The 57,671-nt window shown below is 71.9% G+C and carries 35 protein-coding genes (2 of these 35 cut by a window edge); 17 read left to right on the top strand and 18 right to left on the bottom strand.

Annotated features, from left to right (window positions below; all coding sequences use genetic code 11):
* The 9 genes from VFW71_03725 to VFW71_03685 all read right to left on the bottom strand — a co-directional run.
* Positions 1 to 166, bottom strand: the 5' end (the start) of a protein-coding gene (locus tag VFW71_03725) for a ribonuclease HI family protein (protein ID HEU5001875.1). It extends 293 nt beyond the left edge of the window; 166 of the gene's 459 nt are visible here — the first part of the coding sequence; it begins with the start codon at positions 164 to 166; its stop codon lies beyond the left edge, outside the window.
* Between the two features lie 10 nt (positions 167 to 176).
* Positions 177 to 899 (bottom strand): C4-type zinc ribbon domain-containing protein, encoded by a 723-nt coding sequence (locus VFW71_03720; GenBank protein ID HEU5001874.1) that lies wholly within the window; start codon positions 897 to 899, stop codon positions 177 to 179.
* Positions 900 to 951: 52 nt separating this feature from the next.
* Positions 952 to 7,740: an Ig-like domain repeat protein gene (locus VFW71_03715; protein HEU5001873.1), complete on the bottom strand. Its 6,789-nt coding sequence runs from the start codon at positions 7,738 to 7,740 to the stop codon at positions 952 to 954.
* A gap of 351 nt (positions 7,741 to 8,091) precedes the next feature.
* Positions 8,092 to 14,496 carry an Ig-like domain repeat protein gene (locus VFW71_03710; protein HEU5001872.1) on the bottom strand — a complete coding sequence of 2,135 codons (6,405 nt, stop codon included), beginning with the start codon at positions 14,494 to 14,496 and terminating at the stop codon, positions 8,092 to 8,094.
* A 203-nt stretch (positions 14,497 to 14,699) separates the two neighbouring features.
* The gene (locus tag VFW71_03705; protein ID HEU5001871.1) at positions 14,700 to 15,227 is read right to left on the bottom strand and encodes a tail fiber protein; all 528 of its coding nucleotides are present in this window, start codon (positions 15,225 to 15,227) and stop codon (positions 14,700 to 14,702) included.
* A 21-nt stretch (positions 15,228 to 15,248) separates the two neighbouring features.
* Entirely contained in the window at positions 15,249 to 15,743 is a 495-nt protein-coding gene (locus tag VFW71_03700) for a tail fiber protein (protein HEU5001870.1), read from the bottom strand.
* Positions 15,744 to 15,758: 15 nt separating this feature from the next.
* The gene (locus tag VFW71_03695) at positions 15,759 to 16,259 is read right to left on the bottom strand and encodes a tail fiber protein (GenBank protein ID HEU5001869.1); all 501 of its coding nucleotides are present in this window, start codon (positions 16,257 to 16,259) and stop codon (positions 15,759 to 15,761) included.
* Positions 16,260 to 16,655: 396 nt separating this feature from the next.
* A complete protein-coding gene (locus VFW71_03690) occupies positions 16,656 to 17,126 on the bottom strand; it encodes a hypothetical protein (protein HEU5001868.1) in 471 nt (156 codons plus the stop codon).
* 55 nt (positions 17,127 to 17,181) lie between these two features.
* Positions 17,182 to 17,847 (bottom strand): response regulator transcription factor, encoded by a 666-nt coding sequence (locus tag VFW71_03685; protein HEU5001867.1) that lies wholly within the window; start codon positions 17,845 to 17,847, stop codon positions 17,182 to 17,184.
* Between the two features lie 220 nt (positions 17,848 to 18,067).
* Here VFW71_03685 and VFW71_03680 point away from each other — a divergent pair, with 220 nt between their 5' ends.
* Positions 18,068 to 18,706: an MBL fold metallo-hydrolase gene (locus VFW71_03680; protein ID HEU5001866.1), complete on the top strand. Its 639-nt coding sequence runs from the start codon at positions 18,068 to 18,070 to the stop codon at positions 18,704 to 18,706.
* A 128-nt stretch (positions 18,707 to 18,834) separates the two neighbouring features.
* Here the strand turns inward: VFW71_03680 and VFW71_03675 are convergent, their stop codons facing one another.
* Positions 18,835 to 19,938 carry a hypothetical protein gene (locus VFW71_03675; GenBank protein ID HEU5001865.1) on the bottom strand — a complete coding sequence of 368 codons (1,104 nt, stop codon included), beginning with the start codon at positions 19,936 to 19,938 and terminating at the stop codon, positions 18,835 to 18,837.
* Positions 19,939 to 20,172: 234 nt separating this feature from the next.
* Between VFW71_03675 and lon the strand changes: the two genes are divergently transcribed.
* Complete coding sequence (gene lon, locus VFW71_03670; GenBank protein ID HEU5001864.1) at positions 20,173 to 22,554, top strand: endopeptidase La; 2,382 nt, start codon at positions 20,173 to 20,175, stop codon at positions 22,552 to 22,554.
* A 180-nt stretch (positions 22,555 to 22,734) separates the two neighbouring features.
* Here lon and VFW71_03665 read toward each other — a convergent pair whose 3' ends face one another.
* Both VFW71_03665 and VFW71_03660 read right to left on the bottom strand, forming a co-directional pair.
* The gene (locus VFW71_03665; GenBank protein ID HEU5001863.1) at positions 22,735 to 24,483 is read right to left on the bottom strand and encodes a peptidoglycan recognition family protein; all 1,749 of its coding nucleotides are present in this window, start codon (positions 24,481 to 24,483) and stop codon (positions 22,735 to 22,737) included.
* Positions 24,484 to 24,568: 85 nt separating this feature from the next.
* A complete protein-coding gene (locus VFW71_03660) occupies positions 24,569 to 26,827 on the bottom strand; it encodes a SpoIID/LytB domain-containing protein (GenBank protein ID HEU5001862.1) in 2,259 nt (752 codons plus the stop codon).
* A 279-nt stretch (positions 26,828 to 27,106) separates the two neighbouring features.
* Here VFW71_03660 and VFW71_03655 point away from each other — a divergent pair, with 279 nt between their 5' ends.
* The 9 genes from VFW71_03655 (at position 27,107) to VFW71_03615 (ending at position 45,263) form a co-directional block, all read left to right on the top strand.
* Complete coding sequence (locus tag VFW71_03655) at positions 27,107 to 27,658, top strand: HAD-IA family hydrolase (GenBank protein ID HEU5001861.1); 552 nt, start codon at positions 27,107 to 27,109, stop codon at positions 27,656 to 27,658.
* A gap of 641 nt (positions 27,659 to 28,299) precedes the next feature.
* A complete protein-coding gene (locus VFW71_03650) occupies positions 28,300 to 35,460 on the top strand; it encodes an SDR family NAD(P)-dependent oxidoreductase (protein ID HEU5001860.1) in 7,161 nt (2,386 codons plus the stop codon).
* Positions 35,453 to 38,488 carry a 4'-phosphopantetheinyl transferase superfamily protein gene (locus VFW71_03645; protein ID HEU5001859.1) on the top strand — a complete coding sequence of 1,012 codons (3,036 nt, stop codon included), beginning with the start codon at positions 35,453 to 35,455 and terminating at the stop codon, positions 38,486 to 38,488. Before VFW71_03650 ends, VFW71_03645 begins: the two co-directional genes overlap by 8 nt.
* Positions 38,485 to 38,808 carry a phosphopantetheine-binding protein gene (locus VFW71_03640; GenBank protein HEU5001858.1) on the top strand — a complete coding sequence of 108 codons (324 nt, stop codon included), beginning with the start codon at positions 38,485 to 38,487 and terminating at the stop codon, positions 38,806 to 38,808. Before VFW71_03645 ends, VFW71_03640 begins: the two co-directional genes overlap by 4 nt.
* Position 38,809: 1 nt before the next feature.
* On the top strand, positions 38,810 to 39,682 hold the full coding sequence (locus VFW71_03635) for an alpha/beta hydrolase (protein HEU5001857.1): 873 nt from the start codon (positions 38,810 to 38,812) through the stop codon (positions 39,680 to 39,682).
* A gap of 7 nt (positions 39,683 to 39,689) precedes the next feature.
* Positions 39,690 to 40,862 (top strand): glycosyltransferase, encoded by a 1,173-nt coding sequence (locus VFW71_03630; GenBank protein ID HEU5001856.1) that lies wholly within the window; start codon positions 39,690 to 39,692, stop codon positions 40,860 to 40,862.
* Positions 40,859 to 42,730 carry a class I SAM-dependent methyltransferase gene (locus VFW71_03625; protein HEU5001855.1) on the top strand — a complete coding sequence of 624 codons (1,872 nt, stop codon included), beginning with the start codon at positions 40,859 to 40,861 and terminating at the stop codon, positions 42,728 to 42,730. Before VFW71_03630 ends, VFW71_03625 begins: the two co-directional genes overlap by 4 nt.
* Positions 42,727 to 43,854 carry a hypothetical protein gene (locus VFW71_03620; GenBank protein HEU5001854.1) on the top strand — a complete coding sequence of 376 codons (1,128 nt, stop codon included), beginning with the start codon at positions 42,727 to 42,729 and terminating at the stop codon, positions 43,852 to 43,854. The genes VFW71_03625 and VFW71_03620 overlap by 4 nt, the downstream gene beginning before the upstream one ends.
* 8 nt (positions 43,855 to 43,862) lie before the next feature.
* Positions 43,863 to 45,263, top strand: a complete 1,401-nt coding sequence (locus VFW71_03615) for a wax ester/triacylglycerol synthase family O-acyltransferase (protein ID HEU5001853.1) — start codon at positions 43,863 to 43,865, stop codon at positions 45,261 to 45,263.
* A gap of 50 nt (positions 45,264 to 45,313) precedes the next feature.
* Here the strand turns inward: VFW71_03615 and VFW71_03610 are convergent, their stop codons facing one another.
* The gene (locus VFW71_03610; protein HEU5001852.1) at positions 45,314 to 45,856 is read right to left on the bottom strand and encodes a YqgE/AlgH family protein; all 543 of its coding nucleotides are present in this window, start codon (positions 45,854 to 45,856) and stop codon (positions 45,314 to 45,316) included.
* Between the two features lie 598 nt (positions 45,857 to 46,454).
* On the opposite strand from VFW71_03610, the gene VFW71_03605 reads away from it, so the two are divergent.
* The gene (locus tag VFW71_03605) at positions 46,455 to 47,726 is read left to right on the top strand and encodes a hypothetical protein (GenBank protein HEU5001851.1); all 1,272 of its coding nucleotides are present in this window, start codon (positions 46,455 to 46,457) and stop codon (positions 47,724 to 47,726) included.
* A 33-nt stretch (positions 47,727 to 47,759) separates the two neighbouring features.
* Here VFW71_03605 and VFW71_03600 read toward each other — a convergent pair whose 3' ends face one another.
* The 3 genes from VFW71_03600 to VFW71_03590 all read right to left on the bottom strand — a co-directional run bounded on the left by VFW71_03600 (position 47,760) and on the right by VFW71_03590 (position 50,399).
* A complete protein-coding gene (locus VFW71_03600) occupies positions 47,760 to 48,335 on the bottom strand; it encodes a hypothetical protein (protein HEU5001850.1) in 576 nt (191 codons plus the stop codon).
* Positions 48,336 to 48,471: 136 nt separating this feature from the next.
* The gene (locus VFW71_03595) at positions 48,472 to 49,425 is read right to left on the bottom strand and encodes a GDP-mannose 4,6-dehydratase (protein HEU5001849.1); all 954 of its coding nucleotides are present in this window, start codon (positions 49,423 to 49,425) and stop codon (positions 48,472 to 48,474) included.
* Positions 49,422 to 50,399, bottom strand: coding sequence for a GDP-mannose 4,6-dehydratase (locus VFW71_03590; protein HEU5001848.1), 978 nt, complete (start codon positions 50,397 to 50,399; stop codon positions 49,422 to 49,424). The genes VFW71_03595 and VFW71_03590 overlap by 4 nt, the downstream gene beginning before the upstream one ends.
* Before the next feature lie 147 nt (positions 50,400 to 50,546).
* On the opposite strand from VFW71_03590, the gene VFW71_03585 reads away from it, so the two are divergent.
* Genes VFW71_03585 through VFW71_03575 form a run of 3 tightly spaced genes read left to right on the top strand, consistent with a single transcriptional unit; the run spans position 50,547 to position 53,030 of the window.
* The gene (locus VFW71_03585; protein ID HEU5001847.1) at positions 50,547 to 51,602 is read left to right on the top strand and encodes a hypothetical protein; all 1,056 of its coding nucleotides are present in this window, start codon (positions 50,547 to 50,549) and stop codon (positions 51,600 to 51,602) included.
* 21 nt (positions 51,603 to 51,623) lie between these two features.
* Complete coding sequence (locus tag VFW71_03580; protein HEU5001846.1) at positions 51,624 to 52,340, top strand: glycosyltransferase; 717 nt, start codon at positions 51,624 to 51,626, stop codon at positions 52,338 to 52,340.
* A 39-nt stretch (positions 52,341 to 52,379) separates the two neighbouring features.
* Entirely contained in the window at positions 52,380 to 53,030 is a 651-nt protein-coding gene (locus VFW71_03575; protein HEU5001845.1) for a class I SAM-dependent methyltransferase, read from the top strand.
* Between the two features lie 341 nt (positions 53,031 to 53,371).
* On the opposite strand, the gene VFW71_03570 is transcribed toward VFW71_03575, so the two are convergent.
* Both VFW71_03570 and VFW71_03565 read right to left on the bottom strand, forming a co-directional pair.
* Positions 53,372 to 54,118 carry a response regulator transcription factor gene (locus tag VFW71_03570; GenBank protein HEU5001844.1) on the bottom strand — a complete coding sequence of 249 codons (747 nt, stop codon included), beginning with the start codon at positions 54,116 to 54,118 and terminating at the stop codon, positions 53,372 to 53,374.
* A gap of 1 nt (position 54,119) precedes the next feature.
* Positions 54,120 to 56,633 (bottom strand): ATP-binding protein, encoded by a 2,514-nt coding sequence (locus VFW71_03565; protein ID HEU5001843.1) that lies wholly within the window; start codon positions 56,631 to 56,633, stop codon positions 54,120 to 54,122.
* 82 nt (positions 56,634 to 56,715) lie between these two features.
* Between VFW71_03565 and VFW71_03560 the strand changes: the two genes are divergently transcribed.
* Together VFW71_03560 and VFW71_03555 are read left to right on the top strand one after the other, a co-directional pair.
* Positions 56,716 to 56,946, top strand: a complete 231-nt coding sequence (locus VFW71_03560) for a ribbon-helix-helix protein, CopG family (GenBank protein HEU5001842.1) — start codon at positions 56,716 to 56,718, stop codon at positions 56,944 to 56,946.
* A gap of 366 nt (positions 56,947 to 57,312) precedes the next feature.
* Positions 57,313 to 57,671 carry the beginning of a DUF4232 domain-containing protein gene (locus VFW71_03555; GenBank protein ID HEU5001841.1) on the top strand. 1,141 nt of this gene lie beyond the right edge of the window, so the window shows 359 of its 1,500 coding nt (coding positions 1-359); its start codon is at positions 57,313 to 57,315; its stop codon lies beyond the right edge, outside the window.

The following is a 57,671-nucleotide window of genomic DNA, read 5'->3' as shown; positions in this document are numbered from 1 at the left end:
CCTCGATGAGGGCGGTGTACTCGGCGACATTGTTGGTCGCCCACCCGATGCCCTTGGCCAGCTCATCGACCACCGCGCCGTCGGGGTCGGTCAGCACCACCCCGACGCCGGCCGGGCCCGGGTTGCCCCGGGCGGCACCGTCGGTGCGCACCTGCCACTCCCCCACCCGCAGACCCCTAGAGGACGACGAGGATGCGCCGGCACTCGTCGCACCGGGTCAGGCCGGAGGCGCTGCGCACCCGCTCGGCCTCCATGGCGGGCAGGCGCATGTGGCAGCCCTGGCACACGCCGTCCACCATCGCCGCTGCCCCGATCCCGGACTTGTGGGCCCGGATGGTGTCGTACAGGCCGAGCAGCTCGGACTCGATGCGGGGGGGCCAGACCGCCCGCTCGGCCTGGGCGGCGCTGAGCTGCACGCCCAGCCCCTCGGAGGCGTGGTCCCGCAGGATGCGGGCCTGAGCGATCTCCTCGAGCACGGCGGTGCGCTCGTCGAGCAGCGCCTGGTGTTCGGCCTCGATCCCGTCCCGCTCCTCCATGACCTCGAGGTCGTTGTCCTCCAGGATCCCCTTCCGGCGCTTCAGGGCCTCGATCTCCCGGGAGATGTCGGACAGCTCCTTGGCGTTCTTCACCATGCCCGAGTAGAGCCGGTTCGACTCGCCGGCGATCTTCTGGCCTACCGAGTCCACCTCGTTGTCCAGGCGGCGCTGCCGGACACTGACCTCGTCCAGGGCCTGCTTGCGCTCGGCGATCTGGACGTCGAGGTCGGCCAGCCGGGCCTCGAGGGCATCAAGGGCGGCCTGCTCCGGCAGGTGGCTGAGCCGGGCCTCGATGCGGTCGATGGCCGTATCGATCTTCTGGAGTTCCAGCAAGCTGAGTAGGGCTTCGCGGGAGGGGTCCACGCCTGAAGTGTAGCGGGCCGATCTACCGGGGCGGCCGGGACCGGCCCGGGCGTCAGCCCTCCGGGGTGATGCCGGTAATCGGCTTGTTCAGTGGCGTGCCGCTCATCCCGCCCAGGTAGGGGGCGTCACCGAAGGCGAACACCCCGCCGTCCCGGCCGACCAGCCAGTAGCCCTGGGTGTCCGCGGTGGCGGCCATCCCGACGATCTGAGCGCCGAGGGCCGTCCCCGGCAGCGAGCCGTAGGCCGCGGCGTCGCCCAAGGAGTACACCCGGCCCTGCTTGTCGACCTCCCAGTAGCCGCCGCCGTCCCGGGTGGCGGCCATGCCCACGATGGGGGCGCCGGGGGAGCTGGGCGACCCGTAGGACTGGGCGTCGCCGAAGGGGTAGATGGCCCCGTCGGCGCCCACCAGCCAGTAGCCGCCGCCGGTCGGGGTGATCGCCATGCCGACGATCGGTGCCGGCAGGTGCTGACCGCCGGTGGAGCCGAAGAACGGGGCATCGCCCAGGGCAAAGACCCCGCCGTCGGCACCGAACAGCCAGTAGCCGCCGCCGTCAGGGGTCGGCGCCATCGCCACGATGGGGGCGTTCAGGTGCACGCTGGCCACCGAGCCGTGGAACTCGGCGTCCCCGAAGGCGAACACCCCGCCGTCGCTGGCGAACAGCCAGTACCCCAGGCCGTCCGGGGTCGCCGCCATGGCCACCACCGGCTTGTTGAGCGTCATCCCGCCGGTGGAGCCGTAGAACTGGCCGTCCCCGAAGCTGAACACCCCGCCGTCGGCCCCGAACAGCCAATACCCCGGCTGGTGGACCCGCGTGGTGGCGCGGGCGCTGTTGTTGCCGTGGTGGGGGTCGGTCTGGTCGCCGGAGACCGTCACGTTGTTGGTCGCCGTCCCGGCGTCGTGCGCTACGGTCACCAGGATCACGTAGGCGTGGGCGCCCGGGGCCAGGCTACCGAGGCTGCAGGTCACGGTGGGCACCGCGCCGGAGCACGACCCCTGGCTGGACCACGTGTTCGGGAGGCTGAAGCCGGCGGGCAGCGTGTCGGACACGGTGACGCCGGTTGCGGCATGCGGGCCGTTGTTGGTCACGACGATCACGTACGGGGTGTATTCCCCGACCACCGCCTGGCGGGGCCCCACCTTCTGGACCGACAGATCGACGTCGATGACCGCCACCACGGTCTGGCCGCCCGCCAGAGTGCCGGTGCTGCCGGCGTAGGTGGCGTCCCCGCTGTACACCGCCGACACGGTGTGGTTGCCTACCGCCAGAGAGCTCGTGCTGTACGACGCAGTCCCGCCCGAGAGCGTCACCGGGCTCCCGACATCCGACCCGTCGATGCGGAACTGCACCGTCCCGCCCGGGGTGCCCGCCGCGGTCGTCGGGGCCACTGTGGCGGTGAAGACCACGGCGTCGCCGACCGTCGAGGGGTTCTCCGAGGAGGAGAGCATCGTCGACGTCCCGCCGGGCGTCACGACCTGGCCGCCGGGCAGCGAACCGGAGCTGGGGTTGAAGTTGCCGTCGCCCAGGTACTGGGCATCCACGGTGTGGGTGCCGACCGTGAGCGACGAGATCGCCCCGGACACGGCCGACCCACCCGACAGCGACACCGGGCTGCCCAAGTTGGAGCCGTCGATGAGGAACTGCACCTGCCCGCCCGGGGTTCCCGACCCGTTGCCACTGGCGGCGACCACCGCCGTGAAGTGAATGGAATTCCCCAGGACCGACGGGTTCTTGGATGAGGTGACGCTGGTGGCACTCGGCGAGGCGTTCACTGCCTGCCCCCCGGGAAGCGACCCGCTACTCGTCGTGAACGACGCGTCGCCGAGATACTGCGCCGTCACCGAATGGTTGCCCACCGACAGCCCGGACCGGGTGATGGATGCCGATCCGCCGGACAGGGAGACCGGCCCGCCGCTGTCGGAGCCGTCGATGAGGAACTGCACCTGCCCGCCCGGGGTTCCCGCACCCGGGGCGACCGCCGCCACCGTGGCCGTGAACTGCACGGACTCGCCGAAGACCGAGGGGCTCTTGGACGACGTGACTGTGGTGGACGACGACGCCTGGGTGACGGTCTGGGTGACGCTGCCCGTCCCCGGGAGGTACGTGCCGTCGCCCGCGTAGGTGGCGGTCACCGTGTGCGCCCCCACCGAGAGGCTGGCGATGTCAGTCGAGGTGGCGACGCCGGCGGTCAGGGTGACGGGGGCGCCGAGATTGGCGCCGTCCACGCCGAACTGGACGGTCCCGGTCGCCGTCCCCTGGGTCCCGGTGACCGTGGCGGTGAAGGAGACCGGCTGGCCGAAGACCGAGGGGTTGACCGTGGAGGTGACCCCGATCGCCGGCGCCACCCGGCCGACACCCTGGGTGAGCGCCGCGGAGGTGCTGGGCAGGAAGTCGGAGCCGCCCGCATAGGTGGCGGTGACGCTGTGGTTGCCGGTGGCCAGCCCAGAGACTGGCGCCGATACCGCCGTGCCGCCCGAGAGCCCGGCCGGCCCACCCGATGCCGCCCCGTCTACGAAGAACTGCACCTGCCCGGTGGGCACGCCGGCCCCGGGCGCCACTGGCGCCACGGTGGCGGAGAAGGTAACCGCCGAGCCGAACGCCGAGGGGTTGACCGCGGAGGTCACCGTCGTCGTGGTGGCCGCCGGGTTGACCGTGTGGGGGGTGGTGGCGCCGCTGGGGGCGTAGTCGCCATTACCGGCGTAGTTCGCCGATAGGAGCGTGATCCCGGTGGGCACGGCAGTGGTGGTGGTGGTGGCCACGCCATTGACCAGGGGGGCGTCGACCCCGGGGAAGGGGAAGCCGTTCCCGGCGAAGTGCACGGTGCCCGTGGGGGTCCCGGCTCCGGGCGCCACGGCGGTGACCGTGGCCGAGAAGCTCACCGGCTGGCCGAAGGCCGAGGGATTGGGCGAGCCGGCAAACGAGAGGGCGGTCGCCGCCTGGCTCACCGTCTGCGGCGTGGTGCCGGTCGAGGTGCCGAAGTTGGCGTCGCCGCTGTACGTGGCGGTCACCGTGTGACCCCCCACCGCCAGGGATGCGATGGCGGGCGACACCGCGGTGGACCCGGAGAGCGGTGAGCTCCCGAAGCTGGTGCCGTCGGCGAAGAACTCGACGGTGCCGGTGGGCGTGCCAGTTGCCGGCGGCACCGGTGCCACCGTGGCGGTGAAGGTCACCGGCTGGCCGAACACCGAGGGGTTGACCGCGGAGGTCACCGTCGTCGTGGTGGCCGCCTTCGTCACCGTCTGGGTCAGGCCGCCCGAGCTGGCGGTGAAGTCGGCGTTGCCCCCGTAGGTCGCGGTGACCGTGTGGTCGCCGAGGGTCAGAGCCGTGTCCGGCGTGGTGGTGGAGGCCACCCCGGACGCCAGGGAGACGTCCTCGTAGTGGGACCCGTCGACGAAGAACGACACGGTGCCGGTGGGCGTCCCCGCACCGGGCGCCACGGCGGTCACGGTGGCGTTGAAGGTGACGCCCTGGCCGACGAGGGAGGGGTTGACGGAAGAACCCGCGGTGACCGCACTGCCCGCCCGGTTGACGGTCTGCCCGACGTCCGCACCGCTGCTGGTGAAGTTGCTGCTGGCGCCGTAGAGGGCCCGGATGTCGGTCAGGCCCACCGGCAGGCCGGTCACGGTGGTGGTGGCGATGCCCCCCGACAACCCCACCGGCCCGCCGACATTGACGTTGTCGACCTGGAACTGGATGGAGCCGGTGGGGGTGCCCACCCCGGGCGCGGCCGCGGCCACCGTGGCGGTCACCACAACCGGTTGGCCGAAGACCGAGGGGTTCGGGTCCGAGGTGATCCCCGTAGTGCTGCCAGCCTGATTGACCAGCTGGCCCCCGGCGAGGGTCCCGGAACTGCCCCCGAAGCTGGAGCCCCCGCTGTAGGTGGCGGTCACCGTGTGGGTGCCGACCGCCAGGGAGGCGACACTTGGAGAGCTTGCACTGCCGCCCGCCAGCGTGACGGGCGCGCCGAGGTTGGCCCCGTCGATGCCGAACTGCACGGTCCCGGTCGGCGTGCCGTTGGCGCCGGCGTCGACCGTGGCGGTGAAGGACACCGGTTGGCCGAACACCGACGGGCTGGCCGACGATGTCACGGTGGTGGTGGTGGCGAAGCCGTTCACCACCTCGCTCAGCGTCGAGGACGTACTCGTCACGAAGTCGGTGTCGCCGAGGTAGGTGGCCACCACCGGGTGGGTGCCGATGCTTAGACTGGTGACCCCGCTCAGTGTGGCGACGCCCCCGGAGAGCGCCTGGGGCGACCCGACGTTGGACCCGTCAATGGCGAACTGGACCGTCCCGGTCGGCGTCGCCGTGCTCGGGGCGACCGCGGTCACGGTGGCAGAGAAGTCGATGGCCGTACCGGCGACGGCAGGGTTCGCCGCCGCTCCCACGGTGGTCGCGGTGGAGGCCGGGAGGACGGTCTGGTTGAACAGCCCCGAGGAGCCCGCGTGTACGCCGTCGGTGGCGGTGTAGGTGGCCGTGACGGTCACGGAGCCGACCGGCAGGTTGGTGATCACGGGCGTCACTGCCTGCCCGGCCACCAACGTCTCAGTGGCGCCCAGGTTCTCCCCGTTGATGCCGAACTGCACAAAGCCACCCGGGGTTCCGGCCAGGGCGGCGTTGACCTGGGCCGCGAAGGTGACCGGCTGCCCGAAGACCGAGGGGTCGAACGAGGGGAACACGGTGACCGCGGTCGGCGCGGGGTTCACCACCTGGTCGGGCGACAGGGTCCCCGTGCTGCCGTTGAAGTTGAGGTTGCCGCCGTACACCGCGGTGATGGTATGGCTGCCGACGCTGAGCCCCGAGGTGGACACCGTGGCGACCCCACTCCCGTTCAGCGTCGCCGGGCTACCGACCGGGCTGCCGCCATCCTCGAACTGGACGGTGCCGCCGGGCGTGCCGGCCCCCGGTGGGCTGGCCGTGACAGTGGCCGTGAACGTCACGCTCTCGCCGGCGAAGGACGGGGTAAGCGAGCTGGCCACTGCCGTCGCCGAGTTGGCCTTGTTGACCGTCTGGTTGCCGGGCAGCAGGGCGCTGCTGCCGTTGAAATCGCTGTCGCCGCTGTAGACCGCCTGGACGGTGTGGACGCCCACCGTCAGGTTCGAGAGCACGGCGTGGGCGCTCCCGTTGCTCACCGTGACCGGGCTCCCGGGAATCCCATCGATGAAGAAGGTGACCGTCCCGCCCTGCGGCACGGCCGGCGTCGTCCCGGCCACCTGCGACGAGAGTGTTGCGGTGAAGGTGACCGGCTGGCCGAAGACCGTCGGGGTGCCTGAAGTGGTGACCGCCACGGAGGAGTCGGCCTTCACGCTGACGCCGCCGGTGATGGTCTGGCTGTCGGCGACCGCGTCGACGTGGCCGGCGTTGGTCCCGAGCGTCGTCCCGGCGGTGAAGGCGGAGGTGGCCACCCCGTTGACGAACTGGCCGGCCGTCGCGCTGAGGGTGCCGTCCACGGCGTTGCTGAACACGCCGGGTGGCGAGGGGAACGAGGCGAGGCCGTTCAGGGTGCCGGCCGCCAGCGGCCCGCCGGTATTCCGCCCGAGCAGGTCGGCGGTGAAGGTCGTCGACCCGCCGGGGGCGACGACGGCCGGAGATGCGATGGTGCGCAGCTGGAGCCACGACGGGGCGGTCGGTGCGGTGGCCGGGGGCGACACCGAGGCGGCGGCGAGGACCCCGGCACCCGGCCCGGTGTTCACGCCCCACCAGTTGTCGTTGGCGTTGACCGAGCCGGTGTCGACACCCTCGGCGATGCCGCTGCCGAAGGTAGCGGTGTTGCCCACGATGCGGTTGTGGGCGACGGTCGTGGGACCAATGTCGTTCCAGATCGCCCCGCCCCCACCGCTGTGGCCGGAGGCGCTGTTCCCGGTGAACGTGCTGAGCGTGATGCTGCCCGACCCGGCCGAGGGCGTGGGGTTGGACGAACTGATGTAGACGCCGCCTCCCTTGCCCTGGTCCACCGTGCCGGCAGTGTTGTTGATGAACTGCGACGTGGTGACGCTCGTAGCCAGCTCAGCGTCGATGAACAGGCCGCCACCCGGGCCGCCGGCGCTGTTGCCGCTGAACGTCGACCCGCTCACGGTGGCGTGCTGGTTGATGCTCGACCCACCGATGAACACCCCGCCGCCCCCGTCGGAGGCCCCCGATGGCGCCGTGACCGTGTTGTTGGTGAACGTGCTGTTGGTGATGGAGACATCCCCTGCGGCGAGCCCGGTGTCGGAGTAGCCGACGGCCCCGCCGAAGCCGGACGCCGAGGTGTTGTTCGAGAACGTGCTGCCGGAAATGGTGAGGCTCCCGGCGCCGTCAAAGATCGCCCCGCCGCCCGACCCGTTGGCCAGCGATTGGTTCCCGGTGAAGACGCAGTTCGTGATTGTCAGGCTCTGGCCGGGTCCTCCCGCCTGGATGGCGCCGCCGCCGAGCCCGTCCCCGTTCCCGGTCGTCGAGCGGGTGTCGACGCCGCCCGTGATGGTCAGGTTCTGGAACGTAGTTGACTGGTTGGTCACGAAGCTATTGGCCGCGACGTCAAAGCCCAGTAGAAATACGGTGCTGTTAGCCGTATTTTGCTGGATAGTAACGGAACTGGCGTTCACCCCAGTCCCGTTGATGACCACGTCCAGGGTGGTGCCCACCTTGCCGAGGTCCAGCTCACCCAAGGTCAGCGTGTAGGTCCCCGGACCGAGGTTGATCTGTACCGGGTTGGCCGAAGTCGACGCGGTGGTGTTCGCCGCCGCCACCGCGTCGCGCAGCGAGCACAGAATGGGCGTGCAGGCACCGTCGTTGCTGTCGGTGGTCTTCGTGACGGCGAACACGGTGGTGGCCGCTGCGGAACGCCCGGGGGTGAGGGTGATCACTCCGAGGCTGAAAAGCAGGCCCCCAAGAGCAAGTAACGGCAGAAAGACTGCGGACCAAACTGCACCTGCCGAGGCGCGATGGCGCGGCTTCATCTCTCCAAGCTCCCGGTCAACGATATCTGGGAAAACCTAGGAAAAGTAAGAATTCCGGCGTGCCACGTAGTGTACTGCGATGAACGCTCTCTGTGCATAGTGGATCGGCGAAGGATGAGCGCCGCTTCATGGTCCGCCGGGTGCGATTTGTACGTAGTTCTCGCGAGGCGGGTAGTGCCGTACGCGCACTCCCCGGCCGGATCGGGCCGGGGAGTGGTGTGGTGTTGGTTCTTGGTGACCGGTAGCCGCGGTCTGGTCTTATTGGATGGTGGACCCGCTCCCGATCGTGTTGCCCACCGCCACGACCGTCCCGGTGTCCGGCGGCGGCACCGTCCCGGTGTTGCCGGTGATCGTGACCGAGCCGCTCACGGTGTTGAAGTCGAACTCCACACCACCGGTCCCGTTGGTGATTGACACTGCCCCGCTGATCGTGTTGCCGGCACACGATGGGCTGCCCTCATCGTCGCCGATCACGACCAGGCCCGAGGTGTGGGTAATCGTCGCCCCACCGCTCAACGACGACCCGCACATCCGGATCTGCACCGCCCCGCTGGCGGTGATCGAGCCCTTGACGGTCGCCCCCTCGACGTCGAGGGAGCCGCCCGCCTGCACGGTGATCGACCCGGTGATGCTCGCTCCCGGTCCGATGAACAGTGTCTGGCCGGCCTTGACCGTGAGGGCGCCCCTGTGGCTGCCGGTGATGGTTGTGGTGGCCGAGGTGGTCTCGGTGAAGGGTGGCGACGTGGACGGCAGGGCGGTCGGGCTCCCGGAATAGGTGGCGGTGACGGTCGAGGCACCGACCGGGAGCTGGTGGATCGTCGAGCAGGTGGCCGTATCGGGTGCCGCCCCATTCAGGGCCTGGGTCCCGCACCCGGTGATCGGCGCCCCATTGGAGAAGAACGCCACGGTGCCCGACGGCGCCGGCTGGCCCACCCCGGCGGAGACAGTGGCGGTGAAGGTGACCGGGCTGCCGACCGGTCCGGAGCCGTGGTCGGAGGAGGACAGCGTGGTCGTGGTCGACAGCTGGCTGACGACCTGCGTGAGGGTCCCCGACGATGAGGTGTAGCCGGAGCTGCCCTGGAAGGTGGCGGTGACGTCGTAGCTGCCCGGGGACAGGTTGGCGGTCGGCGGGGAGACGGCCACCCCGTTGACCAGGTTGACCAGCCCCAGAGGGCCGCCGTTGAACTGGAACAGCACCTGGCCAGTGGGCGTGCCTGCCCCGGGGGCCACCGGGGAGACGGTGGCGGTGAAGGTGACGGACTGGCCGGGGATGGACGGGTTGGCCGAAGCGGTGAGCGTGGTCGTCGTGCCGTCCTGGATGACGACCTGGCCCCCGGCCAAGGTCCCCGAGCTGGGGACAAAGGTCGGGGCTCCGCTGTAGGTGGCGGTGACGGTGTGGGTGCCGACGGCCAACGTGGACACCGGCGGCGATTGGGCGATGCCCCCGCTGAGCGAGACCGGGTCGCCGATGTTGTCGCCGTCGATCCCGAACTGCACCGAGCCGGTCGGGGTCCCGTTGCCCCCGGCGCTGACGGTGGCCGTGAAGCTGACCGGCTGGCTGAACACCGACGGGTTGGCCGACGAGGCGACCGTGGTGGTGGTGCCAATGCCCGTCACCTGCTGGGTCAAGCTCGCTGCGGTGCTGGTGATGAAGTTGGCGTCACCGAGGTAGGTGGCGGTGACGCTGTGGCTGCCGATACTCAGCGAGGTGATACCGCTGAGGCTGGCCACCCCAGCGGCGTTCAGGCCAGCTGGGGAGCCGAGCGTCGAACCGTCAGCGAAGAACTGCACCTGCCCCGTCGGGGTGCCCGCCCCGGGGGCGACGGCCGTGACCGTGGCTGCGAAGTCGATCGCGGTACCCGCGGTTGCCGGGTTGGCCGACGAACCGATGGTGGTCGTGGTGTTGGCCTGGTTGACGCTTTGGGTGATGCTCTGGCTGCCGGGCAGGTAGGTGGTATCCCCGGTGTAGGTGGCGGTGACCGTCGAGGTGCCCACCGGCAGCGCGGTGTCCGCGACCGAGGTGGCGGTGCCGCCCGACAGGGCGACGGGGGACCCGAGATTGACCCCGTCGACCCCGAACTGGATGCTCCCCGTCGGTGTGCCGACCGCGCCGGTCAGGGTGGCGGTGAACTGCACCGGCTGGCCGAACACCGGGCTGGCAACGGTGGAGGTCAAGCCGAAGGTGGCATCGATCCGGCCGACGACCTGGGTGAGGATCGGGGAGGTGCTCCCGCTGAAGCTGCCGTCACCGGTGTAGGTGGCGGTGACGCTGTGCGAGCCGGGGGTCAGCGACGAGGTCGACCCCGAGGAGCCCACCCCACCGGTCAGCGTCGCCGGACTGCCGAAGGCGGAGCCGTCGATGAAGAACTGCACCTGTCCGGTCGGCGTTCCCGACCCAGGCGCCACGGCGGTCACGGTGGCGGTGAAGTTCACCGGCTGGCCGAGTGCCGAGGGGTTGAGCGAGGAACCGACAGTGGCGGACGAACTGGCCTTGGTGACGACCTGGCCACCGGCCAGGGTCCCGGAGCTGCCGGCGTGGCTGTCGGAGGGGACATAGGTGGCGGTCACGGTGTGGGTGCCGACCGACAGGGTCGAGATCGACGGCAGCTGGGCCACGCCACCGCTGAGGGCCACCGGGCTGCCCACGTTGGCCCCGTCAACGCCGAACTGCACGTTGCCGGCCGGGACCCCTTCGCCATCAGGACCCACGGTGGCGGTGAAGGTCACCGGTTGGCCGGAGACGCTCGGGTTGGCCGACGAGTTCAGTGTCGTCGTGGTGGGGAAGCCGTTGACCACCTCGGTGAGCGACCCGTTGGAGGTGTTGAAGTCGGGGTCGCCCTGGTAGGCGGCCACCACGTCGAAGGTACCTTCGGGGAGCCCGATACCGCTCTGCACGGCCACCCCGTTTGCGTTCAGGGTTACCGGGAACACCCCGTTGTCGACCTGGAAGATGACCTGCCCGGTCGGGATCCCCGCTCCGGGCGACACCGCGGTCACGGTGGCGGTGAAGCTGAGGCTGCTGTTCGCGATCCCGGGGTTGGCGCTGGAGCTGATGATCGTCATGGTGTCGGCCTTGTTGACGGTCTGCGTCAGGCTCTGGCTTCCGGGAAGGTAGGTCGTGTCACCGGTGTAGGTGGCAGTGATTGTCGAGTTACCCACCGGCAATGAGGTGTCGGCGATGGAGGAGGCCTTACCGGCGGTGAGGGTGACCGGCGTGCCCAGGTCCGCGCCATTGACGCCGAACTGGACGCTGCCGGTCGGGGTGCCCGCCGAGCCGGTGATCGTCACGGAGAACTGCACCGGCTGGCCGAACACCGAAGGATTGACGCTGGAGCCGATAACGATGGTGGGGGCGACGCGACTGACCACCTGGGTCAGGGCCGGGGAGGTGCTCCCGTTGAAATTGCCATTCCCGGTGTAGGTGGCAGTGACGGCGTGGGAACCGACCGCCAGCGACGAGTCAGATCCCGAGCTTGCAACGGAACCGCTCAGCGTCGCCGGGCTGCCGAAGGCGGAGCCGTCGACGAAGAACTGCACCTGCCCGGCCGGCGTGCCTGTCCCCGGCGCCACCGCGGTCACGGTGGCGGCGAAGGTCACCGGCTGGCCGAGCGCCGAGGGGTTGACCGAGGAACCGACGGCCACGGCGCTGGACGCCTTGGTGACAACCTGGCCGCCGGCCAGGGTCCCGGAGCTGCCGTTGAAGTTCCCCGAGGCGGCGTAGGTGGCGGTCACGGTGCTGGTGCCGACCGGCAGTGTCGTGACCGATGGCAACATGGCCACGCCCCCGCTGAGGGCGATCGGGGACCCGATGTTCGCCCCGTTCACGCCAAACTGCACGTTGCCGGTCGGGGTCCCGTTCGGGCCGGCCGAGACGGTGGCGGTAAAGGTCACCGGCTCGCCGGAGACCGAGGGGTTCTTCGATGAAGACAGGGTGGTGGTGGTGGAGAAGCCGTTGACCACCTGGGTGAGCGTGGTCGAGGTGGAGGTGGTGAAGTTGGAGTCGCCCAGATAGTCCGCCACAACGGAGTGGCTACCGACCGCGGGACTCACCCCGCCCAGGGTGGCCACTCCCCCGGAGAGAGCCTGCGGCGAGCCGGAGTTGGCGCCGTCGATCACGAACTGGACGTTGCCGGTCGGCGTTCCCGCTCCGGGCGCAGCTGCGGTCACGGTTGCAGTGAAGGTGAGCGGGACACCGGCGAACGCAGGATTGGCGCTGGAGCCGATGGTCGTCGTCGTGTTGGCCTGGTTGACCGTCTGCGTGAACAGGCCCGAGGAGCCGGCGTGCAGGCCGTCGGTGGGGGTGTAGGTGGCCGTGACGTTGGTGGAGCCAACGGCGAGGTTGGAGATCACCGGCGTCACCGCCTGCCCGGACACCAGCGTCTCGGTGGCCCCGAAGTTCGCCCCGTTGATGCCGAACTGGACGAAGCCGGCCGGGGTCCCGGCCAGGGCGGCGTTGACCTGGGCGGTGAAGGTGACCGGCTGGCCGAACACCGAGGGGTCGAACGACGGGAACACATTGACCGAGGTGGGGGCCAGCTTGACGACCTGGTCGGGCACGAGGGTCCCGGTCGAGCCGTTGAAATTGGCGTTGCCGGCGTAGACCGCGGTGATGGTGTGGGTGCCGACCGTCAATGAGTTGATCGAGATCGTCGCAACCCCGCTGGCGTTCGGGGTCTGGGCGACCCCGAGAGCGTTGCTGCCATCCATGAATTGCAGCGACCCCGTGCCGCCTGGGATGCCCGCTCCGGGGGCGACCGCGGTGATGGTGGCGCTGAAGGTGATGCTCTGGGTGACAAATGCCGGGTTGAGCGAGCTGCCCACCGCCACCGACGTGTTCGCCTTGTTGACGATCTGGGTGGCCCCGGTGGTGGTGGTGGAGCCGTTGAAGTCGGCGTCGCCGCTGTAGGTGGCGGTGACCGTGTGATTGCCGACCGCCAGATCGCCGAAGGCGGCATTGGCGCTACCGCTCGACACTGGGGCCGCCGCCCCGTGGGAAACGCCGTCGACAAAGAACTGCACCGTGCCACCGGCGGGGGCCGGGGGCGTGGTAGACCCGGACGCCGAGCTGAGGGTCGCAGTGAAGGTCACCGGTTGCCCGAAAACCGAGGTCGACGGGTTCGTGGCAACCGAGGTCGAGGAGTTGGCCTTGATGTTCAGGTTGCCCGTGACCGTTTGGTTGTCGGCGGTGACGTTGAGGTGCCCGGCGGGCGACCCGAGGGTCGTCCCGGCGGTGACCCCGGCGGTGCCCACCCCGTTGATGAACTGGCCGGAGGCGGTGCCGACCGTGACGTCAACCGCGGTGCTGAAGATGCCGGTTGGGGTCGGGAACGTCGCCAGCCCATTGAGGCTTCCCGCCGCCAGCGGGCCCCCGGTGTTGCGGCCCAGCAGGTCGGCGGTGAAGGTGCTGGCGCCCCCGGGCAGGACGGTGCCCGGCGAAGCGATGTTGCGCAGCTGCAGCCAGGAGCTGGCGGTTGGGGCCGTGGCCGGGGGCGACACGGATGCGGCGCCCAGGACCCCGGCACCCGGCCCGGTGTTCACACCCCACCAGTTGTCGCTGGCATTCACCGACCCGCTGCTCACGCCTTCGGCGATGCCGCTGCCGGTGGTGGCGGTGTTGCCCACGATGCGGTTGTGGGCGACGGCGGTGGGGCCGATGGCGTTGAAGACCGCCCCGCCCTGGCCACCGTTGGAGGCGGTGTTGCCCGTGAAGGTGCTGAGCGTGATGCTGCCCGACCCCGACGACGGCGTCGGGTTGGTCGAGCTCATGTAGACCGCTCCGCCCTGGCCCTGTTGCACCGTGCCGGCGGTGTTGTTGACGAACTGCGAGGTGGTCACGCTGGTGGAGAGTTCCGCCGCGATGTACAGCCCGCCGCCGGTGGCCCCGGCGCTGTTGCCGGTGAAGGTCGACCCGCTCACGGTGGCGTGCTGGGTGATCGTCGCACCGCCGAGGAACGCCCCGCCGCCCCCATCGGAGGAGCCCGCCGGCGCCGTGACCGAGTTGTTGGTGAAGGTGGAGTTGGTGATGGAGATGTCGCCCGCCGCCAGCCCGGTGTCGGAGTACCCGATGCCGCCGCCGAAGCCGGATGCCGAGGTGTTGCCGGTGAAGGTGCTGTTCGACACGGTCAGGGCGCCAGCCCCCTGGAAGATGGCGCCGCCGCCGGCGCCGTCGGCCAGTGACTTGTTGCCGGAGAACACGCAGTTGGTGATGGTGAGGCTGTTGCCGGTGCCGCCGTCGTCCTGGATGGCGCCACCGCCGAAGCCACCACCGCCGCCACCACCCCCGGTGCGCGTGTCGACCCCGCCCTCGATGGTGAGGTTCTGGAAGGTGGTCGACTGACCAGTCACGCTGGCACTGGTCGAGAGGTTGAAGGCAACCAGGAACACGGTGTTGTTGACGATGCTGCTGCCGCCGGTCTTGCTGGTCTGGTTGATCACGACAGTTGATCGGTTACCGCTAGTTCCGTTCAGTGTTATACTCCCGTTGGTTGCCGCAAGGTCGAGCTCCCCCAGTGTCAGCGTGTAGGTGCCCGCCGGGATATTGATCGTCACAGGGGTTGTCGCATTCGCCGCCGCGCTCGCCGCATTCACTGCGTCGCGCAGGGTGCAGCTACCGCCACAGTTGCCGTGGGTGGCATCGGCAGTCGAGACGACCGTGAACGTCATCGGAGCCGCGATGGCGGGCCCGGACGTGAACGCGACCAAGGCAATGCCACCCAGGAGCGACCCGAAAAAAACGAACGGAACGACGCGCGCAAAACGACGTTGACCGTTGACCGCGCGGTGGCGACCCTTCATCTCAACCCCCCCGTGAGAAAACGTGCTGGGTACCTCCCTGCGCTCAAGCGGAGCGCTGGAGCGCATTCACATCAGCTGCGAGCCGGAAAAACCCCTTGCAAGGCGATGATGAAATTCAGGCCCAAAAATGGCGGCATGTTGTTGTGGGGCAGCGATCCCCCTGCGACGTTCGTCGCCAGCGGCGACATCGGCTGTGTGCCCGTCGTCTGGTTGGAATAGAGGACGTCGGTGCGGTGCTCTCCTTCGGCCCAGCACTTGTTGGTCGGGTCGCCGGACGCACCGGCTGCGGCGGCAGCCTGTGCCGTGTGGGGGTGCATCGGCATCTCCGTCTGGAGGAGCGTGACCGCTTGGTCTCCCCCGGTCTCGCCCAGGTCCCGCAGCGAAAGGCCGGGGCCCTGACCCGCCTGCATGGGGGCACATCCCTGCAGGTTGGGGAGGGCGAAGTTGGAGGTACCGTTCCCGCCGTATGTCGTCCCCAGCAGGGAGAACAGGGCCGTGTTCTGCGAGATGGACATGAGTTGGCCGTCACACAGTGCCCAGCCCCTGGGGGCGAAGTTGCCGGTGAAGATGCGGATCTCAGCGACGAATGGGTCGGACATGGGAAGCGCGCTCCTCGGTGTCTAGTTCTGTGAGGGGAAGATCCCCTGCAGGGCGATGACGAAATTGAGGACCAGGTACGGGGACATGTTCTCGTGCGGCTGGTTGCCCCCGGTTGGCGTGATGCCCGAGGGATCCATGGAGACATTCGGGGACGTGGCGTACGCCCCTGCCTGGTTCGCCCACAGGTCGTTGACGGGGCTGCCGACGTTCGCCGCTGCGGGCACGCCGACGGGGGCGTGGGTGTGGCCAGATAGCTCGGAGATGGTCAGCGTGTGGCTGGTTTCTCCGCCCATCTCCCCGAGGACGATGCCGTTGCCGGCGTGCAGGGGAGTCCTGCCCTGCAGGTTCGGGAGGCCGAAGGTCTGCCTGCCGTCCCCCCCGTAGGTTGTGCCCAGGATGGAGAACAGCGCTTGGTTCTGGTTGATGGGGAGGAGCTGGCCATTGCAGAACGCCCACCCCTTGGGCGGGAAATTCCACGAGACGATCTTGATTTCTCCCAGGAATGGCTCGGACACCGCTCTTGCCTCCTATTAGGATTGGCTCGGGAAGATCCCGAACAGCGAGATGATGAAGTTGACCACCACGAACGGGAGCATGTTGTCGTGCGGTTGGCTGCCCCCGGCACCGCCGATGGCCGCGGGGTTCATCGCCAAGCTGGCGGGACCCGGGGCGTAGAGGTTGACGCTGGTGCTCTGCCCCCACACGCTGTTGGAGGGGCCGTTCTGCCCGCCGGCAGAGTTCGCCATCGGCACGTGGGAGTGGGACGGGATCTGGGCGGTGCTGAGCGTCACGGACTCCACCCCCGCCGCCTGCCCGAGGGCGAAGCCGGGCCCCACATGCACCGGGACCCGGCTCTGCAGGTTCGGAAGGGCAAACGTGGTCTGGCCATCGCCGCCGTAGGTCGTGCCGATCAGATTGAACAGGACGTCGTTGTCCGCGATAGGAAGGATTTGGCCCTGGCATAACATCCATCCCACTGGGGCAAAATTCCCGGCGAACATCCTGATTTCGCCGACAAAGGGGGTTCCCATGTGTGCTCAGTCCTCCTCGGGGTCGGGGCCTAGCGCGGGCACTGGAACGCTCGACATGCGTGGCTTGGTGGGCGCGGGCGCAACCGGATCACAGGACCTGCTCGGCCAAACGCGTGGTCAGCGGAAGCCCTCCGTCGCGCTGCGATTCTCGGTTTGCCGCCCCCTCAGCAGGAAGCGCTCGATGCTACCACGTCGCGACTATCACGAGGTCCTTGACGATAGCCGCATTCTATAAATAAAAGAGTGTCCGAGCACTCATTGTCGTGGTTGGAACCACCAGGACAACGTGCATTCATTGCTGCAGCCCAACCATGCACGCGTGCCGTCGAACACATACTCTGCGGTTTGTTAACGATCGCCTAACACCCTGCCATCAAGAGGCTCTGCGGGCATGGCTCAGGCCGTCGCCCCACCCGCCGGCGGGACCCCCCCAGCTGTGGCCAAGGCGACACCCGCCTGGGCGGCGATCGCCTCGATGGCGGCGTCCTGGGCGGCCAGGTGCGCCTGGATCTGCTGGGCCTCATGCAGGACCGCCTCCGCGTCCAGATAGGTCTCCTCCGCCCGCTTGTCGGACGCCTTGGCCTGGATGTTCTGGCCCACGATGATGATGGGCAGCAAAACGAGCTGGATGAAGGTCTGGGCGATCCAGGCCACGATGATCACCGCGTCGCCGCTCTTCAGCGCCCCGGGCAGCGAGATCAACGCCAGCGCGGTGAACAGGTAGGCGCAGACCATCGTGCCGACCACCGCCGTGATCTTGACCGCCAGCTTCCCGTTGAAGCCCTGGGCCTGGTCGGCCACTTTGGTGGGCCCATCAGCCCGTCGCCGGGTGGTGTGGGGGTGGGGGACGTGCTGGTACAGGCTCATGGGCGGGCCTCCAATCGTTGATGACTCGGTGCGTGGGGGTGAGTCTGGAGGGCGTTCAGCTCGACTCGTTGACCAGCCCCAGCCGGATCGCCTGGCGCACCGCCTGCACGCGGTTGGAGACGGCCAGCTTGCGGTAGACGTTGGCGACGTGGGTGTTGACGGTCCGCTCCGAGAGCTTGAGCTGGCGGGCCATCTGGCGCGCCGACAGGCCTTCGGAGAGCAGGCGGAGCACCTCCTTCTCCCGGGGGGTGAGCGACTCGCTGCCCAGCGCCCGGTCGGTGACCTCCCGCAGGGCGTCCAACTCCTCCACCATGCCCCGGGCGTGATCGGACTCCATATAAAAGGAACCGGTGCTGGCCACCTGGATGGCGTACCCGATCACGGTGATGGTGGGGGTCCGGGGCAGGAAGCCGGAGGCCCACTCCATGGCGGCGGCGAGGATCGAGGGATCCTGCCCGGCCATCACCAGCAGCACGTTGGCCCCGGCACTGCGGGCCGCCTTGCCCAGCTGCGCCACCTCGGGCGGCGGGGCGACGTCGAGGTCCACGATCAACACGTCGGGGGCCTCGGCCGGCAGGGCCTCCAGCGCCTCCTCGACCGATGCCGCCACCACGATGTCGGCGACCTCGGGGACCTTCTCGGTGTCGGTGGCAAGGTCCCGGCGGCGCAGGTCGTCGCCATCGACGATCAGCACCCGCCAGCCCTCTGCCTGCTTCGCCATCCCCGGCCTTCCCCGCACTCTTGAGCGCGCCTGCCTTGTCACCCCTCCCCAAAAGCCCCAGGAAAGCCTATAGCACGGGTGATCGCGCCAGCCCCATCCACGAGCCGGCTCAGGAGTACGCCGGGAATGGGGTAGCCTCCCGGTGCTGGGCAACGGATTGGGCAAACAGTCGGGGGACACGATCGGGGACCGGATCGGGGACGAGACAAGGAGCGAGTCGATGATCGAGGGAATAACGTGGTTCAAGCAGTCCGCGTTCCTGTTTCAGCGGGACAAGAACCTCTACATCGATCCCCTGGGCATCCCCGAGGGTTCGCCGCCGGCGGACGCCATCCTCATCACCCACGCCCACCAGGACCACTTGAGCCCGGACGACATCGCCCGCATTCGCACGGACTCCACCGCCATCTACGCCACCGCCGACGTGGCGGCCCAGATCCCGGGCGCGGTCGATGTCGTGGCCCCGGGCGACGCCTTCGAGGTGCTGGGCTACTCGGTGGACGCCGTGCCCGCCTACAACACCGCTGAGGAGCGCCTGGGCTTCCACCCCCAGTCCAACGGGTGGGTGGGATACGTGTTCACCATCGACGGAGTCCGCTACTACCACGCCGGCGACACCGACCCCATCCCCGAGATGGAATCACTCAGCTGCGATGTGGCCTTCATCCCCATCGGCGGCCACTACACGATGGGCCCGGAGGAGGCGGTGGAGGCGGTGAAGATGATCGGTGCCCAGCTCATCGTGCCGATGCACTTTGGCTTCATTGTGGGCGACCCCTCGTACGCCCGGCGCCTGGCAGCCCTGGTGGCGCCGCAGGAGGTGCACGTCTTCGTGCCCAAGAACCCCTTCGACCTGTAGAGCGGCGCCCAGGGCGGCTTCTCCACACGCGTATTACCAACGAGCGGCCACCCGAACTGGGGAGTTTTTTGGCCCGGATCGGGATCAAGAACTCCCCAGAATGAACCGGCCAGACGGTACCAACGTATCTAGGACGAAGAGCTACTCTCGGGGAGCGCCGCCGAGGAGGCGCCCACCGGGAGAGCCCGGGGCGGCACGGCGCCCACGGCGGGCTGCGACCCGGGGCTGGTGACGAAGGTCCACAGCACGTCCGCGCCCGAGGGCGTGTCCGGCCCGCCCTGCGGCCAGCCGTGGCCGGTGCCCTCGTAGGTACCGAACTGCACCGTCGTGCCGGGCGAGCACTGGCTCCAGACCGCAAGCTGCAGCTCGCCCAGGGCGTGGCTGGCCACCTGGCCGGAGCACCCGTCCCGCTTGGCCCACGCCGCCACCGCGTCCGTGGCCGAGGGCTCGACGAAGCCGTTGGTCACGTGGGGGTCGACTGAGGAGTCATAGGCTACGATCGGATCGACGGTGCCGTCCAGCTGCAGGAGGGAGACCGGCCGCCCCGGGGGGCAGTCCAGGGCCGGGACGGCATCGACGACCACGAACGCCCGGACGAGCGAGGGGGCGGCACACACCATCCGGTAGGCCATCCGCCCGCCATTGCTGAAACCGGCCAGGTAGACGCCGCTGACGCGGGGGTCGGTGGCGAAGCGGTGGAGGACCTCGCTCAGGAAGGCCACGTCGTCCACCCCGGCCAGCTGCGCCGCCCCGCAGCACGCGCCCGCGTTCCACGAGCGCCGGATGCCCTCCGGGTAGACGACCACAGCCTTGCCCTGGTCGGCGAGCGGGAGCAGCCCGTCCCGGTCCTCCTCAAGACCGAGCGAGACGTCCCGGCCGTGGAGGACCACCAGGGCGGGCACCCGGCGGGCGACGGGGCTGGAGGGAGTGAAGACCACGTAGTGGCGCTCGGTGTGTCCCACGATGACGTTCGTGGTGACCTGGGTCATGCCGGTGTGGGCGCCATCGGCGAGCTGCGAGGACTGCGAGGAGGTCCGGCCGAGCGTGCCGGCCGGTTTCTTCGCCCGGTGGACCAGCTGCGAGGCGGTCGAGGGCCGGGTTCGGCGGGGCGGCGGGCCGGCGATCGGCGCCGGGGCGGACCCGGACCCGAGGAGGATGCACAGGGCAACACCAAGCAGACCGCCGAGCCCCCAACGCAGGGCGGGCGCCGTTCTCCCCGGTTGTACGTTCACGACCCTCACGTTCGGCCTCACCCGACGCAGCCAGTGCTTCCCCCAGGTGGGGTATCGGCACGCGGCCCCCACACCTGAACGTTGACGGGCCGGGTTGGTTCCGGCCCCCCGACCGGGTCCCCCGGCCCCCCTCAGTAGGTTGCCACCTATCGATCCGGGGCCCAATGGGAATGCCCGGGGCCGGGCAGCGTTTACCTCTGCGTACGCAACACGAGGAGAGGGGAGGCATCACACATGGATGTTGACACCAAAGCCCTGCCCATCCTCCCGCTGGACCGAGCGGTGATCCTTCCGCACATGGCCGTCACCCTTGCGGTGGACAGCGGCGAGGCGCAGCAGGCATTCGACGCCGCCCGCTCGGCGCAGGGGGAGGCAGCCAGCATGGTGCTGGTGGTCCCGAGGACCAATGGTCGCTACGCGCGGGTGGGCACCATCGCCAAGATCGAGGACACGGGCCGGCTGCCCAATGGCAGCGAGGTCGTGGTCATCCGGGGCATCTCCCGGGGCATCATCGGCGCCGGCGTGCCCGGCGAGGGCAGCGCGCTGTACGTGCAGGTCGAAGAAGTGGAGGACCAGTCCCCCAGCCTGCGGGCCCGGGAGCTGACCAAGGAGTACAAGGCGGTCGTCGAGAACCTGCTGGACCAAGCGGGAAACAACGATGCCGCCCGGTTCGTGCGGGGCATGTCGGATCCCGAGCAGATCGCGGACACCTCCGGCTACTCGCCCCACTACAGCCACGAGCAGAAGGTTGAGATCCTGGAGACCGTCGACCTCGAGCAGCGGCTTGAGAAGCTGATCGCCTGGGGCCGCGACGTCCTGGCCGACAGCACGCTCAAGGACAAGATCCGGTCGTCGGTCACCGAGGGCCTGGACAAGGCACAGCGCGAGCACCTCCTGCGCATGCAGTTGGACGCCATCCGCAAGGAGCTGGGCGAGGGCGACGACGACGTGGCCAGCCAGTACCGGACCAAGGTCGCCGAGGCCGGCATGCCCGAGGCGGTGCGCAAGGAGGCCGAGAAGGAGATCGATCGGCTGGAGCGCATGGGGCCGCAGAACCCGGAGTACGGGTGGATCCGCACCTACCTGGACTGGATGGTCGAGCTGCCATGGTCGGTGTCGTCCGACGACACCTTCGACGTCACCGAGGCCCGCCGGATCCTGGACGAGGACCACACCGGCCTGGACGACGTCAAGGACCGCATCATCGAGTTCCTGGCTGTGAAGAAGCTGCGCGACGAGCGGGGCATCACGCCCGCTGGCGGCCGCGGCTCCGGGGCGATCATCACCCTGGTCGGCCCCCCGGGGGTCGGCAAGACGTCGCTGGGCGAGTCGGTGGCCCGTGCCATGGGCCGCAAGTTCGCCCGGGTGTCGCTGGGCGGCATCCACGACGAGGCCGAGATCCGGGGCCACCGGCGGACCTACGTCGGTGCCCTCCCGGGCCGGATTGCCCGGGCGCTGAAGGAGGCCGGCACCAACAACCCGGTGATCATGCTGGACGAGATCGACAAGGTGGGCTCCGACTGGCGGGGTGACCCGTCCTCGGCGCTGCTCGAGGTGCTGGACCCGGCGCAGAACCACTCGTTCCGGGACCACTACCTGGAGGTGGACCTCGACCTGTCCAACGTGGTCTTCATCCCGACCGCCAACGTGATGGACACCATCCCCGGCCCGCTGCTGGACCGGATGGAGCTCGTGCCCATCGATGGCTATACCGAGGAGGAGAAGCTGGCGATCGCCCGCAACCACCTGCTCGGGCGCCAGATCGAGCGCAACGGCCTGCAGCCGGGCGAGCTCGACGTGACCGACGGGGCACTGCGCAAGATCATCGGCGAGCACACCCGGGAAGCCGGGGTGCGGACGCTGGAGCGGGAGCTGGGCAAGGTGCTGCGCAAGGCGGCGACCCGCGTCGCCGCTGGCACGCTGACCCCGCCCGTGACGGTGGACGAGGCCCTGGTGCGGGAGTTCCTGGGCAAGGCCAAGGTGCACTTCGAGGCGGCCGAGCGCACGGCGGTGCCGGGCGTGGCCACCGGGCTCGCGGTCACCGGCGCCGGGGGCGACGTGCTGTTCGTCGAGGCGACCAGCATGGAGGCCAACGGACCAGCCGGCGGCGGGCTCACCCTCACGGGACAGCTGGGCGACGTGATGAAGGAGTCGGTCCAGATCGCCCTCTCCTACGTGCGCAGCCACGCACCGGCACTCGGCGTCGAGCCGGCGGCGTTCGCCAACCGGACCTTCCACGTCCATGTCCCCGCCGGGGCGGTGCCCAAGGACGGCCCCTCGGCGGGCGTCACGATGACCACCGCCCTGGTCAGCCTGCTCACCGGGCGCCCGGTGCGGTCGGTGGTCGGAATGACCGGCGAGGTCACCCTGCAGGGCCGGGTGCTGCCCATCGGCGGCGTGAAGCAGAAGGTGCTGGCCGCCCACCGGGCGGGCCTGAAGGAGGTCATCCTCCCCGCCCGCAACGAGGCAGACCTGGACGACCTGCCCGCCACGGTCAGGGAGCAGATGACCTTCCACCTCGCCAGCGAGGTGGGCGAGGTCCTGGCGGTGGCGCTGGAACCGGCCGCCGCTCCCCTCGAGGGGCCGGCGGAGGCCCCAGCCGAGCAGGCGGCGTAAGTAACGCGGTAGCACCGAGCCCGGTCCCCCACCTCCCCGGGGGCCGGGCTCGTTCGCGCGCATCGGGCCGGGCAATGTTGGCGGCGTGGTACAGCCAGGGGATGTACTACTCCGCCAACTATGCCCCCGGGACAGCTTCCCGGGGCCGCCGGCCTCCGGCCCGGGGGCGGGCCTCAGGCCTCAGGCCCGGACGATCATCCCCATCGCCGTCATGTCGTAGGCCCCGAGCAGCGGGCTGCCGTACACCGGGGCATCCCCGAAGGGCAGGACGTTGCCGGACAGATCGATCAGGTAGTACCCGGCGGCGGTAGGGGTGGCCACCATGTCCACGATGTCCAGGTCCCGGATCCCGGCGCCGGGGGCGGACCCGTGGAACGGGGCGTCGCCGTAGGCGAAGACCGCCCCGTCGGACGCCACGATCCAGTACCCCCTGCCCGAGGGCGTCGGCTCGATGGCCACCACCGGCTTCGCCAGGGCCTGGCCGCCGGCCGAACCGTAGAAGCCGGCGTCGCCGAAAGCGAAGATGCCGCCGTCGGATGCCACCAGCCAGTAGCCGCCCCCGCGGGGCGTCGCCGCCATGCCCACGATGGGCTTGTTGAGCTTGATCGACCCGGTGGAGCCGTAGAACTGGGCGTCGCCGAAGGAGAAGATGCCGCCGTCGGACGCCACCAGGCGGTACCCCTGCCCGCTGGGTGACGTCGAGATGCCCACGATCGGCTTGTTGAGCTTGAGCGATCCGGTCGAGCCGTGGAAGCCTGCCGCCCCGTACGCGAAGATGCCGCCGTCGCTGGCCACCAGCCAGTAGCCGTCGCCCGCCGGGGTGGCCGCCATGCCCACCACCGGGGCGTTGAGGTGCATGCCGCCGGTGGAGCCGAAGAACTGCGCAGCCCCGTAGGCGAAGATCCCGCCGTCGTCGCCCAGCACCCAGTACCCGGACGGGAGCTGCCCGGTCACCACCCGGTAGCCCGAGGCGACGGCGGTCGGTGGGGAGGCCTTGCCCGTGGCATCCCGGGCAACCGCGGTCACTGTGTAGGTCCCCGGCGACAGACCGCCGAGCCCCAGCGTGTAGCTGGAGGGCCCGATCGACCACGCCCCGGCCGAGGGCACCGCGCTCACCGTCACCTCGCTGGCGCCGGCGAAGGTGACGTCCACCCCCACCGCCGAGCGGCCCACCTGCCCGCTCACCGTGGGTGCGGTGACCGCCGACACGCCGCCCGGCACCAGCAGGCAGCACGAGGGCGGCAGCGGCTGCCCGTTCCTGGCGTTCGCCTCGATGCGGTTGACCACCGCCTGGCGGAGCCCGGGCAGCTGGGCGTAGAGCTGGTCGCCCGGGCAGGCGGTCTGGTTGGCGTCCCGGTGCCCGGCGATCACCGGCTCGCCGCCGTACGTCCCCATCGGATCCAGGCCGAAGAGGTCGGCCAGCCAGGCCAGCACGTCCAGCAGGGCGTTGAGCGCCGACCCGGTGGGCAGCGCGGTCACGAACGTGCCCAGGAGGGCGATGCCCATGGTGCCGACATCGTGGTTCGCCACGTGCGCCCCCACGACGCCCATCCCGGCGGCGTTCTGCCCGGTGGGCGTCGCACCGGCCGGGTAATCCCGCGACCAGCGGCCCTCGTAGACATTGCCGCCGTCATCGATGAGGAAGTGGTAGCCGACATCGATGAAGCCCTCGCCCAGATGCTGGTGGTAGATCTGCTGGATGGTGGGGATCGGCGGGGCGCCGTTGTCCGTCACCGTGTGGTGGACGAACAGTTGCCGGACCGGAGCGAAGATGGGCGACTGCGCCCGGAGCGACTCGTCGGCACCCCAGCCCGCCCGGGGGATGACGGACACGCCGGGCGCGCTCAGGAGCTGCGGGGACCCGGCGTCCGGCAGGCGGCCCGGCCCGTGGTGGGGCGCCCAGCGCCCGAGTCGGACCGCGGCCCCCACGGCGCCCGCGGCTGCCAGCGTCCCTGCGCCGACGGCCCCCAGGCGGAGAACGTCGCGCCGGCTGAAGTTCAGAAGCTGGCCTCCACTAACCCACCTGGGTGGACGCCATCCCCACCTTGGTGGTGGCCGACGTCGGGGCGGCACCGGGGACGGAGCCGTAGAAGGCGGCGTCGCCGAAGCTGAAGATGCCCCCATCGGTGGCCACCAGCCAGTAGCCCGAGCCACTGGGGGTGGCCGCCATGCCGGTCACCGGCCGGTTGAGCTTGATCCCGCCCGTGGACCCGGCGAACTGGGCGTCGCCGAAGCTGAAGATCCCGCCGTCGGAGGCCACCAGCCAGTACCCGCCCCCGTCCGGGGTGGCGGCCATGCCGACGATGGGTTGGTTCAGGCGGAGCGACCCGGTCGAGCCGTAGAACCGGGCGTCGCCGAAGCTGAAGATCCCGCCGTCGGAGGCCACCAGCCAGTACCCGCCCCCGTCCGGCGTGGCCGCCATGCCCACGATGGGCTTGTTGAGCCGGATTGAGCCCGTGGAGCCGTAGAAAGGGGCATCGCCGAAGCTGAAGATCCCGCCATCGGAGGCCACCAGCCAGTACCCGCCGGCGGTGGCGAACGCCGGCCCGGTCGCAGCGGGAGGCGGGGAGGGTGAGGTTGCGGGCGACGGGGATGGGGTGGGCGAGGGGGATCGGGTGGGCGTGGCCGAGGCGGTCACCGGGGGGGAGGGCGTCGGCGACGGTGCCGGGGACACAGTCGGCGTGGGCGGGGGGACGGCGTGCGGTGCCATGCCCACGACGGGTTTGTTCAGCCGCATACCACCAGTCGAGCCTAGGAACTGTGCATCACCAAAAGAAAAGATGCCACCATCCGAGGCGACAAGCCAGTAGCCCCCCTTATCCGGCGTTCCCGCCATCCCCACCACCGGCTGGGTCAACTTGATGCTGCCGGTCGATCCGAAGAAGCCGGCGTTGCCGAAGGAGAAGATCCCCCCGTCAGCGCCCACCACCCAGTAGCCGGCCGGGTAGACCACCGTGAACCAGTTGGAGCGCAGGCCGAGCTTGGCGGCGAACCCGTCGCCCGTGTCGGTGGCGGTGCCGGCCGTGCCCTGGATCTGGACCTGCGTCACCCGGCCACCAAAGTCACCCAGCCCGTTGCGCTGGGTCACCGTGATGGCGGTGAGGCCGCCGACCGACGGGTAGGCCCCCTGCACCGCGTTGACCGACATCGTGACCCGCCAGTTGTGGTTGGGGTTGAGCGACACGGCGTCGCCGTCGTCCACGACCGCCGGGAACGTGCCCCCGGCACTGTAGCCGCCCGAGGAGGAGGAGAACTCCGCCGAGGCCGCCCTCCCGTTCAGGGTGACGATCTGCCCGGCAGTGGCCATGACCGCGGCCACCCCGTTGGCGGTCTCGACATCCCGGTACCCGTTGGCGTCCTGCACCGCCCGCCCGCCGTAGACCTGGCACGCGGTCGTGTCGCAGGTCTTCGCGTAGGCGTACCGGTTCTGGGCGGTGGCGTACGAGCGGGCGGCCACCGCCTGCGCCTCCAGCTCCTGCATCCCCTGCCCGCCGCCCAGCGATCCCCAGGACGCCGGCGACTCCGACGTGACCACCCCCAGCAGGTAGTCCTCGGTGGTGACCAGGTTCACGGTGCGCTGGTCGGCGGTGTTGCCCTGGCCCGCCCCGTCCACCGCCTCGACCTGGCCCCGGTACCAACGGGTCCCGCCCTGCGGCTGGCACACCTGCAGGAGGTTGGTGTGGTCGGTGCTGGTGGTGGGCGTCGGCACGGACGAACTCAAGATGACCGGCCCGGCGGTCTGGGTGACCAGCGGCGACCACGGCCCGGTGCATCCCGGTCCCTGGTCGACCTCGAACTGGTTGGGGCCGGTCAGCACTGCCCGAAGGGCGGAGAACGAGCCCGTGGCCCCATTGACGTTGGTGGTCAGCTCAGCCTTCTCCTGGAGGACGGCGGTCGGCGCCCCATCCAGGGCGGTGAGGCGCACCGACATCTGGGGGTTGCCATCGTTGGCCTGCTGGGTGCCGCCGTAGAAGTGGGAGAGGATCTGGGGGGCCGCCCAGCCCTGGTTGAGGGCGTAGCCCAGCGCGCCGTACTGGCCCATGCCCCGGCCGTGCCCCCAGCCGTGCCCGGCCAGCACCACGTTGCCCGAGGGGTACAGGGTCCCGCCAGCCGGGGCCGACGCCTTGGCCGACGCCTTGGCCGGAGGAGTCGCCGCACCCGCAGGCCCCGGGACGATGAGCCCACCGCCTGCCAGCACCACCACCGCAGCCAGGAGGGACAGCCGGACCTTCAACGCCCCGGCGCCCCCGTCAGAGTGCTCACCGGCAACCACTCTAGTGAAGAATGCGGGATCGGTCCGAAGCTGAGGTCGCCCCCTCCGGTCCTGATCCGGGCGGCGGCTGGCGCAGCGGGCGCCCGTGCGAGACAATGCGCGGGAGGACGAGGCGAGAGGGTTGGGGGCCGGAGCCACCTGAAGAGAGCCCCCTCGCTGCCCTCCTCTCGGACCTCCGGCCCCGTCATTAGTACGAAACGCAGCGCGACCCGAAACCCCTACCATCCCACTGGCAGCGGCCTATCTCTCTCACGCAAAGTGACTGAAACACCACCATCCGTGCTCGTTCCGATCTTCGACCTCGACGGCACCCTGCTCGATTCGGACCGCGCACTCGTCGCTGCCTTCGCCGCGTTGGGCGTGCCGCCCGAGACGGTGACCTTCGGCCATGTCATCGGCGAGGAGTGCCAGCGGCTGGGCATCAGCCTGGATGACTACGCCGCCGCCTACGATCCGGCGCTCGCCGCCCCCTACCCCGGGATCGACGAACTGCTGGGGGCCTTGCACCGCTGGGCGGTGTGCTCGAACAAGCACGCCGGCTCCGCCCGGGCCGAACTGGACCGGCTGGGCTGGTCCCCCTCCGCCGCCTTCTTCAGCGAGGACTTCTCCGGGCCAAAACGCCTGGCCCCGGTGCTCCGCGCTCTGGGCCTCGACCCGGGCGGCGCCATCTACATCGGGGACACCGGCCACGACCGGGCGTGCGCCGCTGAGGCGGGCGTGGCCTACGTGGTGGCGGGTTGGAACCCTCGAGCCGAACGGCGGAGGGGCGACACTGTCTTGTTCCATCCCTCAGAGTTGCTTAAGTATTTGCCAATTCTGAATGAACACTAATCAATTAACGGACTCTAATGTATTAGCCTTCCTTAATGGTTGGGCGTTCCGGGACGTCTGCCACCCCCTGCCCAGTGTGTGGCTATTCCGGAGCCTAAGAGCGTAGAGCGACGCTTCCGTACCCCGAGGGGGGACAGGAACCGCCCCCCGCTCGGGGGAGAAGCCCCTCCCGGGAAACCCAGCCGAAACCTTGGCACGGCCTCCGGCGCCCCCCGCGAACGTGAACAGAATTGGAACCCTGCGCCAACGCCGAGTGAATTCGCTCATTTGCCTCTTGCGAGAGGCCTTATGCTCACAGTTGAATCCGCCAATCAGGTCGATAGTGGATCCGGGCAACGGCCACATTGGACGAACCCCGCTGAGAGTCGGCCTGATCGGCCGGAGGACGCCAAACCGCTGTCCGGCGGCCGTTACCCGGGACTCACCTCCCGGTCGTACCACCCCCGGATGGACGCAGCACCGCAGTGCACTACCGCAGTACAGCACCGGCAAAACCCGGGCTTCAGGGAACTGCTGAATCGACCGATAAACGATTTTGTCTCGCGTTAGCGACGGGAGTTGAGGGAATGCCGCGACCCAGGCAGGCCGCCCCACACGAGACCACCAGTGCCGCGCGCACGGCGCATGATGGTGAGGCATTGATGCCCCATTCGACCTCGTGCCAAATCTCCGACCGCGTTGTCGCCATCACCCCGTTTGAAACCCCCAATTCGGGGATCGTTATCGCCGCCCTCCGGGCGGGAGCCCTCGGAGTACTCGATCTGGGCCGTGACCGTCCCGACGCAATCGCGGCGCTGGCCGGCGTCCAACGATTGAGCGATGGGCAATTCGGGGTGCGGGTACCCACCGGCTGCCCGGTCCAACCGGCCGAATTACCAGAGGCGGTCACCACCGTGGTCCTTGGGGCGGGACCGGACCAGGCCGGGCGCCTGGAGGACTGGGGCGCCACCGGCCGGCGCCTGCTGGTCGAGGTGGTCTCCCGGGACGAGGCCCTCGCCGCCCAGGCCCACCCCGGCGTGGCCGGGCTGATCGCCAAGGGGTCCGAGGCGGGCGGCTGGGTGGGCGACGTGTCCAGCTTCATCCTCCTCCAGCAGCTCATGGCCGAACCCACCCTGGCCTGCCCTATCTGGCTGGCGGGCGGCGTCGGGCTGCATACCGCGGCCGGCGCCGTGGCGGGCGGGGCCCGGGGCGTGGTGCTGGACAGCCAGCTTGCCCTGACCGCCGAGGCCGCCAGCCGCCTCCCGGGAGCGGTCATCGCCGCGCTCCGGGCGATCGACGGCAGCGAGACTGCGGTCCTCGCCGGGCACCGGGTATTGGCCCGGCCCGATCTGGTCGCCGGGCGACCGGTGCCGGACAGCCCGGCGATCATGGCCGCTGCGGTGGGCGTCGACGTCCGGGACGGCTGGCTGCCAACCGGCCAGGACGCCGCCTTCGCCCGCCCGCTGGCCGACCGCTACCGGACGGTGGGCGGCGTCCTGCAGGCCGTCCGGAGCGCCATCGCCGACGACATCGCCGCAGCCGCCCACGCCGAGCCCCTCGGGCCGGGCAAGGGCCTGGCAGCCGCCCACCCCGGGCTGTCCCTGCCCGTGGTCCAGGGGCCGATGACCCGGGTGAGCGACCGGGCCGCCTTCGCCGCCGCAGTGGCCGGGGCTGGGGGCCTGCCCTTCCTCGCCCTGGCGCTCATGCGGGGGCCGGAGGCCGCCGAACTCCTCGCCCACACTGCAGGCGAACTGGGCGATCGCCCCTGGGGCGTGGGCATCCTCGGCTTCGTCCCCGCCGAGCTGCGCGCCGAGCAGCTCGCGGTGGTCCGGGCGGCACGCCCGCCCTTCGCACTCATCGCCGGCGGGCGTCCCGGGCAGGCCGCCGAGCTGGAGGCTGCCGGGATCGCCACCTTCCTGCACGCGCCTTCGCCGGGCCTGCTCGACGCCTTCCTGGCGGCGGGCGCCCGCCGGTTCGTGTTCGAAGGATCGGAGTGCGGCGGGCACATCGGCCCCCGCGCCAGCTTCCCGCTGTGGGAGGCCCAGATCGGGCGGCTGCTCGAGTTCGCCGCCGCCCACCGCACGGGTCCCACCGGGGCGCCCGCCCTGGAGATCCTCTTCGCGGGCGGCATCCACGACGCCCGCTCGGCGGCGATGGTCGCCGCCCTCGCGGCTCCCCTGGTGACCGCTGGTGCCCGGATCGGGGTCCTCCTGGGCACCGCCTACCTGTTCACCGAGGAGGCGGTCGCCGCCGGGGCCATCCTCCCCGGTTTCCAGCAGGCCGCCCTGTCCTGCACCGGGACGGTGCTGCTCGAGACCTCGCCCGGCCACATCACCCGGTGCGGGCACACCCGCTACGTGGACACCTTCGCCCAGACCCGGGACGCCATCGCCGCCCGCGGCGCTTCCGCCCAGGACCTGTGGGCCGAGCTGGAGGAGCTCAACCTCGGCCGGCTCCGGATCGCCAGTAAGGGCGTGCGCCGCGAAGGCGGCCAGCTGGTGTCCGTGCCTGGGGAGACCCAGCGGGACGAGGGAATGTTCATGCTCGGGCAAGTCGCCACCCTGCGTGCCCGCACCACCACCCTCGGCGCCCTGCACGCCGAGATCACCACCGCAGGTACGGAATTTCTTCGCGAAGCGGCCCGCGCTACGATCTACCCGGCAGCTCCCCAACCAACGTTGGGCTTGCCTGCTCAACCTTTCTCTAGTGCCGGGGTGGCCGTGGGAGTGGACAGGCGCACGGCTGGCCCGCGGGCCGAGCCGCTCGACATCGCGATCTGCGGGATGGCCTGCGTCCTGCCACAAGCAGGCGGGCTTGCCCGCTACTGGGCCAACATCGTGGCCGGGCGTGACGCGGTCACGGAACTCCCGCCCGGACGGTGGGACCCGGCTCGATACTACAACCCTGAGGCGTACAGGGACAGCGCGGGATCGGCAACACCTTCCAAATGGGGGGGATTCATCCCGGCCGTGCCCTTCGATGCCCTCGCCTTCGGCATCCCGCCCTCCTCCCTGGCGGCGATCGAGCCGGTCCAGTTGCTCGCTCTTGAGGTGGCGGCCCGGGCCCTGGCCGACGCCGGCTACGACCGCCGCCCCTTCGACCGTGAGCGGGCGTCGTGCGTGTTCGCCGCCGACGGGGGCTCTGGGCTGCAGGGGGCCTACGGCTTCCGGGCGCTGTACCCCTCCTATTTCGGGTCCCTTCCGCCCGAGCTCGACGCCCACCTTCCCCGCCTGACCGAGGACTCCTTCGCGGGCGTGCTCAGCAATGTCATCGCCGGCCGCATCGCCAACCGCCTGGACCTGGGCGGGGTGAACTTCACCGTCGACGCCGCCTGCGCCTCGTCGCTCGCCGCCCTCGACGTGGCGTGCAAGGAGCTGGTGAACGGCAGCAGCGACCTGGTGCTGTGCGGCGGGGCCGACCTGCACAACGGGATCTACGACTACCTGATGTTCGCCTCGGCCCACGCCCTGTCCCCCACGGGACGGTGCCGCACCTTCGACGCCTCGGCTGACGGCATCGCCCTGGGCGAGGGCATCGTGTGCGTGGTCCTGAAGCGGCGGGAGGACGCCGAGCGCGACGGCGACCGGATCTACGCCCTGGTGCAGGGGGTGGCCGGCTCCAGCGACGGGAAATCCCTCGGCCTCACGGCCCCCCGGGCGGACGGCCAGAAGCGGGCGCTGGAGCGGGCATACGCCGCCGCCGGGGTCTCGCCCGCCGCGGTCGGCCTGGTCGAGGCCCACGGCACGGGCACGGTGGTGGGCGACCGCACCGAGCTGGCCTCGCTCACCGCCGTCTTCGATGCCGCCGGCGCCCGGCCCGGGGCGTGCAGCCTGGGGTCGGTCAAGTCGCAGATCGGCCACACCAAGTGCGCCGCCGGCCTCTCGGGGATCGTGAAGGTGGCCCAGGCGCTCCACACCGGCGTGCGGCCGCCCACCGGGCGGATCGCCGAGCCGAACCCGGGATGGGACGCCACCACCAGCCCCTTCGCCTTCGACCAGGAAGCCCGGCCGTGGGTGGCGGAACCCGCCGCGCGCCTCGCCGGCGTCAGCGCCTTCGGCTTCGGCGGCACCAACTTCCACGCCGTGCTCCAGGGCTACGGGGGCGCCGACGTCCCGGCGCACGGCTTGCACGAGTGGCCCGCCGAGCTGTTCTGCTTCCGGGGTGGCACGCCCGCCGAGACCGCCGGGGAACTGGGCCGGCTCGCCGCCCTCGCCGCGGCCAACGATGGCGCCGGCCGGCCGTGGAGCCTGCGTGACCTGGCCGCCACGACGGCCGCCGAACCGGGGGCACCGGTCCGCCTGGCCCTTGTGGCGGAGAGCCTGGACGACCTGGCCGGCAAGCTCGCCTCCGCCGCCCAGCGGCTGAGCCAGGGCGACCTGGCCACGGACCGGGGCGCCGGCCTGTTCGCCGGCGCCGCTCCCGGCGCCGGGGCCGCTCCCGGCGCCCCCGCAGGGGGCAGCGTCGCCTTCCTGTTCCCGGGCCAGGGCAGCCAGCGCCCGGGGATGCTGGCCGACCTCTTCGTCGCCTTCCCCCGCCTGGGCCACCTCCTCCGCGGCGATGCCGCACCCTACGCCGAGCTGCTCTTCCCCCCGGCGGCATTCACCCCGGCGGGCAAGGCGGCGCAGCGGGCGGCGGTCACCGACACCGCCGTGGCACAGCCGGTCATGGGGATCGGGGGCTCGGCGGTCTGGGAGCTGCTCACCGGCCTCGGGGTGGAGCCGGCCATGGCGGCCGGCCACAGCTACGGCGAGCTGGTGGGCCTCGCCGCCGCCGGGGCCATCCGGCCAGAGGATCTCCTGCCCCTGGGGGCCGCCCGGGCGGCGGCCATCCTGGAGGCCGCGGGCGACGACCCCGGCACGATGGCGGCCATCAAGGCGAACCGGGCCACGGTGGAGGCCGTCCTCGCCGACGTTTCCGCCCACGCCCCGACCAGCGCCGGGGTGGTGATCGCCAACGACAACGCCCCCGAACAGGTGGTCATCTCGGGCCCGACGCCGGCGGTCACCGCCGCGCTCGCCGCACTCGAGAGTGCGGGCATCGCCGGGCGGCCGATCCCGGTGGCGTGCGCCTTCCACAGCCCCGTGGTCGCCGGGGCAGCCCCCGCCTTCGCCGCCAAGCTGGCCCAGCTGCCGATGGCCGAGCCCCGGATCCCGGTGTGGTCCAACACCACCGCCCAGCCCCACAGCGCCGACCCGGACGCCATCCGGGCCCTCCTCGCCCGGCAGGTGGCCGAGCCGGTGCGCTTCGTCGATGAGATCGAGGCGATGTACGCCGCCGGCGCCCGGGTGTTCGTGGAGTGCGGGCCCGGACGGGTTCTGACCGGCCTGGTGGGCAGCATCCTCGCCGGCCGCCCCCACACGGCGGTGGCCATCGACATCCCGGGCGAGCCGGGTCTCCGCCGGCTGCTGCTGGCTCTGGCCGAGCTGGCCGCCGCCGGCGTCCCGGTGGACACGCGGCCGCTCTACGCCGGGCGGGACATCCAGCCTGCCAGCGTGGACGCGGTGCCCAAGCGCCCGCAGTGGACGGTGGACGGGCACATGGTGCGCACGGCAGCGGGCGAGCCCGTCCCCGGCGGGATGCGGGCGCCCGTGGACGTCGCGCCGCCGACGGCGCCCCCCGCCGCAGCACCGTTCGCGCCTCCCACCCTCTCCCTGCCGCCGCGGGCTCATGCCGCCCGCGGGACGGGCGGCACGGGAGGGGCGGGCGACCGCGACGCCGCGGTTCTCGAGTACCTGCGTTTCACCCGGGAAGTGGTGGCAGCGCAGCGGGACGTGATGCTGGCCTACCTCGGCGGCACCCCCGCACCAGCAGCCGGCGCCAGCGCGGCCGAGCTCACGGCTGCGCCGCTCGCCGCAGCGCCTGAGCCCGCCCCGCCCGCCCGCCAGCCCGCCCGCGGGCCGGAACCGGAACCCGCCCCACGCGAGCCGGGCGCCGCCTGGTCCGAGGAGGCCATCACCGGCGCCATCCTGGCCATCGTCGCCCGGCGCACCGGGTACCCGGCCGAGATGCTCGGCGCCCAGCTCGACCTGGAGGCCGACCTGTCGATCGACTCCATCAAGCGCACCGAGATCGTGATGGAACTGGGCGGGCAGCTGCCCCCAGGCGGGGCGCTGAGCATCGAAGCGCTGATCGAGGGCCTGTCCCGCTTGAAGACCATCGCCGCCATGACCAGCTGGATCCTGGCCCACGCGCCGGCACAGGCCGCACCCGGGACCACTCCAAGCCCCGCATCGGGCACGGAGGCGGCCGCCGGTCCGCAGGGCCGCCCCCGGCGCTACCTGATCGAGGTCAACGCCACCCGGGACGAACCTGCCACCGGGCCGGCGAGCGTCGACGTCACCGGGCTGCGCTTCGTGGTGGTCGACGGGGGCACCGCCGCCGGCGAGGCCACCCGTGCGGCCCTGGTTGCGCGGGGCGCGCACGCGGTGCTGGTCGAGGAGGCCAGCGAGGCCGCCTGCGCCGGCGTCGACGGGCTCGTCTCGCTGGAGGCCCTGCGCCCGGGTGCGCCTCCGGTCCTCCCCCAGGCCTTCGGCCCCATCCGGGCCGCCGTGGTCGGCGGGGCGCGCATCCTCGTGCTCGCCACGGGCACGGCCGGTCGCTTCGGGGCGGCGTGGGATGGCACCGGGGCCACCGACCCCACCCCGGGTCTCGGGGTGCGCGGGCTGGCCCGCACCATCGCCCGGGAGTACCCGGACGCCGACGTGCGGGCGGTCGACATCGACCCGGCGGACCCGCCGGAGCGCATCGCCCAGCACCTGCTGGCCGGGCTGGGCTCGCCCCGCGCCCACACCGGACCGGTCGTGGGCTACATGAACGGGACCCGATCGGACCTGAGGGTGGTCGCGGCGGACTTCGCCCGGCCGAGTGGTGAGGCCTCCCCCACCACCTTGCAGGCGGCCGCTGAGGCCCTGGGGCTGACCGCGGACTCCGTGGTGCTGATCACCGGCGGCGGCCGGGGCATCACCGCGGCGTGCGCCGCCGCCCTCGCCGGCGCCACCCACTGCCGCATCGAGCTCCTGGGCCGCACCCCGGTCCCTGACGCCCCGGAACCGCCCCACACGGCGGGTGCCGCCGGCGCCACCGCCCTGCGCGGCGCGCTGGCGCGGGCCGGCCTGACGGCGCCCGCCGAGATCGAGGCGGCGCTGCGGGGCATCCTGGCGGCGCGGGACCTACGGGCCACGCTGGAGCGCGTGGGTTCGTCCGCCACCTCGGTCCGGTATCACGCGGCCGATGTCACCGATCCCCGTGCCGTGCGACGCGTCGTAGACGACATTCGGGCGCGCTGGGGCAGGCTGGATGGGATTATCCATGGCGCCGGGGTGCTGGAGGACCGCCTGCTGGCAGACAAGACCCCGGAGAGCTTCGCCCGGGTTTTCGCCACGAAGGTCGACGGCGCCCGGGCCCTCCTGGCCGCGCTGGCCGGCCAGCCGCCCATCGGCTTCTTCGCGCTCTTCGGCAGCGTCTCGGGGGTCTTCGGCAATCCCGGGCAGGCGGACTACGCCGCCGCCAACGACGCCCTGGACACCCTGGCCCGCATGTGGTCGGGGGCCGCCGAGGACCGGGTGGCGCACCGGGTGGTGGCCCTGGACTGGGGCCCCTGGGCAGCCCTCGCCGGCGGCATGGTGACCCCGGAGCTGGAGCGGGAGTATGCCCGCCGGGGGATCGCCACGATCTCCGCCGAGGACGGGGCGACCGCGCTGCTCAGCGAGCTGGCCTGGGGAGACCCGCAGCACTGCCAGGTGCTCTACCTGGGTGACGCGGAGGATCCGTTCGCCTTCACCCGCCCGCCGGCGCAGCCGGAAGGTCGTGGCGCCGGTGCCTGACCGCCTCCCGGAGGTCCTCCTGGTCTCGGCCCCGTCGGCCCCGGAGATGGCCAGCAGGCTGGACGACGCGCTCGCCGGGCGCCCAGGTGATGCGGCCGGGCCCTGCCGGCTCGCGGTGGTCGGCCCCACTCCGGAGCGCCTCGCGCTGGCCCGCAAGGTGATCGGGCGGGGCAGCCCGTGGCGGGGCCGCAATGACGTGTGGTTCACGCCCCAGCCGATGCTGTCCGCGGGAACAGGACGTGTGGCCTTCCTCTTCCCGGGATTCGAGCCTGACCCGATCCCCCCGGTCGATGACGTCGCCGCCCATTTCGGCCTCCCGCTCCCCGCCAGCCAGGCCGACCTCCCCGGGAGCCCGGGCATCATCGGCCAGGCGGTCGACATCGTGGCCGTCAACCAGTTGCTGGCGGGCGTGCTGGGCGAGCTGGGCATCCACGCGGACGCGCTTGCGGGCCACAGCCTGGGCGAGTGGACGGCCATGCTCGTCTCCGGGATGTGCGACTTCGAGGCCATCGACGCCTTCTTCGCCCCGGTCCGGCGGGGCGATGCGGCGTTCCCGGACGTCTGCTACGCCGCTCTGGGCTGCAGCGCGGAGCGCGCGGCGGCGGCCATCACCGGCCTGGAGGGTGTGTTCGTCTCGCACGACAACTGCCCCCACCAGTCGGTGCTGTGCGGCGACCCGATGGCGATGTCGGGCGCGCTGGAGGCCCTGCGCCGGGTGGGGATCCTGGGGCAGCCGATGCCCTTCCGGTCGGGCTTCCACACCCCGCTGCTGGCCGAGTGCCTGGAGGCGGGGCGGGCCGCCTTCGCCGCCCTCCGCCCCCGCCCGCCCTCGGTCCCGGTGTGGTCGGCCACCGCAGTGGCCCCCTACCCGGCAGACCCGGACGCGCTCCGGGACCTCGTCGTCCGCCACCTGCTGGAGCCGGTCCGTTTCCGGGAGCTGGTCGAGCGGCTGTACGCCGACGGCGTGCGGGCCTTCGTGCAGGTGGGCGCCGGGAGCCTGGTGGGCTTCGTCGAGGACACGCTGGGGCGCCGGGAGCACCTGGCCGTCGCCGCCCAGGCGCCGGGCCGGGCGGGCCTCGAGCAGCTGGCCCGGGTGGCCGCAGCCCTGTGGGTGGAGCAGGCGCCCGGGGTCGGGGGCCTGGTTCCCGAGCGGGTGCTGCGCCTGGACCCGGTGGCCACCCAACCGGGCATCCAACCGGCAGCCCAACCCGCGGCAGGGCACGGTGCCCCCCCGGTGGCGGCACACCCGGTGCTGTCCGCCTTCGAGAGCGCCATGGCGGAAGCGGCGGCGGCCGCCCGGGACGTGGTCGAGGCGTGGCACCGGGCCACCGCCGCCCCGGTGCCGCTCCCCGTACCCGAACCCACAGCAGGCGGTGCACCGGTGGCGGTCGCCCGCCGGGAGCGGCGGTTCTCCTTGCAGTCCATGCCCGAGCTGCGCGACCACTGCCTCTTCCCCCAGCCGCCGGCATGGCCGGACGACACCGACCGGTTCCCGGTGGTGCCGGTCACCACCCTCCTCGAGGTGATGGCCCAGGAGGCGGCTGCCCACCTGCCCGGCTTCCAGGTGACCGGCCTGTCCTCGGTGCGAGCCCTCAAGTGGCTGGCGGTGGCGCCTCCGGTCAGCGTGCCGGTGGAGGTTGCCGTCCTCGACTCCGGGGTTGAGTCCGGAGTTGAGTCCGGGGTTGAGTCCGGCGGGGCGGGGGGCCGGGTGCGGGTCACGCTGGTGGGCTACGCCGAGGGCACCGTGGAGCTCGCCCCCGCCTATCCGCCACCGCCCACCCCCCGGGACGGCCAGATCCAGGGCGAACGCCCGCCGGCGGCCACGGCGGCCACCCTCTACGCCGACGGCTGGATGTTCCACGGCCCCGGCTACCAGGGCGTCTCGGCCATCACCCGCTTTGGCGACGACGGCATCGAGGGGACGCTCGTCACCCTCCCGGCGCCCGGGGCCCTGCTGGACGCCGCCGGGCAGCTCGCCGGGCACTGGGCGCAGGCGTGGGCGACCACCGACCGGCTGGCCTTCCCGACCGGGATCGACGCCGTCCGGTACTTCGGGCAGCCCCCGCAGCCCGGCCAGCGGCTGCACTGCTCGGTCCGGGTCCGCTCGTTCAGTGCCAGCACCCTGCGGGTGGACTTCGACGTGCTGCACGCCGATGGGACGGTCTGGGGCCGCGTCGAGGGCTGGACCTGCCGGCGCTTTGCCACCGACCACCGGACCTGGCCGGCGGTGCACACGCGGCCCGCGGCCAACACCATCGGGCAGGCGCAGCCCGGGTCGTGGTGCCTGGTCCACGAGCGGTGGCCGGACGGCGGTTCCCGGGACTACGTGATGCGCCGGTACCTGACCGCCGCCGAGCGGGCCGCCTTCGAGGCCCTCGGCCCCCGCGCCCGGGGGCCCTGGCTCCTCGGCCGCATCGCCGCCAAGGACGCCGCCCGGATCTGGCTGTGGGAGCACGGCCACGGCGAGTTGTTCCCCGGCCAGATCGTGGTGAGTAACGACCCGGACGGTCGCCCCCTGCTGCGCTGCCTGACCGGCGACCCCGGCTCGGAGCTGGCGGTCTCCCTGGCCCACACGGCGCACTCCGCCGCCGCGATCGTGCGCCCGGCTGGCCTGACCCTCCCCGGGATCGACCTCGAGGCGGTGTTCACCGAGACCCAGGCCGCCACCGTCGAGCCGGCCGCCCTGACGGCGTCGGAGTTGCTGCTGATCGAGCACCTCTCGGCGGGGGTCGCGTCCGAGCGGCTCATCTGGATGACCCGGGCCTGGACCGCCAAGGAGGCCGTGTCCAAGGCACGCGGGACGGGCCTCCAGGGCCGCCCCAAGGACTTCGTCGTCACGGGCGCGGACGGGAGCGACCTGTTCGTCACCGTCGCCGGGACGCCACCCTACCGGGTCCACACGTCGCTCGTGGCCCCCGCCTCGGCCGACAGCCCGACCCACCTGGTGGCGTGGACCGTCGCCGCCGGTCAGCCCCTCACCCCCAGTACCGATCGTTTCGAGGCACGCACCGTCAGGAGGCACCCATGAGCACCCCGTCCCCGCTGGATTCCGACACCGCCGTCGGCGCAGTCGTCGACGCCCTCGTCGAGGTCATCGGCGACGAGTTCCTGATCGACGTCGAGGTCACCCCCGCTACGAGCTTCGGTGGGGACCTCGGCCTGGAGAGCATCGAGTTCGTTGCCCTGGCCGAGCAGCTCACCAACCGGTACTCCGGTCGGGTGGACTTCACCACCTTCCTCGCCGGGCTGACCATCGACGAGATCCTGGCCCTCACCGTCGGCCAGCTCGCCGACCACATCACGGCCTCCCTCGCCCGCCCGGTCACGCAAGGCACGTCCGTTGGCTGAGGTGGTCGCCAACGGCGTCCGGCTGCACGTGCAGCGGTTGGGCGGCACGCCGGCACCCGGGCTGGGCCCGGTGGGGCCGGGGGGGGCGGTGTGCGGCCCCGTCCACCGCGGGCCCCAACCGCCCTTCGTCGTGTTCATCCACGGATTGTTCGTCGACAACATGTCCAGCCTGTACTACAGCTTGGCCAACCCGGTGGCCGCGGCCGGCTGCGAGGTTCTCCTGTACGACCTGCGGGGCCACGGCCGTTCGGAGCGCACACCCGACGGCTACACGATGGACGACTCGGTCGCCGACCTGGTCGGCCTCCTGGACACGCTGGGGGTCGACCGCCCGGTGCACGTGGTGGGGCACAGCTTCGGCGCCTCGATCGCGCTGCGCACCGGGCTCCAGCACCCCGAGCGGGTGGCCAGCCTCGTGCTGATCGAACCCCACATCGCCGGGTCGGAGGACGGCGGGAGCTGGGTGGACGACGTCGCCGATACCCTCACCGCCACCGCCCTCAGCTTCGAGCAGGTCTCGGTCCCCGGGGACCTCCCGGGCGCTGCCCGCCGGCGCATGCGCACGTTCCAGGCGACCAACGACTTCCTGAACGCCACCACCCTCATCGAGGACGTCGCCGCGGCCCCGCCCTTCACCGAGGAGGAGCTCAGCCACCTCGTCTGCCCGACCCTGGTCGTGTACGGCGAGCACACCGACTTGGCCTCCTCGGTCCGGGCACTGGCCATGCACGCCCCCGCCTGCGAGATCAACGTGTTCGGCGGTCTGGGCCACGCGGTGCTGCGCGACGCCTGCCGCCAGGTTCTGGACCTCCTGGTTCCCTGGCTGGAGCGGCCCCGGGAGCCCCGGGCCGACGAGATCGAGCGCGCAGGATGAGGGCGGGATGAGTCGCTTCCTCTTCGCCGTCCCCCCGTTGGCGGGCCACGTCAACCCGACGATTGCCGTGGGCCAGGAGCTGGCCGGGCGCGGGCACGCCGTCGCGTGGGTCGGCCATCCCGGGGTGGTGGGCGCGCTCCTGCCCGCCGGGTGCGACCTGTTCGCGGCCGGGGAGAGCATGCCGGCGGCGCACCTGGACCAGATGCATGCCCGCTGGCGAGGCCTGCAGGGCTGGGCCGCCCTCAAGGCGCTGTGGGAGGAGGTCCTGCTCCCGGTGGGCGACGCCATGGTGGGCGGCGTGGAGGCCGCGGTGTCGTCCTTCCAGCCCGATGTCCTGGTGGCCGACCAGCAGGCCCTCGCCGGCGCCGTGGTGGCCCGCCGGCGGGGGATGGCGTGGGCCACGTCGGCAACGACCTTCTCCGAGCTGACCCGCCCATACGCCGGCATGCCCAAAGTCGAAGACTGGGTGCGCGACCTGGTGATTGCGTTCGCCGAGCGCCACGGCCTGACGGGCGCCGACGCGCGGCGCAGCGACCTGCGCTTCTCCGATGCCCTGGTCCTGGTCTACGCCACCCAGGAGCTGGCCGGGCCGGTGGAGGTGGCCTGCACCCCGGCCTTTGTCGGCCCGGCGATCGGCCCGCGCCCATCCGATGCGGGCTTCGCCTGGGAGTGGCTCGATGGCCGCCCCCGGGTGCTGGTCACCCTGGGCACCCAGAACGGGGATGCAGGTGCGCGCTTCTTCGGGGTCGTGGCGCACGTCGCCGCCGCCCGGCCGGGTGTGCAGTTCGTCTTGTCGGCTCCGCCGTCGGCGCGGCCCGAGGGCCTGCCGGCCAACGTGCTGGTGTGCGGGCGGATCCCCCAGCTGGCGCTCCTCACCGAGATCGACGCCGTCGTGTGCCACGGCGGCTACAACACCGTGGCCGAGGCACTCGCCGCCGGGCGGCCCGTGGTGGTGGCCCCGATCCGCGACGACCAGCCCTTGATCGCCGACCGCGTGGTGGCCAACGGCGCCGGGCTCCGGGTGAGCTTCCGCCGGGCCCGAGCCGAGCAGCTGGGGACCGCGGTCGATGCCGTGCTCGATGACAGCTCCTTCCGGGAGGCCGCCGCCCGGCTGGCGGCATCCTTCGCCCTGGCCGGCGGCGCCCGGGCGGCCGCCGACCGGCTGGAGAAGCTGGCATGAGCGCCCTCGGCTTCCCGATCGCCGACCCCTGGGCGTGGATTGCCCCCCTGATGGTGCTCGGGATCCTCCTGAACGGCCTGCGGCTCCGCGGGCGCGCCCGGGGGCTGCCCCCCCTGCAGGCGGCACCGGAAGGCGACGCCGGGGAACAGCCCGAGTTCCTGGTCGCCCAGGGAGTGGCTGTGGACCCCGGCCTCCGGCGGGTGGTCGCCGCCTACGCCGCCCGGGAGCACCTCGATGTGGTCGACCTCATCCCCCGCGATCTGCCGGCGGACGCCGCGCTCAGCCTGCTGCGCAACGTGGACCCGGCGACCTACAGCACGGAGCGCCTGGCCCCGGGCCGGAGCGCCGGCCAGGCGGTGCTGGTCAGCCCGGAGGTGCTGCGCCGGGCGGCGGTCAAACGGGCCGACGCAGCAGCCCCCGAGGCGCTCCTGGCCGACGTCGTCGAACTCAAGAAGTGCGCCCCGGCGTCTACCGCTCTGGTGACCGTCCCGGGCCTGCGCGCGGGCGACCCGGGCGGGCGGCGGGCCCGGCTGCACGCCTCGGCGATCCCGGTGCCCGCGGCCCTGGCCGCCCCCCTCCTCGCCTACATCGCGCTGGCGGTCGGCGTGGTGGCGAACCCCGGGTGGGGGATCGCCGCCCTCGTCCTGTTCAGCGTCCAGCCCTACCTGATCTTCGCCGGCAGCGGCCTGCGCCCCCGGGACCTCCACACCGCGGCGCTCGGCCGCCTGGTGTGGGACCCCGCCCAGTGGCTGCGGGCCGCCTTCGGCCCGCTCGGGACGGTGGCCGAGGCCGAGCGGGCACAGAAGCGGGCCCGCATCGAGCAGGCCCGGCCCGCCTACGCCGCCGACATCGCATCCGGGGTGGACCACTACTTCGAGCCCCGGCGGGCGGACTGCCCGTGGTGCGGCTCGGCCGACCTCGCCCAGGAGGTCTCGACCCCGGACCTGCACCAGGGCAAACCAGGGCGCTTCGTCCTCGACAAGTGCCGGGCGTGCGGGCATGTCTTCCAGAACCCCCGGCTCACCATCGACGGGCTCGACTTCTACTACCGGGACTTCTACGACGGCGCGGGCGCCAACCAGCTCGAGGGAGCCTTCGGCGCCCAGACCCGGACCTACCGGGAACGGGCCGAGACCCTGCGGGCCTACATCCCCGCCCCCAGCAACTGGCTCGACGTCGGGACCGGGCACGGGCACTTCTGCACCGTCGCCCGGGACGCCTGGCCGCACGTGGCCTTCGACGGGCTGGACATGACCGACGGCATCGACGAGGCCGCCCGCCGGGGCTGGGTGGACCATGGGTTCCGTGGGATGTTCCCGGATCTTGCCGGCGAGCTGGCCGGCCGGTACGACGTCGTGAGCATGTCGCACTACCTGGAGCACACCCGGGAGCCGTTCGCCGAGCTGGAGGCCGCCAGCGCCGTGCTGCGCCCCGGGGGCCACCTGCTGATCGAGGTGCCGGACCCGGAATGGCCCGCCGGTGGCCTGTTCAAGCGCTACTGGCTGCCATGGCTGCAGCCCCAGCATCAGCACCTGATCCCGGTCGAGAACCTCAAGCGGGCGCTCACCGAAGGGGGGCTGGAGGTGGTGGGCGAGCAGCGCGACGTGGGCCGGGTCAAGTTTGACGTCACCTCGGCGGCCTACCTCCTCCTGCACCCACTGACCCGGGACCCCGACACCCCCTGGGCGCGCCGGGCGCCGGGGGCTGGCCGCCAGCTCGTGCGGGCGGTGGCTCTGGCGGTGGCCGTGCCCCTGATGGCCGTCGCGGTCACCGCCGACTGCCTCCTGGGCATCCGCCACACCCGGCACTCGAACGCCTACCGGGTGATTGCCCGCAAGCCGTTGGAGCGGGCCGGGGTGCCGGCGTGACCATCGCGACCGCGCCCGAGACCGGGGGCGCCCTGGGTGCCGCCCACGACGACCAGCTCGACCTGCACGAGCGGCTGGTGGGCCTGTTCTTCAACCGGGCCTTCGGGGCCGACCCAGCAGCCATCTGGAATGCGCCCGCCCCGCTGACCATCCTGGGCGGCGGGGTGCGGGGGCCGAGCCTGGCGCTGCCCACCCGGTGGCGGGCCATGGTCGCCGGCCGGGTGCGGGAGGACGGGGCCATCCGGATGTTCCTGCTGGAGTCCCCCGAGGAGCCCGTGCACTTCTCCCTCGACGAGCCCGACCTGGAGCAGCGCGAGTTGCCCGGGACCGCCCGCCTGGTGCTGCAGGTATCCCGGGCATTGCGCCGGGCCGGGTGCTGCGCCGGGGCGGACCTGCTGACCTACGGCAACCTGCCCGACGGCGTGGGCCCCGCGGTGCGCCCGGCGCTGGCGTGCGCGGTGGCCCAGGCCCTGGTCGGGGTGTCGGGGGCGGCACTCCCGCCCGCCGACGTCCTCGCCGCCCTCGCCTCTCTTGCCTCCGTCGACCCCGACGGCGGCGGGGTGGGCCCGGACGTGGCCCTGTGCCCCGCCAGCCTGCTCGGCACCCCGGGCACGGTGGCGCTGGTGGGGTCCGGGCTGGGGTCCGGGCTAGGGTCCGGTCTGGGGTCGGTTTCGCCGGCGGAAGGCCTGCAGGAGGTTCCGTTCGATCCCCGTGCTTCCCGGCTGCGCCTGGTCGTCATCTCGCTGCGGTCGGGACCCGGTACCCCGCCGCCCGCAACCTGGGAACCGGGCACCGACGAGAGCTCCCTGGCCCCGGAGGGTTTCGCCCTGTTGAGCGGCCCGCCCGGCGTATCGGTGGGTCCCCGGCTGGGCGCGCTCCTCTCGGCTGCCCACCGGGCGTCGCGGGCGGATCGGGAGCCGGTAGCAGCCGACGACATCGTGCCGATCGCCGTCGGGGCGGGCGCCTACGGGGCCCGGACCACCTCCTCACGCACCGCCCTGGCTGTCGTGCCCACCCCGCTCGTGCCCACCGTCCGGGCAGCCGTGACGCACTGGTTCGCCGAGCACCGGGCCGCCGCCCCCCGCTTCCTCACCACCGCTGGGCTGCCCCTCCAGGAGGTCTAGACCGCCCCATGCACCGCCTGAGCGGCGCCGACGCCGGATTCCTGTACCTGGAGCTGCCGAGCCAACCGATGCACTCGGTGAGCCTGCTGCTCCTGCAGCCGGAAGCCGCCGATTCCCCGCCGGTCACGCTCGACGACATCCGCCGCCACCTGCTCGCCGCCCTGCCGGCGGTGCCCTGCCTGCGTTGGCGGCTGAAGAACGTACCGCTCGGCCTCCACCACCCGGTGGTGTACGTCGACCCGGAGTTCGACATCGACCGGCACCTGGTCACCATCACCCTGCTGCCGCCCGGCGACCCCGAGGAGCTCGACGCGTGCGTGGCCAGCCTGGCCGAGACCTGCCTCGACCGGAGCAAGCCGCTCTGGCAGGTGACCCTGATCGAGGGCCTGGAGGACGGCCGCCAGGCGCTGGCGGTCCAGATGCACCACTGCCTGATGGACGGCGCCGCCCTGCTGGCGGCGTTCGGCCTGGTGTGCTCGGGAGAGCCGGCGCCCGGAGGGGCACTCGAGCCGGCCGACCGGGAGCCTGGAGCCGTGCGGCTGGTCGCCGGGGCGTTCGCCCACAACCTGATGGGGCTCATCCGCCTGCCCGGCCTGCTGGCCCGGTCGGTGCGGGGGGCCCGGGCGGTGAACGCCCGGAAGCGGGCATCGATGGTCCCGGTGCCGGCGCCGGTGGCCGACTCCCCGGTGAGCTCGGTGAACGCCGGCTCGGGCCCCGGCCGGCACCTGGCCCGGACCACGCTCCCGCTCCCCGACATCCGCCTGGTGAAGGAAACCGCCGGGGTGACGGTGAACGACGTGGCCATCGCCCTGTGCGGCGGCGCGCTCCGGTCGTACCTGGAGGCGAAAGGCGACCTCCCCTCGCGCCCGCTGGTCGCCGGCGTCCCCGTGGGCATCGACCTCCCGGGCGCCGGACCGCGCACCTCGGGCAACCAGTGGGCGATCCTGGCGACGACCACGGGCACCGAGATCGCCGACCCGTGGCAGCGCCTGGAGTGTGTGGCGTCGGTGACCGCCGAAGCCAAGACCCAGTTGGCCCTCTTCGGCCGGAGCCTGCTGCAGGAGTGGCTGGAGTACTTCCCGGCGTGGATGTCCATCACGGCCGTGCGCCAGCAGCAGATCAAGCTCGCCCGGCGGCCCGAGAAGGTGGGCTGCAACGTAACCGTCTCCAACCTGCGGGGCCCCACGCAGGCCTGGTGCCTCGGCCCGGCCGTGGTGGACGAGTTCTACGTCACCGGGCCGCCCAGCAACCGCCTGGGCGTGGTGTTCGTCCTCATCGACGAGGGCGAGCACCTGGCGTTCTCGATCCTGTCGGTGGCGGGCTCGGTGGACGACCCGGAGACCCTGGCGGCGGGCCTGCACGGGGCGCTGCGGGACCTGGTGAAGGCGGCCGAGGCCCGGGCCGCATAACCGGGCTGCCCAGAGGGCACAGCCGGAGCGACAAAGAAAACCGCGCGACCTCAGTTCGTCGAGAGGTCGGAGGGCATGAGCGAGAGCATCTTGTAGTCGCCGCCCTTGCGCCGCAGCACGGTCGCCCACAGGCGGGCCGGTTCCTCGGTGAAGACGTCGTCGGGCTGTGCCGGCTCGATGATCCAGGCGTCCTCCGCCAGCTCGCTCTCCAGCTGCCCCGGCCCCCAGCCGGCATACCCGGCGAACACCCGGGCGCGCCGGATGCCAGACAGCGGGTCGTCGGCGTCGTCCGGGGAGGCGAAGCCGACCTGGTCGAAGATCGGCCGCTCGCAGTCGCCCGGGTCGGCGTAGTCGGCCAGGATCACCACCGCCTCCTTTTGGACCGGGCCGCCCAGGAATATGGGCGCCTCGTCCGGCACGAACGGCCCGAGCGGTGGGGCGACCTCCGAGACCGGAATCTCGGCGGGGCGGTTCAGCACCAGGCCGAGCGCACCGTGCTCCTCGTGCTCGGCGATGAGGACCACGCAGCGCCGGAAGTTGGGGTCCAGCAGCTGGCCGGCGGCGATGAGCAGCGAACCGCGCAAACTGTCCATGGGGGCATCATCCCACCGGGGGGCGTTCCGGGCTGCGGGGCTGCGGGGGGAGGCGCCCCTGTGGTCCACCTCGGGCTCAACTCTGGTTCAGGGGTCCCGGGGCCACTCGAAATGGCCCCGGGACGACTGAACGCCCCCCCCAGCCGACTGCATCATTGGTGGCGACGGCCGTGCCGTCGCACTGTCCATAATGGCCGGGGCGGACCCGAAAAGCCAGTTAAACTTCCTTAATAGCCAGCCTGTCATTGCGCGCGGTTGTGCTCCGGCAGCACCGCCGGCGCCCACATGAGCTTCCTTTTTGGGTCTCAGCTCCCCTGCAGAGCAGAAACTTGTGGAAACAGCCGCCACTATGGCGGCAGGATCCACACGTTTGTTCCGGCATGTTCCCAGTTGCACATATGTGGCGGGCCAGGGCCCGCGGGGCCGATCGGGGCCCCAGCGCGCCCATCGGCCCCTCCTGCGGCCCCAACTGAAAAGATGGCCCCGAGGGACGGCCCCGCCGGGCCCCCTCGATCCGGCCCAGCGGGAGGAGGCCCCGGCCATCGCAGACCGGTCCGTCAAGAGGCTACTGGAGCGCGCACCGCTGCCCGAGGGGGCCGTGGCGGTGACCGCGGGCGTCATCGTGGCCGGGATCGCCGCCTACGGCTTCCTGGTTCTCTCCGGCCGGGCGCTGGGCCCGAAGCTGTACGCCGACCTCTCCGTGCTCTGGGTTCTGGGCTTCATCGTGGGCCCGGGCGCCTTCATGCCGCTGGAGCAGGAGATCTCCCGGGCGATCGCCGCCCGCCGGGCGCGGGGTATGGGGGCCCAGCCCGTGCTGCGCCGCGCCATCGTGCTCGGGGCGGGGATGCTGGCCATCTTCGTCGTGGCCGCCACCGCCGCCGGCGCGCCGATCACGAGCAAGCTGTTCGACCACCACCTGGCGCTGTTCATCGGCTTCCTGGTCTCGCTGGCCAGCCTCTACGTGGGCTACCTGGCCCGGGGCTACCTGTCGGGCAACGGCCGCTTCGGCGCCTACGGCGTCCTGGTGGGCGCCGAGGGCGTCTTCCGCCTCCTGCCGGTCCTGTTCTTCGCCGGGGTGGGCTGGGCGACCGTCGGCCCCTACGGCCTGGCCTTCGCCATCGCCCCGCTCATCTCCGCCCCCCTGGTGCTCTCCCGCCAGCGCCGCCTGCTCACGCCCGGCCCCCAGGCGCCCTGGGGCGAGCTGACCGCCGCCCTCGGGTACCTGGTGGCGGCCTCGCTGCTCGCCCAGCTCCTGCTCAACCTCGCCGTGCTGACGATCAAGGTCCTGTCCAGCCCGGCCCAGCAGCCCCTGGCGGGCCGCTTCCTGGCCGGCCTGGTGATCGCCCGGGTCCCCGTGGTGCTGTTCCAGGCGGTCCTGGCGGCCCTCCTTCCCAAGCTGGCGAGCCTGGCGGCCAAGGGCGAGTTCAAGGAGTTCGCCCGGACCACCTGGGGGCTGCTCGCCACGGTGGTGGTCCTGGGGGTGGTGGCCGTGGCCACGGCGGTGGTCGCGGGCACCTTCGCCCTGACCGTGCTGTTCGGCAAGCAGTACCACCTGCAACGGGTGGACTTCGCCTACCTGAGCGGGGCCAGCATCGTGTACATCGTCGCCCTCACCCTCGGGCAGGCCCTGGTGGCCCTGCGCGCCTACGCCGCGCTCGTCGTGGGGTGGGTCGCCGGCGTCCTCGGGTTCCTGGTGGCGGTCAGCCTGGTCCACACCCTGCTGCTGCGGGTCGAGCTCGGCTTCCTGGCCGGCTCGGCGGCCAGCGCCGTGGTCCTCGGCGTGCTCCTGCTCCGCCGGCTGGCGAGCCGGGAGCCCTCCCCGCCGGGCCGGTTCGCGCCCGAGCAGGTGAGCGCGCCCGGCGCCGCCTGACTATTGCCCCACGGAGGCGTCGGGCCGAGGGGCCTACGGCGAGGACGTCGGTGCCGGGATGGCCGTGGACGTCGGGGTAGCCGGGGTCGGCGACGGCTTGGGCTTCGGGTTCAGCAGGCCCCCGAGCAGGCCGCCGAGGGGCGCGGTCTGCGAAGGCGCCGGCACGGGCACGGTGTGCGCCCCGGTGCCGTCGGAGCTGGGCGAGGGCGCCGCCACCGGCTGGGCGGGAGGCTGGTCCGGCCCGGAGACAACTGATCCCCCGGTGTTCGGCACCACGATCGGGCCGGCGGCCTGGACCGAGCCCCCGGACGGGGTGGTCGTCTGCCCGGTGCCCGTGCCCGGCGACAGCAGCTTCGTCACGCTGCTCTGCTGGACGCTGCGCCCCACCGACTGCACCTGGGGTAGCGCCACCGTGGATGGCCCGGTGGGCGGCGTCGACGTGTCGCCGGGCGAGGGGGTAGGCGTGATCGTCGCCGGACCCGAGTCGGGGGCGCCCGGGCCCCCGACCGCCAGGATCACCTCGGCGGAACCGGTGGGCGGGGTCCGCGTGCTGCCCACGCCGTACATCGCGGCGAGCAGGAAGAGCCCCGCTCCGAGCAGCACCAGCACCGCCATCTTCATAGGCCCGCGACGGGCTCTCACCGCCCATCCGACGTGCAGATCCTGCGCGCCGGGGGTCGGGGCATCCGTCCTCCCGTTTAAATGGTAGCGGTCGCCCGACTCGCCCGCGGCCGGCAAGGGCCGCTTAGACCCGCTCGCGCCAGTAGTCGAGGGTGTCCGAGAGCATCTGCTCCAGCGGGATCTTGGGCTCCCAGCCGGTGGCCGCCCGGAACTTGCTGGGATCGGCGTGCAGGATCTGCACGTCGGAGGGCCGCATCTTCTCCGGGACCTGGCGGACCTCGACCTTGGCGTCGCTCATGCCGAGCAGCAGGTCGAGCACCTCCTGGATCGATGGCCGGTTTCCGGTGCCGATGTTGTAGACGTCGCCCGGCACGCCCTTGTCGAGGGCCAGCCAGTAGGCCCGCACGATGTCGCGCACGTCGGTGAAGTCCCGCAGCGCCTCGAGGTTGCCCACCCGCACGACGGGCTCCCGCAGGCCCTTTTCGATCTCGGCAATCTGCTTGGCGAAGTCGGAGGGCAGCAGCACCTGTCCCCGCCGGGGGCCGCCGTGGTTGAAGGCCCGGGTGCGCACCGTGTGGAGGCCGTAGGACCGGTGGTACTGGTAGCCCAGGAGGTCCTGGGCCACCTTGCTCACGCCGTAGGGCGACAAGGGCCGCAGCGGGTTGTCCTCGGTGATCGGCGTCTCCTCGGGAGCCACGTAGCCGTACTCCTCACTGGAGCCGCACACGTGGAACCGGGTGCCCAGCCGGCCCAGCGACCGCAGGCCCTCGAACAAGTTGAGCTGGCCGATGACGTTGGTCTCGATGGTGGACGCCGGCGCCGACCAGGAGGTCGGCACGAAGGACTGGGCCGCCAGGTGGAAGATCCAGTCGGGCTCGACCTGGGCGAGGGTGGTCCGGCAGGAGACGGCATCCAGGATGTCGCACTCCACCAGGGTGACGTCTTTGATGTGGGCGATATTGTCCCGGGGGCTGCGCCACCGGTAGGTGCCGAAGATCTCGACGTCGCCCCGGGCCAGGCAGAACTCGGCCAGGTGGCTGCCAACAAAACCGGTGATGCCGGTGATCAGGACCCTCACATCGCCCTCCTCGTCGTCTCCGGGGCTGGCCGGCGGCCACTGGGTCCGCCCGGATCCCGGTGGGAATCCAACGTGTCGGCCACCGAGGTGGCCATCGGGATCTCCGGCTCCCAGCCGAGGCCCTGCCGCAATTTTGTGGCATCGCCCAGCAGGGTCGCCGGATCCCCGGGCCGGGGAGCGGCCGCCGAGTGCACCTCCACTACGCCAGACAGGCCCGCGGCCTCCAGCAGGATAGCGAGGAGGTCCCCGATGCGCTCCGCCCGGCCGGAGGCGACGTTGTACACCTCGCCGGGCTCGCCCGCTTCGACCAGCAGCCGGTAGGCCCGGCAGACATCCCGGACGTCGAGGAAGTCCCGCCGGCTCTCCAGCCATCCGACGGTCATGCGGGGCGGCTGGTCGCCCCGCTCGATGGCGGCCACCTGGGCGGCGAAGGCGCCGACCGCGTAGTCCGTGGTCTGGCCCGGCCCGGTGTGGTTGAACGAGCGGGCCACCACCACCGGCAGGCCGTGGCGCTCGCCGTAGGCGAAGGCGAGGAGCTCCTGGGCCACCTTGCTGACCGCGTAGGGCGACGCCGGGCGCAGCGGGTCGGTCTCGAGCAGGGGGCGGTCGAGGTGCGCCGCCCCGTACTCCTGGGCCGAGCCCACCACCAGGAACCGGGTGCCCGGCCGGCTGGCGAGCGCCCCGAGCAGGTGCGAGGTCCCGATCACGTTGACCTCGAAGGTCTCCTGGGCGGCGTCCCACGACTTCTGGGGCGAGGCCAGGGCGGCGAGGTGGATGACCCCCTCCGGGGCGTGCTCCGCCACGACTGCCGCCACGCGGACCGGGTCGCGGATGTCGAACACGCCGGTGGCCACCGGGATCGGGGGCGTCCAGGGGACGTGGGAGACCGCCACCACCTCGTGGCCGGCACCGGCCAGTTCCGGCAGCAGGTGGTGGCCGACGAAGCCGCCCGCGCCGGTGACCAGGATCCGCATGGCCGGCACGATAGCGGGCGGGCGCAGAGCGGGCCGTGGGCCGGCCGGGAACCAGCCCTGCGGGCGGCACGGGCGAGAAAGGCGAGCGGTGGGGCTTTTCTCCGGCGGCGGGCCGGTCGATACATGGGGAGAAGGAGGCGTCGGGCGATGAGGCGGTGGCTGATCGGAGCGATGCTCGGCGCGCTGGTGATGGCGCTGCTGGCCTGGCTGGTGGTGGCCAACCTGCCCCAGTGGGCCAGCACGGTGGAGATCCAGGGCCTGATGCCACCCGAGGGCCTGGCAGCCACCATGCCCGCACCGTCGCCCGCCCGGGCATGGTCCGGACCGGCGGTGGCGTGCGGCACCCTGGCCCTCCAGCCCTGGGGACCGGCGGTGCCTTCCGGGACGGCCGTGAGCACCTCGGTGACCCTCGCCGGGGTGAAGGCCACCCTGTCGGGCCTGGCCGTCGCCGCGGCCGGGGGCACCGCCCTTGGCCAGGGGCAGCTGACCGTCTCCGGGCTGACAGCCTCGCCCGCCAGGCAGGCGGTAGCCCCACCCGTCTACCCGGGCTTCAGCCCACCCTCGGGGATGCCGGTGATCCCGTGGCCCATCGGTGCGCAGACCTCGTCCAGCGCCGGGCAACCGCTTTGCCTGGCCCGCTTCGGGACCGACGCCCTGCCGACGGTGCTGCTCGGCCTGGACACCGGCGGGGCGCACTGCTGCGGCCTTGTGCGGGCCTACCCGCTCGGTCCGTCCGGCATCGGCGCGCCGGTGGACAAGGACCTGGGCAACCCGGGGGCCACCGTCCAGGCCTCGGGTGACCACGCCCTCGTGGTGACGGCCGACAACGCCTTCGCCTACCAGTTCTCCTCCTTCGGCGGCTCGGGCATGCCGGTGACCGTGTGGGAGTTCACCCGCGGCGCCTTCGCCGACACCACCCGCCAGCACCTCGACCTGGTCCAGACCGATGCCACGACGTGGTGGGAGGACGTCACCGATCCAGGACCGGGGCTGCGGCCGGGGGTCGGCCTGGGCATCCTGGCGGCCTGGGTGGCGGACGAGTGCATTCTCGGCCAGGGGACCCACGCCTGGGCCACCGTCAACGGCCTGCAGGTGCTGCACCGCCTGGGGGGCAACGCCGCCGACCTGCCGGCGCTGCCCAGCGGGGCCGCCTACGTCAGCGCCCTGCATGGGTTCCTGACCCAGCACGGGTACTGCACCTGATCCCGCCGTAGGCTCTGGCCGGTGCCCGACCTTTCGATCGTCGTCCCGGCGTACAACGAAGGCTCCGCCATCGTCGCCTGCCTCGATCAGATCGTCGCCACGGTAGCGACACCCTTCGAGGTCCTGGTGGTCTACGACACGCCGGAGGACACCACGGCCCCGTTCGTGGCCAGCTACGCCCGCGCCGATCCCCGCGTGCGGCCGGCCCTGAACACCTACGGGCGGGGGCCGGCCCAGGCCATCCGCTTCGGCCTGGAGCATGCCCAGGCGCCGATCGCGGTCGTGACGATGGCGGACGGCAGCGACGAGGCCCGGCTCATCGACGAGATGGCCCGACTGGTGGCCGAGGGGGCGGCGGTGGTCGCCGCCTCCCGCTACATGCGGGGCGGCCGCCAGATCGGCGGGCCTCCGCTGAAGCGCACCTTGTCCCGGCTCGCCGGGGTTTCCCTGTACTGGCTCGGCCGGGTGGGGACCCACGACGCCACCAGCGCCTTCAAGGCATACTCCACCGCCTTCGTGCGGGAGGCGCGTATAGAGTCTGACCGCGGATTCGAGATCGGCCTCGAGCTGGTGGGCAAGGCGAAGCACATGGGCCGGAGGGTGGCCGAGGTCCCCACCACCTGGCGGGACCGTACGGAGGGCGCATCCAACTTCCGGGTGGCGGCATGGCTCCCGACCTACCTGCGGTGGTACTGGCGAGCCCTGCGGCCCGCCCGGGACCGGGGGGCCGGCGGGTGAGCGGGTGAGCGGGGACGTGATGACGAGAGGGTTCGGCCGGTGAACTACCAGCGTCTGTACCAGTACCGGTTCCGCAACGTCCCCCAGGAACGGCGCACCGACATCTGGGACGTCATCGCGCGCTACCTGTACGGCCAGCTCGGGTCACCCGAGACCCTGCTGGACCCGGCTGCGGGACGGTGCGAGTTCATCAACAGCGCTCCGGCGGCCGAGCGGTGGGCCGTCGATGCCCAGGACTACCGCGCCTTCGCCGCCGACGGCGTCCGCTTCGTGGAGTCGGACATCATGACGGCGGACCTGCCCGAGGCCCATTTCGGCGGCGTCTTCGCCTCCAACTTCCTGGAGCACCTGCCCAGCCAGGAGGCGGTCGCCGCCTTCCTCGAGCGCATGTTCCGGTGCACGAAGCCCGGCGGTCGCATCGCCGTCATGGGGCCCAACTTCCGGTACTGCGCGGGCGTGTATTTCGACTTCGCCGACCACACCGTGGTCCTCACCCACCGGGGCGTCGAGGAGCACCTGTACGCCGCCGGCTTCGACATCGTGGCGGTGCACCCGCAGTTCCTCCCCTTCTCGTTCACTGGCCGCCTCCCCGCCGCCCCGAACCTCGTCCGCCGGTACCTGCAGTTCCCCCTGGCCTGGCGGGTGCTGGGCAAGCAGTTCCTCGTGATCGGCCAGAGGCCGGAGCCGTAGCATGGCCGCATGAGCGAAGCGCTCTCGGCAGTCTTGTTTGAGGCCGTATGAGGCACTGGGGCTCGGGGCGGCCGGGTGCACGGCTCTCATCAACCGGATGCTCCACACCCCCAGCGGCAACGCCTACTACCCCGACGTGATGGTCGGCTGCGGCACTTCGTCAAGCCCTCTTCACGAAGACGACGCAGCCCTTATTGTCGTTCCCTGACCGTCCCCGGTTCGAAGTCGCCCGGCCCAGGAATGGCGGGATCGGATCCTGGGAGGCCTTGGGGCCTGGTCAGGCGCTGCTCACACCCTTCGGCGACATCACCTTGGGCCCGCTCTACGCCGAGCTGGATCGCTCAGCCGCCACCTAGAAGTTCCCCGGCCCCCTCGGCGGGCGCTTTCCCATCCTCGGAGGGAACGCCGGACACAAAGCGCACACCGACCCCCGGCTCGGTCCGGAAGTAACGGGGGCGGGACGGGTTCGGCTCCAGCTTGCGGCGGATCGTGGCCATGTAGGAGCGCAGGTAGTTGGTCTCCTTCTCGTAGGCCGGCCCCCAGACCTGCTTCAGGAGCTGGCGCTGGGTCACCAGCCGGTCCCGGTTGCGCACCAGCACCTCCACCAGCTGCCACTCGGTGCGGGTGAGGCTGACCTCCACGCCGTCCGCCCGCTTCACCCGGTGGGCGGCCAGGTCCACCTCGAAGTCGTCGGTGGCGACCGACGCCGCCTCGTCGCTGATCGAGGACCGGCGCAGCGTGGCCCGGATGCGGGCCAGGAGCTCGTCCATGCCGAAGGGCTTCGTGACGTAATCGTCGGCCCCGGCATCGAGGGCGGCCACCTTGTCGGCCTCCTGGTCGCGCACCGACAGGATCACGATCGGCATCTGGGACCAGCCCCGCAGGCCCCGCACCACCTCGATGCCGTCGATGCCCGGCAGGCCGAGGTCGAGGATGACCACGTCCGGGTGGTGGCGGGCGGCAAGCTCCAGCGCCTCCTCGCCGCTGCGGGCGAGATCGACCTCGTAGCGCCGGGCGCGCAGGTTGACCTCCAGGGTCTTGCGGATCTGGGGCTCGTCGTCGACGACGAGGACGCGGCCGGTCGACATTTCAGTCGGCCTTCCTGAGCGACAGCACCATCGTGGTGCCGCCCCCCGGGGTGTCCTCCAACAGGACCTCCCCGCCCATCGCCTCGACGAAGCCCCGGGCGACCGCCAACCCGAGGCCGACGCCGTTGGTGTGCACCCGGCCCCCGTCGCCCAGGCGCTGGAAGGGCTGGAACACCCGGTCCCGCTCGCCGGTCGGGATGCCCGGGCCCCGGTCGATCACCCGCAGGTCCACCCGGTCGCCCACCTCCCCGGCCTCCACCCGCACGGGCCGCCCCGAGGGCGACCAGGACAGGGCGTTGTCGATCACGTTGGCCACCGACCGCTCCAGCAGGGCCGGGTCGGCCTCCACGGGCGGGAGACTATCGGCCACGTCCACCCCGACCGTGCCCACGTCGCGGGACAGGCTCCCGAGCGCCGCCGAGACCACCTCCTCGAGCCCCACCGGCCGGAGCGCCAGGTGCAGGGCGCCGGTCTGCAGCCGGCTCATGTCGAGCAGGTTGGAGACCACCTTGTTGAGCCGGTCCGCCTCCCCCTCGATGGTGGCGGCGAAGCTGCGCACCGCCTCCTGCGACCAGTCGACCTCGTCGGAGCGCAGGCTGCTGGCCGAGGCCTTGATCGATGCCAGCGGGGTGCGCAGGTCGTGCGACACGGCGGCCAGCAGGGCGGTCCGCAGGCGGTTGGACTCGGCCAGCTCGCCGGCCGACGCCGCTTCGGCCTGGAGCCGGCGCCCGGCCTGGACCACCCGGAGCTGGGCGACGAAGGAATTGAGGAGCCGGTGGTCCTCCCCCACCAGCTCGCCCCCGGCCAGGGCCAGCACCGACCCCTCGTCCAACGCCGCCGAGAAGGAGGCGCCCTCGGGGCGCTGCGGGATGGGCGCCCCGGCGGCGCCCTCGACCCGCCACTCCGCCCCATCCGGCGCCAGCACTGCGACCGCGGTGAGGCCGAAGGTCTCGCGCAGCTGGCGCAGGAGGTTGGGCAGGGCCTCCTCGCCCGCCGACAGCACCGAGCTGGCCGCCAGCCGGGCCAGGGCCTCGGCCTCCGCCTGGCTGCGGGCGGCGGACACCCGGAGACGGGCGGCCCGCTCCCCCACCGCCGAGACCGCCACCGCGACCGCCAGGAACACGATCAGCGATGTGGCGTCGATCGGGTGGGCGACCGACAGCGTGTGCAGCGGCGGCATGAAGTAGAAGTCGGCCACGATGAAGGCCACCACCGCCCCCGTGAGTGCCGGAACGGCACCGCCGACGATGGCGACGGCCACGATGAGGGCGAGGAACAGCAGCAGGCTGGCGGCGGTGGACAGGTTGGCCCGGAACGGGACCAGCACAGCAGCCAGCCCCGGGGCGCCGATCACCCCGAGCACGAATGCCGCCTGGCGGCGCCGGTGCGGGAAGGGGGCGAGGTGCCGGCGCCTGAGGGGGCGGGGCAGCGGCCGCCCCTCCGGGTCTGTGGCCGAGATGACGTGGACGTCGATCGGCCCGGCCAGGCGGATGACCCGGTTGATGGTGGAGCCGTGCAGCAGCTCGGACCACCGCGGGCTGCGGGGCGCCCCCATGACCAGCTGGGTGGCGTTCTCCGCCCGGGCGAACTTGACCAGGGCCTCGGCGGTGTCGCCGCCCGTGATCTCAAGGTAACGGCCGCCCAGCTCGGCGACCAGCGCCCGCTGGTGGCTGAGGAGCTCGGGCGGCGGGCCGGTCAGGCCATCGGCCGCCCGCACATGGACGGCGAGCAGTTCGCCTTTGGAACGGGCCGCCATCCGGGCTCCCCGGCGGATGAGGTGCTCGCCGTCGGTGGTGCCGTCGAGGGCGACGATGACGCGCTCCCGGGTCTCCCAGGGCTGCGCGATGCCATGGCGGGCGCGGTAGTCGTGCAGCGCCTCGTCCACCCGGTCGGCCACCCACAGCAGCGCCAGCTCCCGGAGAGCCGCCAGGTTGCCCTCCCGGAAGTAGTTCCCGAGGGCGACGTCCACCTTCTCCGGCGGGTAGATGTTGCCGTGCGCCATCCGGCGCCGGAGGGCCTCGGCCGACATGTCCACCAGCTCGATCTGGTCGGCTGCCCGGACGACGGCGTCGGGGATGGTCTCGCGCTGGGGCACGCCGGTGATGCGCTCGACGACGTCGTTCAGCGAGTCGAGGTGCTGGATGTTGACCGTCGAGATGACGTTGATGCCGGCCTCGAGCAGCTGCTCGACATCCTGCCAGCGCTTCTCATTGCGGGAGCCCGGGACGTTGGTGTGGGCCAGCTCGTCCACCAGGGCAATCTCCGGGTGGGCCGCCAGCACGGCGTCGAGATCCATCTCCTCGAAGCGCTGGCCCCGGTACTCGATGCTGGCCCGGGGGACGACGATCAGGTCGCGCAGCTGGCCCCGGGTGTTGGGGCGGTCGTAGGTCTGGACGTAGGCGACCACGACGTCCTTGCCGCGGGCGTGCGCACGCCAGCCCTCGTTGAGCATGGCGTAGGTCTTGCCCACCCCCGGGGCGGCGCCGAGGTAGATCCGGAGTTTTCCCCGAGCCATAGTTGTCAGCCCTCAGTGTCGCGCTGGGCGGGGGGTGCAACATGATGCGCGCAGTCGTGCCACTGCACGCTAGCCTTGTTCCATGCGCACAACCATCACCCTGGACGAGGACGTCGCCGCAGCCGTCGAGCAGGTGCGACGCGAGCGGTCGGTGGGCATGAGCCAGGCCATCAACGACTTGATCCGGGCGGGACTGGCCGCCAAACCTGTTCGGCGCCCGTTCAAGCAAAAGTCGTACCCCATGGGGTTGTTGATCGACGTCTCAAGCATTGCGAACGCCATTGAATATTTGGAAGGACCGTTCGCGCGCTGATGCTGGTCGCCGCCAGCCTCCTGTTCTTTCCCACGGACGAGCAAAATCCGTTCCCCGGCTGAGCGCGGGACCGGCTGAGTAGGCAGTAGAAAGGGGCCACGACCCTGCCCGGTCTTCGTGCGACTTCCGCCTGTGGTCACGTTCGAACCTGGGGCGACCTGTTCATGGATGGCGGTGCGTAACCTTGCCTGTGCCATTACGTCAAACCTTATGCTCGGCTACTCTTGGCTGTACGACCGAAGGGCGACTATGAAGAATCACGGGAGCATCCCGGCCGCGACGAGCATGGCGCTCCTGCTCGTGCTCGCTGGGTGCAGCTCCGGCCACCATTCCGCGGCCGCGCACTCGCCTTCGCCCTCTGCACCGGTGGCGAGCAGTCCCTCAGCCACCTCGACGCCCCCGGCATCCACCACATCGCCGACGGCTTCCGCCGCAGCGACGGCGCCTGTCCCTGCCGGCTTCGCCCCGCTCTCGGCCTCGTTCGTGTCCCCACTGGACGCCTTCGTCCTGGGTGAGGAACCGTGCGGCGCCAGCACCTGCACCGCGCTGGCGGCGACAAATGACTCCGGATGGAGCTGGCACGCCCTGGCGCCCCCGCCCAGCCCCCTGCGTGACCTCACCGCCGTGCGCTTCGCGAGCCGCACCATCGGCTACGCCTACGGGCCCCACCTCCTCGACGTGACCAGCGACGGTGGCCGGACCTGGGCGGCGGCGCCCTATCCGGG

Source organism: Actinomycetota bacterium (assembly GCA_035765775.1).
Taxonomy (GTDB): domain Bacteria; phylum Actinomycetota; class CADDZG01; order JAHWKV01; family JAOPZY01; genus DASTWV01.
Note: the sequence above shows the minus strand (reverse complement) of the source record. Positions and strands in the feature narration are given on the sequence as shown.

What these genes read in the sequence shown, in the direction of transcription:
- VFW71_03710 (HEU5001872.1), bottom strand. Translation starts at nt 14,496, where the DNA reads ATGACGTTCACGGTCGTCTCGACTGCCGATGCCACCCACGGCAACTGT.
- VFW71_03705 (HEU5001871.1), bottom strand. Translation starts at nt 15,227, where the DNA reads ATGTCCGACCCATTCGTCGCTGAGATCCGCATCTTCACCGGCAACTTC.
- VFW71_03695 (HEU5001869.1), bottom strand. Translation starts at nt 16,259, where the DNA reads ATGGGAACCCCCTTTGTCGGCGAAATCAGGATGTTCGCCGGGAATTTT.
- VFW71_03690 (HEU5001868.1), bottom strand. Translation starts at nt 17,126, where the DNA reads ATGAGCCTGTACCAGCACGTCCCCCACCCCCACACCACCCGGCGACGG.
- VFW71_03685 (HEU5001867.1), bottom strand. Translation starts at nt 17,847, where the DNA reads ATGGCGAAGCAGGCAGAGGGCTGGCGGGTGCTGATCGTCGATGGCGAC.
- VFW71_03680 (HEU5001866.1), top strand. Translation starts at nt 18,068, where the DNA reads ATGATCGAGGGAATAACGTGGTTCAAGCAGTCCGCGTTCCTGTTTCAG.
- lon (HEU5001864.1), top strand. Translation starts at nt 20,173, where the DNA reads ATGGATGTTGACACCAAAGCCCTGCCCATCCTCCCGCTGGACCGAGCG.
- VFW71_03650 (HEU5001860.1), top strand. Translation starts at nt 28,300, where the DNA reads ATGCCCCATTCGACCTCGTGCCAAATCTCCGACCGCGTTGTCGCCATC.
- VFW71_03640 (HEU5001858.1), top strand. Translation starts at nt 38,485, where the DNA reads ATGAGCACCCCGTCCCCGCTGGATTCCGACACCGCCGTCGGCGCAGTC.
- VFW71_03630 (HEU5001856.1), top strand. Translation starts at nt 39,690, where the DNA reads ATGAGTCGCTTCCTCTTCGCCGTCCCCCCGTTGGCGGGCCACGTCAAC.
- VFW71_03625 (HEU5001855.1), top strand. Translation starts at nt 40,859, where the DNA reads ATGAGCGCCCTCGGCTTCCCGATCGCCGACCCCTGGGCGTGGATTGCC.
- VFW71_03615 (HEU5001853.1), top strand. Translation starts at nt 43,863, where the DNA reads ATGCACCGCCTGAGCGGCGCCGACGCCGGATTCCTGTACCTGGAGCTG.
- VFW71_03610 (HEU5001852.1), bottom strand. Translation starts at nt 45,856, where the DNA reads ATGGACAGTTTGCGCGGTTCGCTGCTCATCGCCGCCGGCCAGCTGCTG.
- VFW71_03590 (HEU5001848.1), bottom strand. Translation starts at nt 50,399, where the DNA reads ATGCGGATCCTGGTCACCGGCGCGGGCGGCTTCGTCGGCCACCACCTG.
- VFW71_03585 (HEU5001847.1), top strand. Translation starts at nt 50,547, where the DNA reads ATGAGGCGGTGGCTGATCGGAGCGATGCTCGGCGCGCTGGTGATGGCG.
- VFW71_03570 (HEU5001844.1), bottom strand. Translation starts at nt 54,118, where the DNA reads ATGTCGACCGGCCGCGTCCTCGTCGTCGACGACGAGCCCCAGATCCGC.
- VFW71_03565 (HEU5001843.1), bottom strand. Translation starts at nt 56,633, where the DNA reads ATGGCTCGGGGAAAACTCCGGATCTACCTCGGCGCCGCCCCGGGGGTG.
- VFW71_03560 (HEU5001842.1), top strand. Translation starts at nt 56,716, where the DNA reads ATGCGCACAACCATCACCCTGGACGAGGACGTCGCCGCAGCCGTCGAG.